The sequence below is a fragment of the Sporanaerobacter sp. genome (assembly GCF_047830725.1).
GTDB lineage: Bacteria > Bacillota > Clostridia > Tissierellales > Sporanaerobacteraceae > Sporanaerobacter.
Genome location: NZ_CP181252.1, coordinates 807,399 through 865,069, shown reverse-complemented (window position 1 = coordinate 865,069; position 57,671 = coordinate 807,399). Strand labels below are relative to the sequence as shown.

Genomic DNA, 57,671 nt, shown 5'->3' with positions numbered 1-57,671 from the left:
TTGGTACATATATAATGCCAAAACATATATATGAAGGTACTGATTGGCTTGAAAATCCAGCAAATCAAAATCCTATAGGTACTGGCCCTTTTAAATTTGTAGAACACAAAAAAGGTGAAAGTGTAACTATTGAAAGAAATGATGATTATTGGGGAGATAAGGCATATTTGGACAAGGTTATATTCTCAATAATTCCAGATGAAGATACTGCATTTCAAGCATTTTTAAATGGAGAAATTGATGAAACTGGAAGTATTCCAAATAGTGAAGCTGACAGATTTGATAATGATCCTGATTATGTTGTAAAAGAGAAAATTTGGCCTAATAAAGGATATCTACTTTTCAACTATAATAAAGGTAAATTTGCAGATAAAAAGGTAAGACAAGCAGTAGCTTATGGTATTGATAGAGATGAAATATTCACTAAAGCTTTAAAGGGTGTAGGACAGAAGGCAGAATATTTTATATCACCAGTTTATGATTGGGCATTGAATGAAAATGCTAAGCTTCCTGAGAGAGATATTGAAAAAGCTAAATCTTTATTAGAAGAAGCAGGATATAAAGCAGACGAAAATGGAATATACTTCTCTACAACAATAGATACTTTCCCTGGATTTGAAGATGTAGTAGAAGTAGTCCAAGCAAATTTTAAAGAATTTGGTATAGATTTAAAGGTTAATGCAATGGATGATGCAGCTTATGACGAAAAAGTTTGGTTTGGTCATGATTTTGAAATGACAATATTAGGTGGCTACCAAGGGCCTGATATATCAGCTATAGGAAGCCGTATTGGTACTGATGGTGGAATGAATTTAGGTGAATACAGTAATCCTAGAGTAGATGAACTTTTAGCAGAAGGTTTGGTATTGACAACAGAGGAAGAAAGAGCACCTAAATATAAGGAAATACAAGAAATACTTGCTGAAGATCTTCCAATGGTATTTTTTAATGAGAAAGGTGCAAAGATAATAGTTAAATCTTATGTAAAAGGTCATCCTGGAACAGAAGCATGTGAAAAAGCATCAGAATCAGAATTTACCTATGTTTGGTTAGATAAATAGATTTTAACATTACTTCCCTTAATGCTCACGTTTATATTTATAAATGTGAGCATTTTTATGTGAGATGGCAAGGGTGGCAAACAAAACGTCCCCTTGCCATGTTATTGTATCGTTCCCTAAATTTCTGCATAGTCAAAAATATTCCACGGATATTCATCATAAGGTAGAGAAATATATGTAGAATTTGTTTTTTTAGTAGGGTGGTCAAAGCTTATCTTATGAGACCATAGTGCAATTTGTGTCCAACCTCTTTTTTTCACAAAAGTTTTATTGTATTTGTTGTCGCCCCATATGGGAAATCCACTGTTTGAAAGTTGAACTCTTATTTGATGGTGTCGTCCTGTTTTTAAAACAATTTTAAGTAGACTTAAGGGACCATACTCTTCAGTATCTTTTGTTTCCAATACCATATATTGAAGTATGGCTTCCTTTGCTCCAATAGTATCCTTATCAACTACCTTGCTCATATTTATAGTTCGAAGTTTTTTTAAATAGTCCACTAATTCTCCTTCAGGGTTTTCAGGTTTACCACATACTATTGCAAGATATTCCTTTTCTAATTTTCTTTGAGAAACTTGTGTTGAAAGATTTGAATTGGCTTTTTTATTTTTTGCATATACCATGACTCCACCAACAGGTCTATCCAATCTATGCACAAGCCCAAGATAAGGTCTATTTAAAATAGTCATAAGGCTTTCATCCGAAGTTTTATCACTTTGGCAAGGAACTTTAGGTGGCTTTTCTACTACCAATATATCTTTGTCTTCAAAAATAAATTTTACTTCCATTTGGCACCTCCAAAAAATTATAGAACAATTATAATAGTATATCCAAAAAAAATCAAATTTTTGCGACAGCAGGGACGGTTCTCACTGTCGCAAAAATATTTTGTTGATGCTGTGGAGGAACATGAAAAAGAAGGTTTTACTAGAGAAGAAGCCATAGATATGGCAATTAAACAAATGGGTGATCCTCTTGAAGTAGGAAGGGAACTAAATAAGGTACATAAGTCAAAACCAGAGTGGAGTATATTGGCATTGAGGAGCTATTGCCATAGCCTTTTTATATTTCTATAATTACAGAAGACTTAAGTTACTTTCTAAATATATATACTTGGCAACAACAATTTTACTTTTGCTCGATATAATAATAATTAGGTCAGGTGCCGATATATCATATATAGCTCCGCAGGTATGTTTTCTGATGATGAATGGAAAAAAAGAAAAGGTATTGTAAATTTAGGAGTATTCGTATTACCTATGGCAGTCTTTCTTTTAAGAAGTTCTTGGTCATCCTTAGTTTCAGCAGTTATGTATTTTGTTGTGGCATTGGTTATAGCCACAATGTCAGGAATAAATATTAAGTATATTTTAGGAGTAGTTGTTTTAACAATATCAATTGGATTGTATAGCGTTTTTAGTGTAGATTATAGAACCTACAGAGTACTTGCCTTTTTAAATCCAGCAAAAGATGCTGGAGGTGCTGGATATATGAATATTCAATTAAGAAAACTTCTCGCATCTGCAGGGTTGTTTGGAAATGGATTTGATACCAATACGAATTTAATACTTACATTGCCAGAAATGCACACGAACCTGATATTTTCATATATTGTATACACATTAGGGTGGATGGTAGGAGCAATTCTAATATCACTAATAATAATATTTTTCATAAGATTGATAAAAACATTTAAGAGTATTAAAAACTCATATGGTAGATTGATTGTTGGAAGTTTCGCTTCTATATTTATAGTTAGTTTTCATACAATATACTTATGATTTTAGGCTTAGTACCCATTCATAAGCTATGGCACAACATTAAATATTGCTAATATGGCTATGATAGGTATCATATCAAGTATATATAGAAGAAAAGATGTATTAGAATAGCAGTAGACAATGCGGTATCGGGGATTTTGCGACAGCGAGAACCGTCCCCGCTGTCGCAAAATGTGGGGTGAGATATGTGGCAAGGCAAAAAGTGAAATTTCTTTTTACAATTATATTTATTGTTGTCATTGTTGTTATTTACAATTTTATATCTAGTCAAGCCACTGTATATGATACAAATTTTAAAAACTTAGAAATACATAAAAATAAAATAACTCTTTATGATGAAAGTGGAGAAAAAATTGATACATACACTCTAAAAGAAAGCATCAAAGCGTATTCTATAGGTGACATAGATGGAGATGATATAGAAGAGCTAGTACTGTTGATAGGTGGAAGATTTAGCAAATATGGCAAGGAGGTAGTTATCTTTTCATTGGAAGGGAAGATAGTTGAAATATACAGGGAAGATTTTTCAAAACTAAATCCGTGGAAAATTGCATTAGGAGATATAGATGGAGATGGGAGGTGTGAAATATCTGTAGGGGTATATAAAAAAACGCCCTTTCATCAGGTAATGGCTAAAAGACCATTTATATATTCTTATGAGGACAATGCACTCAGACCAAAATGGAGAGGTTCAAGATTGTCTAAACCTTTTACAGATTATGATTTTTGTGACATAGATGGAGACGGAATAGATGAAATTTTAGCTATTGAAGTACTTGAAAATAAAGAAAAAGTGGTAAATACTTATAAATGGGGAGGTTTTGGATTTCAAGGATTTTTCCAAAGTCACAGCTTTAGAGATATAAGACGATTAGAGGTTGTAGATGGTTTGGCTTATGTAGAAATCAAAGATAAGGAGGGGTGGTATCTAGGAAAGGTAAAAATAGAAGAAAATAATATAAAAGTGGAGAGGTGAATAAATTGAAAAAAACTTTATTTTTTGTTGTTTCTTTGATTTTGATATTAGCTATCATAATGACTGGATGTACAAATAAAAATGAGGGAATTGCAGACAAGGCCACTAGAAAAGATATTTCAGTTCCATATGAACCAATAAAATATGAGACAAAAGTAAAACCATATAAAGTAGATTCTCAATTGGCAAATGTCGAAAACGTAAATAAGTTTGGAGAATTTTCAAAAGAACAAATAAAGCTTTTGGAGAAGAACAATTTTGTAGTTAATCCTACCAAAGAAGAACAATTATTTTACATCTATGAAGACAATGAATATAAAGATATACCTTCATTTATTACTACAGATTCAGTATTGCAAGTTTATCACATATTTTATGACTATACTTTGAGAACTGTAGAAGATCAAAAGCTTATAGCATTACTTGAAGAGCTGACAGACAATATGCTTGAAGATTCAATTTCTATTTACAAGAGAATTAAAGATAAGGAAATGAAAGATGTACAATTGAAAAACATCGCATATTTTTCTATTGCAGAACTTTGCTTTGAGAAAGAAATACCAGATAAAGTACCTAAAGAAGCAAAGGATTTAGCAATGGCTGAATTTGAAAAAATAAAAGAACATGCAGGATATCAAAACTCTAGTTTATTCCCCTATGAACTAGACTATAGTCAATATGTACCGAGAGGGCATTATACTAGAAGTGAGGATTTTGAAAGATATTTCAAGGCTATGATGTGGTATGGTCAGGCCCCATTTCCTCTATATTCCAAGGGCAAAGAAAGAAATATTGATGGAACTCTTCAAGCTTTGCTGATGACATATAGTTTGTATTCAAATGAAGAGAGTTATAAAATGTGGGAGCAAATATATGAGCCAACAAATTTCTTTGTTGGAAGTTCAGATGATTTAGGTATCTATGAATACGGAGATTTGCTATTTAAGGTATATGGGGAAAATCCAAATTTAGATAAATTAAATGACAAGAAAAAATTAGATGAATTCTACAAGGGAGCAGACAAACTTCCAGAGCCAAAGATAAGCCCTAAATATACTTCTGTGACTACTCCAGCTGGGAAACAGTTTAGATTTATGGGGCAAAGATATGTTTTGGATGCTGAAATCCTTCAAGAACTAGTAGAGCCAATTGTACGACCTATACCATCTGGACTTGATGTGATGGGGGTACTAGGTTCTGACAGAGCAAAAGAAATTCAAATGCAAAAGGCAGAAAATCAAAGCTGGGATGAATATCCAAAGATGTTTGAAAAAATGAAAAATAAATTTGGAAAACTAGAAGAAAGTGAATGGAAATCTAATATGTATCAAGGATGGTTGTGGACTTTGAAAGGATTGCTTAAACCTTATGGAGAGGGGTATCCTTCTTTTATGACCAATGAAGCTTGGGTTGATAAAAACTTGAATACAGCCCTTGGAAGTTGGTCAGAACTTAAACATGATACAATATTGTATGGAAAGCAAAGTGCAGCAGAATGTGGTGATGGATATGGGGAATCTTTGGGATATGTAGAACCCAATATAGAGGTATATGAAAAACTATTGTGGCTTACTAAATATTCGAGGGAAAATTTGAAACAGAGAGATTTGCTGGTAGAAAATATAGATAATAAGATGGAAAATTTCGAAGAACTTCTCGAATTTTTGATTAGATGTTCTGTAAAAGAGCTCAAAAACGAAGAACTAACGGAAGAAGAATATTATGAGATAGTTGTATATGGAGGGACGTTAGAATATTTAACTAGCTCATTTGCTGGAGAAGGAATGCGTTGGTTTGAAATAACATCAGAGACAGATAAGAATATGGCAGTTATAGCGGATTTTCATACTGTTGCTCCAAACAAGTATAGTGGAGGTGGATACATGGAAGCAGGAGTTGGTCCTGCATATGAGATATATGTTGTAGTGCCAATAAAAGATAAACTATATTTGACAAGAGGAGCAGTATTTAGCTACCATGAGTTTATATCAAATGAGAGACTTACTGATGAAAAATGGCAAAAGCTAATAAAAGAGAACAACAAGCCAGATATGCCTGGATGGACAAATTCATTCATAAGGGCTGGCAAGGGAGAAATACCTTTTCCAAATGAATACTAATGTAAAATATAAATAGAGGGGCTAGCTACCTGCAACTGTATATACCTCTAATTTTTTGTCAAAGATATAGATAAATAAAAAATTGGGGGTATTGTAATGAATAAAATTGATTACAGAGAAAGGGCAAGGAAAATAATAGAGTTATCAGAAGCTTTTTCACAAAAGCTCATGGGCAAAGTAAAAGTTCAAAAAAGCTCTAATTTGAGTTGTGAAGAGGAGGAATTATTAGATAGTTTGAGAAATGCTTTCAATGAGTGGAAAAGTAAAGAAATATATTTTCAATTTGTGTCTGAACCAGATTTGGTGGATTTAGCTATATATGAAATAGAGGCTTCTAAGATAAAATATACTTATTTTTTGAAAAAAGCTAGAGAAAAAGGTCTATCATTAAAATGAATATTTACGGAACTAGTCCCTTATTATATAATAGATTAAATTTTAATAGGGGTGATAATATGAATTTTGAAGTAATACTTGCTTATGCCTTTGGACTATTGATTTTATATATAATTGGGATGCTTTTAGTTGTTCCATTAAAATGGATTGGAAAGCTCATCATAAATGGAATATTGGGCGGAGTTGCACTATTTTTAATAAATATTATAGGGAATTTTGTAGGTTTTTCTATAGCTATAAATCCTATAAATGCAATTATAACGGGGATATTGGGGCTGCCGGGGGTAGCATTGATCTTAATTTTACAGAAAATTTTGTGAAAGTATTCATTTCAAATTTGCAAATATTTTAGTTTTTTGGTATAACTATATTAATACAATGAAATTTATGAAAGGAGTAATGGGATATGGCAGATGCTAAATTAAAAGCAGAAATAAGACAGGAAATAGGTAAAAATCATGTAAAACATTTAAGAGATAACAATTTTATACCTGCAGTAATATATGGGAGAAGTGAAGAAACAAAGAATATCAAAGTTGATGAAAGAGATTTTCACAAGATGATTAAAGCTCATGGTTCATCAGCTTTAATAGATTTAGAGATTGAGGGAGAAAAAGTTCCAGCTATAATCAAGGAAATGCAAAATGACCCAGTGAAAGGAAATTTAATCCATATAGATTTTCAAAAACTTCGTATGGACGAGAAGGTAAAGATGACATTACCAATCACTATTGTAGGAAGGGAAAAGGTAGATACTCCATCAACTATATTGGTTCAACAGCTTGATGAAATTGAAATAGAATGTTTGCCAAAAGATATTCCTCAAGCAGTAGTAGCAGATGTTTCAAATATAGATTTAAATACACCATTCTTTGTTGAAGATTTAGAAATCTACAAGAACAAAGATATAACTATTTTCAGAGACCCAAAAGATGCAATAGCAATACTTACTGAGCCAACAAGGCAACAAGAGAGTGAAGAAGACACAGAAGAAACCCCAGAAGTTGAAGTGATAGGAGAAAAAGAAGATACAGAAGAATAAATTGTATTTTTATGTGGAAATAAACATTAGCATTTGATATAATGTAGAAAAGTAGGAATAATTGTTGGTGGTGGGATAAAAATGAAATATGTTATTTCTGCATTTCTGCTAATGTGCTTTATTACTTTTGTATTTTATGCTCTTGGTGATGTGATGGATGATTGTAAATATTCAAAGGAAAAGAAAAAGAGTAGAGGTTCCACAGGAATACGAGCAAACAATATGTATTATAAAGTTAAATGATGACTAAAAATACCCTTGAATTTTCAAGGGTATTTTTATGACCAAGATTTTTAATGTTTCTGTTGGAAGCTTTTTTTATTTCGAAATAGTTTGATATTTTTATATATTTTGCTTAAAATAGAGTTAAAGGGGGCAAGAAAAATGAATGAAATTGTTGAAAGAAAAGAAAAATCTTTTTTTAAAATTTTTTTATCTATTATAGCAATTGCAATTCTTATAGATTTTGTAATATTTTTGGCGAATAAATACACAGCTAAATATCCTTATGTAACAAATATAATTGTAATATTTATGGTAACGCTTGCATGCAGCGGAATTCTTATAAAATATTTTTCAAAATATAGCTACACGTTGGAAGATGATGAATTGATATTTCATAGGCTTATTGGGAAAAGAAATTTTAAAATGCTCAGTATAAAATTAGATGAACTTTCCTCTATAAAGCCTTATAGTGGGAATGAAAAATATAATTTCAATTATAAATTTGTATTTGACAAATCTTTTGAAAATTGTCATGTAGGAAGATATCATAGAAAAGGAAAGGAATATCTTTTCCTTTTTAGGCCTAGCCAAAGCTTTGTAAGTGAAGTAAATAGAAAAATAAGTACAAATTAGCTTTCCATTGACAGGCACTATTTTCATAAATATGAATAATATATATTATAGTGGCAATAATTATGGGAAATAGGATTAAGGGGATGGTTTTTTGTACTGTACGGTTTGTAGGGAAAACAAAAAAGAGGGGATTAAGTTTTTAAATGCACATATTTGCAAAGATTGTTTAAACTCTATTACAAAAACGAGAGTAGAAGATAAGGAATATGAATACTATATGCATACTATTAGAAATATACTTAAAGAGTGCCAGATAGACTACTGACACTTTTTAATTTTTTGGTATAATAATCATATCTAGTTATTTGAAAGGAGTAGAAAATGGATACACCTATATTTGATGGACTAAAGAAGTATGTAGAAGAAAACAATATATCTTTTCATACTCCAGGTCACAAAGGGAGAAATACCCTCATAAATTGGAGTCAATATATTCCTTGGATAGATTTGACGGAAGTAGAAGGTCTTGACAATTTGCAAGATCCTAATGGAATTATTTTAGAGAGTCAAAAATTAGCCTCTAATACTTTTAAATCAAAACAAACATTCTACTCCGTAAATGGGACTACTGGAAGTATATACATAGCTCTTGGGGCTATAACTAGTCCAGGAGATAAAGTTCTCATTCAAAGAAATTCTCATAAAGCTATTTACAATGGTATCATTTTAAATAGACTTGTACCTAGATATATTTATCCTAATTATAATAAAAAAAATAAAATTGTTACAGGAATAAATCCTCATGATGTAGAAACTATATTGAAGAGAGATAAGGATATAAAGGCAGTGGTCATTACTTATCCATCCTACTATGGAGTATGTAGTCCGATAGAGAGCATAGCTGAAATAGTGCATAAATACAATAGGATATTGTTGGTAGATGAAGCTCATGGTAGTCATTTGATGTTTTCAGAAAAGCTTCCAAAGTCCTCTATAGAAGCAGGAGCTGATATTGTAGTTCAAAGTACTCACAAGACTTTGCCTAGTTTCACTCAAACTTCTATGATTCATGTGGTTTCTGATAGAGTGGATATAGAAAAGCTTAAAGATATGTTAAATCTATATCAAACAACCAGCCCTTCCTATATGTTTATGGCTTCATTAGATATAGCTAGAGCCTATATGGAAGGGGAAGGGACTTCTAAACTAAGGAAGCATATAGAAAGTTTAGAAAAAGTTATTATGGATTTAAAAGGAATAGACAGGGTATCTATATTTACAGGAGATAAAGAAGATTTTACTATAGAAGATTTTGACATGACTAAAGTACTTGTAAATATAAAGGGGATGAGAGGAACTACATTAGAAAAGATATTGAGGAATAAATATCATATACAGCTTGAAATGTCTGATTACTACTATGGATTGCTTTTGACTACACTTATGAATACTAAGAAAGATTTGGATTTATTCAAAGAGGCCATAGAGGATATGATTAAATCAGAACCATATGAGGATATACGACAAATTGATTTTGGCATGATTGAGCCAACTATTGAAATTCCCATAGGAGAAGCTTTTTATAGAGAAAAGGAAGTTTCCGAATTTAAAGAGGCCATAGGAAAAATTTCAGCTGATTATATCATACCTTATCCTCCAGGGATTCCTATAGTGGTTCCAGGAGAAGTCATAACCTATGAAATATATCAAGAGATACTTAATTTAAGCGAAAATGGTGTGGAAATAATTGGGCCACTAGATTATAATAGAGGAAAGATTAAGCTTGTTAAATGAGAAGGGATTGAACGATAATGAGTGGAATATTTATAACATTGGAAGGGCCAGATGGTTCAGGGAAAAGTACTATAACAGAGTTTATTGTGGAATATCTTAAAGATTTAAACATAGATTTTATTGTGACAAGAGAACCAGGAGGAACAAGTATAGGAGAAGATATTAGAAATATAATATTAGATAAAAAAAATATAAATATGTCTCCACGAACAGAAGCACTTTTATATGCAGCCTCCAGAAGTCAACATGTATATGAAAAAATAAGGCCTGCACTGGAAGAGGGAAAAGTAGTTCTTTCTGAGAGATTTGTACTTTCAAGTTTGGTATATCAAGGGATAGGTAGAGGACTTGGAGTTCTTGATGTGAAAGCTATAAATGACTTTGCTATAGAAGGAGTAAATCCAGATTTAACATTGTTTTTCGATATAGATCCAGTTAAGGCTTTGAGTAGGAAAACAGGAGAAAATAGTGGGGATAGATTGGAAATGGAAGGAGTAAATTTTCACAGGGAAGTATATAATGGATATCTCAAACTTATTTCTATGTATCCAGAAAATATAAAAGTAATAGATGCTTCTAAATCTATAGAGGAGACTTTTGAGGAAGTAAAGAATGAATTAGATAAAATACTTAAAAAAGGAGGCCTAGTAAAATGAAACTTATAATTGCTATTGTTCAAGATCAAGATGCTCCAAGTCTTGTAGAGGAGTTGACAGAAAATGAATTTAGAGTGACAAAATTAGCTAGTACAGGAGGATTTTTAAAATCAGGCAATACAACTCTTTTGATGGGGGTTGAAAATGAAAGTGTGGAGAAAGTATTGGATATTATAGAACATACTTGCAAGACCAGAGAAATAACTACATCTCTTTTGTCTGTAACTATGCCAGGAGATACCTATATTCCATATCCACTGGATGTAAAAGTTGGTGGAGCTACAATATTCATTTTGGATGTAGAAAAATATATAAGATTATAGTGAGGGGGTTGGAAAATGAAGTTACTTATAGCTATTGTTCAGGATGCAGATACACCAAAGCTAGTAAAATCTCTTATGAGCAATAAATTTAGAGTGACAAAACTTGCTAGTACAGGGGGATTTTTAAAATCAGGCAATACAACGCTCTTGATAGGGGTTGAAGAAAATCAAATAGATGATGTCTTAAGTGTCATAGAAGAAATATGTAGCTCAAGAGCTATAAAAAAAGGAAATGAAGAAATAAATATTGGTGGAGCAACGATATTTGTTATGGATATAGATGATTTTAAGAGGATTTAAATATGGATATAGTAGGGCATGAGAAAATAATACAAAATTTAAAAAGAGCTATAGAAAATGACAAGATAAGTCATAGCTATTTATTTCAAGGGCCTGAAGCTATAGGCAAAAAGAAAGTAGCTTATGAATTTGCTAAAACTCTTTTATGTAAAAGAGGAGGATTAGAGCCCTGCAATGAATGTAGTTCTTGTATTAAATTTGATTCTTCCAATCATCCCGATTTTTATCTCATTGAAGCTGAAAAAAATACTATAAAAAAGAGTCAGATAGAAGAAGCCATAAAGTCCATGATGTTGAAGCCACTAGAGGGCAATAGAAAAATTTATATTATAGACGATAGTTTCAAATTGAGGAAAGAAGCACAAAATGCTTTTTTGAAGACGCTGGAAGAACCACCCTCTTATGTAAATATAATTCTCATAAGTACTAGTAGTGAAAATATTTTACCTACTATTCTTTCTAGATGTGAAGTAATAAATTTTATTCCAGTTGAAAAGGAAAAAATAGTAAAAGTATTGATTGAGAAATATGGAAAGGAAGTAGAAGAAGCGGAATTTATTTCTTCTTTTTCCAGAGGAAGCATAGGAAGGGCTATAGAGCTTTGTAGGAATGAAGAATTTTTTAATTTAAGAGAGAAGACTATAGAAATTGTAGATGAAATAGTGAAGGGCGATGGGCTCAAGGTTTTTAGTAATATAAGTTTTTTCGAGGAAAATAAAGATTCGATTGATGAGATACTAGATATAATTCTCTATTGGTTCAGAGATTTATTTATATATAAAGAGACAAACAGCACTGATTTAATTATAAATAGAGATAAAATGGAAATTTTATCGGACCAAAAATTTTTATCAAAAGATAAAATAAATGATATAATGGAATATATTATAGTGACCAAAAGAAATATAGATTTAAAATTAAATTATCAACTCTCAATAGAGACAATGCTTTTGAAAATGCAGGAGGTTTAAAGATGATAAAAGTAGTAGGAGTTAGATTTAAAAAAGCAGGCAAGATATATTATTTTGATCCAGATGAACTAGAAATAAATAAAGGCGATTGCGTCATAGTAGAAACGGCTAGAGGGATAGAATTTGGTCACGTAGTAGTGGGTCCAAAGGAAGTTACTGAAGAGGAAATAGTGTCTCCATTAAAAAAGGTTTTAAGAATAGCAACGCAAGAAGATTGTCAAATACATGAAGAAAATAAAGAAAAAGCTAAAGAAGCTTTCATCATATGTTTAGAAAAGATAGAAGAACATGGTCTTCAGATGAAATTAGTGGATGTAGAATATACTTTTGACAACAATAAAGTTATATTCTATTTTACAGCAGATGGCAGAGTGGATTTTCGGGAACTTGTAAAAGATTTAGCTGCTATATTTAGGACTAGAATAGAGTTAAGACAAATAGGAGTTAGAGATGAGGCAAAGATGATAGGAGGATTAGGTCCTTGTGGTAAACCAGTATGTTGTACTGCTTTTTTAGGAGAATTTGAGCCTGTTTCAATAAAGATGGCTAAAGAACAAGATTTATCATTAAATCCTACAAAGATATCAGGTCTTTGCGGAAGACTTATGTGTTGCTTAAAGTATGAACATCATGTATATGAGGAGATACTTGAAAAAATGCCAAATATAGGAACTATAGTTATTACTCCTCTTGGGAAAGGTACAGTAATAGAAACCTATACTATTATAGAAAGTGTCAAAGTAAAGGTTACTTTGAGTGATGATACAGAGGATTTAGTTGTATTCAATATAAATGATATAGAGATAACTAAAGAAATAGATCCAGAATATGAAGTTCTTGAAGAAGATTGTTCTTGTGAAATTGAAGAAGAAATTCAAGAATGTTGTAATAAACATAGGGATTTACAGGGAAAATAAAGGAAGTTAATTAAAACAACAATTAAATATATTTAATACACTTTTATTATTAGTAAAATAATGATAAAATATTAGCAGTTATAAGACAAGTTGACTAAGGGGGTGAACTAGATGGCTTATAAAATTACAGATGCTTGTATTAGTTGTGGTGCTTGTGCAGCTGAATGTCCAGTAGAAGCTATTAGCGCAGGAGATGATAGATACGTTATAGATCCAGAAAAATGCATTGAATGTGGTGCATGTGCCAATGTATGCCCAGTAGATGCTCCAAAGCAAGATTAATTTGTCCATAGAAAAAGACCCTTAAGGGTCTTTTTTGATATCATTAAAATACTAAAGGAGTATATTATGGAAACAATATTGAGAGATGGAGAAAAAATAGATATTATTCCAGGGAGTAATTACAAAATTATTCAAAATAGAGGGAAATTTTCTTATGGAACAGATGCTATACTTCTTTCCAATTTTTCAAAAATTAAAATAGATTCTATGGGTTTAGATTTGGGAACGGGAACAGGTATAATTCCGCTATTTTTATGTTCCAGATATAGTCCTAGAAAAGTTTATGGCGTTGAGATACAAGAAGAAGTGGCAGATATGGCTAGAAGAAGTGTGAAGATGAACAATTTAGAAGAAAAAATAGAAATATTAAATATGGATTTAAAAAACCTAACCCAAATATTTAAAAGTGGTGAATTTCAATTTGTCACATCTAATCCACCTTATATGAAGGTGGGAGGGGGTATTGTAAATGAGGAGGACAACTTTGCTATATCAAGACATGAAATAGCTTGCAATCTTGAAGATATAATAAGTATTGCAAGTTATCTATTGTGTCAAGGGGGAAAGTTTTTTATGGTTCATAGACCCCATAGACTTGTAGATATAATATGGTTTTTGAGAAAATACAATTTAGAACCTAAGTCTATTCAATTTGTTCACCCTAAATATGATGAAAAGCCTAATATTTTACTTATTATGAGCATGAAGGGTGGAAAATCAGAGTTAAAATTTGAAAAACCCTTGTATGTGTACAATGATGATGGTACTTATACAGATGAAATATATAAAATTTATGGAATGGATGTGGAAAATAGAAATGACTAGTGGAAATCTTTACATTTGCCCTACTCCCATAGGAAATTTAGAAGATATAACTATTAGAACTTTAAATGTATTAAATGAAGTAGATTTAATAGCTGCAGAAGATACAAGGCATACTATAAAACTGTTAAATCATTATGAGATAAAAAAACCACTCACAAGCTATCACGAACACAACAAATGGGAAAAGGGAAAATTCTTGTTAGAAAAACTTGAAGCTGGAGAAAATATTGCGCTGGTATCAGATGCTGGAATGCCTGGCATATCAGATCCTGGGGAAGAGTTGATAAGAGAAGCTATTTCAAAAAAAATAAAAGTAGTAGTTCTTCCGGGACCTACAGCATCTATTACAGCACTTGTATCCTCGGGACTTCCTACAAGTAAATTTGTTTTTGAAGGATTTTTGCCTTCCAACAAAAAAGATAGAAAAAAAGAGTTAGAAAGATTAAAAAATGAAGAAAGAACTATTATACTTTACGAAGCTCCTCATAGGCTTATGGATCTTCTAAAAGATATGTATGAAGTACTGGGGAATAGACGTATTTCTATTTCAAGAGAATTGACTAAAATTCATGAAGAAATTTTTAGAGGTACTGTAGAAGAAGGAATAGAAAAATACAGAGAAAATAGAAAAGGAGAATTTGTCATTGTAGTAGAAGGTGGAAAAGTAGAAAAGGAAACTCCACTATTAGATATTCCTATAAAAGAACACATAAAATTGTATATGGAAAATGGATTTTCCAAAAAAGAAGCAATAAAAAAAGTATCCAAAGATAGAGATATACCTAAAAATCAAGTATATAAAGAGAGTATAGATTTATGAAGACAAATCCCATCCAATATGGATGGGAGAAAATCTTATTTTTTAAGTTCTTCAAGACAAGCAGGACAAATGTTTTTGCCTTTGAATACTTGAACGTCTTTAGCTTGTCCACAGAAAATACAAGCAGGAGCATACTTTTTAAGTATGATTTGTTCTCCGTCAACGTAAATTTCCAAAGCATCTTTTTCAGCAATTTCCAAAGTTCTTCTAAGCTCTATAGGTATAACTACTCTACCTAGCTCGTCTACTTTTCTTACAATACCAGTTGATTTCATTTAAGAATACCTCCTATTATTTAGTATGTATCGACTTTTTTCTACAATTTAAATTGTACCATATATACCATTTTAAGTCAACCTGTTTTTTTAAAATATTTCACAAAAAAACAATATAAATTTTCAAACAAGTTTTCCTCAAACAAATATTGTATTATACTTATATATAGAAGTATGAAGGGGTGATATTTTGTACGGATTGAGTGAGGAATTGAAAGAAAAAGTTATACGCTTAAATTCTAATTTGTGTAATAAATACAATGAACTTCTTAAAATGGATATTGGAGAAATAAAAGATTATATCGATGAAAATATAGGAGAAATAGTTGAAATAGAAAAGATGAATAGTGCAGAAATAGAAAAATATTTAAAAAATGGTGGGATAATTGGAGTTGATGGTTCTAAAAATAGAATTGGTGGAGCCTATCCTCATTATTTAGAAATCTATCAGGGTTTAGCTAAAAGTTCTATATATGACAATTCTCCAATTTACAAGGCAGATTTTTACACTCCATTATATACAGAAGAGGAAAGTGAACTTATTGAAAGGCTTAATGGAAATGAAGAGGCAATTAAAAACTATAAATTAGCTGGTATAGAAGTAGATGTAGCTTTGGAAGGGGTCAAAAAGTACAATCCCTATGCTATCATGATGGATGGTTCTCTTATACGATATGATATAGAGTGTTTTGAAAAGTGGATAGAACTTCGCAGAGAATGTGAAAACAGGGGAGTTGTACTTATAGGCGTGATAAAAGATATAAAAACTTCCATTATTGGAGAAAATTTAGCTAAAGATAAAATCTTGCATACGGCAGAAAATTTATATGATAGAGAACTACTATATGGACTTCTCAAGTATGGAGAGATGATTAAAATAAAAGATGCAGTGGCAAAGAAACCTAAAGAAGGATTTACTTCTATATTTATGAGAAGTTCCAATGCCCCTAGTGTGATTGGAATGGATATACTAGATACTCAAAGAGAGCATATAGAAGAAATGGCAAGGCTTGTATTTACTCTTACACCGGAAAATAGTAGGGGTGTGCCACTATGGCTTGATATAGTAGATAGTGAAGTGAAAATATCGGATAAGATGATGCGTAGTATTTTGCAAACTTATTTAGACAGAGAAATACTTGAAAAACTTTTTATATCTGAAAGAGACAAAAGAACACTTTAGGGGGGATTTTTGATGAAGGTTGTAGGAATTACCACTCAACAAGAGGTATATGTAGGTTCTAAAGATAGAAACTTTAGAATAAATGAGTTTTTAATCATAATGGATGAAGTTCAAGGCGATTTAATGGGAGAGGTTGTAGAGGCCAATACTTACAATAGATACATACCGCTAAATATAAATGGAGATTTGGTAGACTCCAGCGTATTGGAATCCTTAAGAGCCATAGGATACAATATAGATGAAGATACTATATATATTGCCAAGGTAAGACTTATAAATGAAGCTCAGTATCCAGTAGAAACTGGCTCTGATGTAAGAGTACCTAAATTTCATGAAGTAAAGGATTTTATGGTCAAGGCGAATAAAGAAGAAGGATTGGTTTTGGGTCTCATAAGAAATACAGATCAAATGGTAGACGATATGGATGAGGAACTTAAAAATATACTCTATACCTTTGAAGATGATAAGCTTGAACCTCAAAGGGGTATACCCTATATACTTGATTTAAAGTCTATGCATCAATATCCTCATATAGGAGTGTTTGGTGGTTCTGGATCTGGAAAATCCTTTGGACTTAGAGTAGTTTTAGAGGAACTTATGAAGTTAAATATACCTACAATAGTTCTAGATCCTCATTTTGAAATGGATTTTTCTGAAATGCAGGAATATCTTCCTGATGATGAAAAAGAAGATTTCATTGGAAAATTTAAATGCCTTCAAGTTGGCTATGATGTGGGAGTTAAATTTGAGGATTTGAGTCCTCAAGATTTAAAAAATCTATTAGATGCTTCTAGTACACTTACTGATGCTATGAACAATGTAGTAGATATATTGTACAAGCGAAAAGATTCCTATCAAAGCTTTCATGATAGACTCAAGATGCTTTCTGAAGCTCAAGAAGAGGGTTCCCAAGAAAAAATAAAAAAAAGAATAGAAGAGGCTACAACCACTTCAGAAACAGAAGCTTGGAAAAAGAGAAAGGAATTGTATGATTCTTATGACAAAACCTGTCCTTATAGTTCTGTAAAGGGAATATTTTGGAGACTTAAAAAATTGTACAATGAAGGAATATTTTCAAATGATATTCACGAGATAGAAGAAGGATTAAAACTTGGGAAACTCATAGTTGTTCAAGGAAGCACTAGAATGCTACAGGTATTTAGCACTTATTTATTAAATAATCTCTATCACAAGAGAAGAGATTTTAAAGATGCATTATATAAACACACAACTAGCGAATATTTTCCACCATTTTTTATAGTCACAGATGAAGCTCACAATTTTGCTCCAAAGGGATATGAATGTCCTTCAAAAGCTGTATTAAAGGAAATATCCCAAGAAGGAAGAAAATATGGAGTGTTTTTGATATTGGCAACCCAAAGGCCTACTCTTTTGGAAGAAACTATTACAGCTCAGCTAAATACAAAGTTCATCTTTAGGACTGTCAGATCATCAGATATACAGACCATAAGAGAAGAAACAGATATAAAAGAAGAAGAGGCAAGGAGACTTCCCTATCTAAAATCTGGAGATGTATTTATATCTTCTGCTACTATGGGACGTACTATATATGTGAGAATACGAGCTTCAAAGACCAGAAGTCCTCATACATTAAATCCTTTTGATGAGCTTAAAAAATATAGCAAGGAAGAAGAAGAGAAGTTTTATAGAATCATAAAAGATAAACTTCCTATAAATGAATGTCAATTTTTATCTATATTGGGGGAAGTTGAAAAAGAGTATGGGGAAACTATTACTATGGATCAATTAAAAGAAAAAATGGAAAAACTAGTAGTGAGTGAAAAAATCGAAAAAGTAGCTACTCCTTTTGGAGATATGTATAAATAAAAGTTCTTATAGTTCTCCTCTTTTCATATATTCTAAATGGAAGGGGAGATTTTTTATGATGAGCACCATTTGGTTTTTGCTCATAACTATAGGAATAGTATATTCTATATTTTCTGGGACAATTGGAGATATAAACAATATCATCATAAAAGAAGCAGGAGAGGCAGTGACTTTTGCCATAAGTCTTATGGGAATAATGTCTTTTTGGCTTGGGATCATGAATATAGCAAAAGAATCTGGATTTCTAGAAAGGTTGTCAAAGTTTTTTAGCCCTGTAATGAGGTTTTTGTTTCCAGATATCCCCAAAAATCATCCTGCTGAAGGATTTATTCTCATGAATATCATAGCTAATATGTTTGGAGTAGGCAATGGAGCTACAGCTTTTGGATTAAAAGCTATGGAAGAGATGAATAAATTAAACAAGAATAAAAAAAAGGCTACCAATGCCATGTGTATGTTTCTCGTCATAAATATGTCCTCTGTTCAACTGATCCCACTGACTGTACTTAAAATTAGATATGATACTCATTCAGCTGATCCAACGGGGATAGTGGGACCTGGTATTATAGCTACTTCTGTTTCTACTATTGTGGGAATAGTGGCTGTAAAACTTTTTGAAAAGAGTGATTGTTCATGAAGGTTATATCCATAGTTCTTGTCCCTTTTATGACATTGACTATAATTATTTATGGATATTTAAAAAGAATAGATATATATTCTGCTTTTGTTGAGGGAGCAAAAGAAGGACTAAAGACTTCGATAAAGATAATGCCATATCTTATAGCTATTTTTGTTTCTATAGGAATATTTAGGGGTTCCCATGCTCTTTATATGCTCATGGATATATTAAGCCCTATCATGGAATTTGTAGGGATTCCTGTAGAGGTACTTCCATTGCTCATTATGAGGCCTATTTCAGGTAGTGGAGCATTGGGTGTAGTAAAAGACATCATAGAAAACTATGGCCCAGATTCATTTCCAGGGCAAGTAGCTTCAATCATGATGGGTTCTTCTGAAACTATATTTTATACTATGGCTGTATATTTTGGCTCTATTGGCATAAAAGATCATAGGTATACACTGAAAGCAGCCATGATATCTTATATTGCTTCTATATTTGCTTCAGTTTTTGTATGCAATATATTTTTTTGAAAGTAGGAAGACTAGGAATATTCCTAGTCTTCTAATATATAAACTTTTACTTTTCTTCTACCAAAAATTTTGGCCTCTTTTCCACTTGTAAAGAATAAATCAATTCTGTTACCTTTTATAGCGCTACCTGTATCCTCTGCTACCGCAAAACCATAATCACTCCTACCATCAAGAGATTCAACATAAAGTTTAGTTCCTAGTGGAATAACTCTAGGGTCTACTGATACAACTCCAGGTCTTGCTTTTGTACCTGATGCTGTAATTCCATATCCTCTGTCACCAGGCCTTTTTCCACAACTTGCATAGGATAAATCATAAGCAGTTGCTACTACCGTGAGAACTTTTTTATATCTTACATTTCCTCTTGAAGAAACATAAATTTCTTTTTCCTTAGTACCTTTCTCAATTACTTTTGGTATGGGATTAGAAACAAGTTTTTCAGATATAAGTTTTTCAGAAACCAACTGGCCATTTTTAAATACTTTTTTTACTTGAATTTCTTTAAGCCCTGTTTTGCCTTCTTGTACAACTTTTGAAGTGCCTTTTTCTAATTTGTTGGTTTTCCTTACAACTTCTTCAAAAGGGATATCTTTTTTGACTGTTTCAACAATTTCATCTACATTGACTACTTCAATTTCATCCATAGGATTTACTTTTGCACTTAGTGCTGGATAAGTATAGTCATTTTCATCTAAATCTATATTTACATCTTTCAATATATTTTCTACAGTGTCTTCTGTGGACTTTACTTCCAATGTCTTTTCGCCAAACTTTATTTTATAAATTTTAGGTGTTTTTATTGTTATAGTAGTATCTTTCTTTAGCTTGTCAGTAGCCTTGTGGCTAATATATCCTCCTTCCTCTAATTTAATTCCTTCGCTTTGGAGAACATCACCTACAGTAGGTTTTAATGTTCTTATTGTTTTTTTGCTATCATCTATGCAAATAGTAACTGTTTTAGTCTTTTCCTCATAAATGCCTAAACAAATTATAGCTGCTATAGCGAGGATAGTTGTAATTTTCAGATAGCGCTTAGGTTTTACTGAAAATTCATCCATGTTTTTCCCTCCTCAAGTTTGACTTATTGTATTCTATTTAAAAAGAAATTGTTTGTCAAATTTTTTGGTAAAAAGTTAGAAAATTAGATAAATTCAGAAAAACACTTGATAAATAGCTATTATATCCAATTGTAAAAATAATTATTCTTCATTTTTAGAAAAATATCAGATTTTGTCGAAAAAAAATTTAGTGCCTCCAAGCCGCATAAATACTGGCAAAGCTCAGAAGCACTAGTCACAAAATTTCAGGAAAATTTAAGGATATTTTTGGTAAAAACCTACTATTCCTCTATTTCTTCAGTACTTGTAGGTAAAAAATTTTCTGTTTCTTCAGGTAAAAAATTTTTTGTATCTTCTGTTTCTATAGGATTTTTATACATTCCACATTGGTTCATGCAGAATTCCATGCATTGCCTAAAATTTGGATCCATCATTGGACACATGATGGTTACGTTATTTGCTGGATAAATAGGCATTTCATTTACATATGGATCATATATAGGCATATAGTTTTCATACATAAAAGTATCCATAGGATATAGTGGTGGAACTGCAGGCATATAAGGGTCGAACATATAAGGGTCTTGGTTCATAGGTAAATACATAAAAAAATCAACTCCTTTTAAAATTTTAGCTAATATTATTATATGTACTTAATAAATACTGGCTACTATCTTTTTATCCTTGACATTTTATCATTAATCTTGTATATTATTTAAATAAATAGAGTATTATAAAATAAAGGTAATGCAGGGAAGAGTAGGTCTGTATTTTGAACATTAGAGAGCTGGGAAAGGTGAAAGCCAGCGTTCAAAGCCTTACCGAATATGGCCCCTAAACTGTATAGCTGAAAAAAGTAGGCTATAACGGGTTTGCAACCGTTAAGATTGCAAGGTTATGATTGTAACCTATAGAGATTTAAACTGTGAAGTTTAAATGAATTGGAGTGGTACCGCGAAGAATACCTTCGTCTCTATTGTTTTAGAGATGGAGGTTTTTTGTTTAGAAAAAAATAAGGAGGAATTGAAATGAAGAATTATTATATTACTACACCTATATATTATCCAAGTGACAATCTTCATATAGGGCATACTTATACTACTGTAGCTGCCGATACTTTAAAGAGATATAAAAAGCTTATGGGATATGATGTAATGCTAGTTACTGGTTCTGATGAGCATGGGCAAAAAATACAAGAAAAGGCAAAAGAAAATGGAGTATCTCCAAAAGAATATGTAGATGGAATAGTGAAAGACATCAAAGAACTTTGGGCAATGTTAGACATATCTTATGATGCTTTTACAAGGACTACAGATATTGAACATGAAAAGGCAGTACAAAAAATATTTGAAAAGCTATACAATAAGGGGGACATTTACAAATCATATTATGAAGGATTGTATTGTACACCTTGTGAATCTTTCTGGACAGAAAGTCAACTTGTAGATGGAAAATGCCCTGACTGTGGAAGAGAAGTTCACAAGACCAAAGAAGAAGCTTATTTTTTCAAGCTTTCAAAATATAGAGATGATCTCATAAAATTGTTTGAAGAAAATCCAGAATTCTTGCAACCTGAATCTAGAAAAAATGAAATGCTTAACAACTTTTTAAATGCAGGATTGGAAGACCTTTGTGTATCTAGGACTACTTTTGATTGGGGAGTAAAAGTTCCTTTTGATGATAAACATGTTGTATATGTATGGTTAGATGCATTGCTTTGCTATTTAACTGCATTGGGATATGGCACAGAGAATGATGAAAAATTTAAAAAGTATTGGCCTTGTGATGTTCATTTAGTGGGAAAAGAAATAGTTAGATTCCATACTATTATTTGGCCAGCAGTACTCATGGCATTGGATATAGAATTGCCAAAGAAAGTGTTTGGTCATGGTTGGATATTGTTTGAAAATGACAAGATGTCAAAATCCAAAGGCAATGTCATATATCCAGAGCCAATCATTGAATTATATGGAATAGATTCTTTTAGGTATTTCTTGCTAAGAGAATTTTCCTTTGGTCAAGATGGTTCATTTTCAAGAGAAAAATTCTTGACTAGGCTCAATTCAGATTTGGCCAACGATTTAGGGAATTTAGTGAGTAGAACTGTGACTATGGTAGAAAAATACAACGATGGACTTATTCCAGAAGCTCTAAAGGCTGGTGAATTTGATGATGAACTTAAAGAATTGGCAATAGGTGTATCAGAAAAAGTTGAAGAGCATATGGATAAGTTGAATTTTAGTGGAGCATTAGAAGAAATTTGGAAACTTATCAGAAGGACAAATAAATATATAGATGAAACTACTCCTTGGGTTCTTGCAAAAGAAGGAGATAGTGAAAGATTAAATACGGTTCTTTACAATTTATGTGAAAGTTTAAGGATTGTATCTATACTCATAAGGCCTTTTATGGAAAGAACTTCAGATGAGGTAAGAAGACAATTGGGCTTTTCAGATAAAAATATTTCTTGGGATGATTCGAAAGTATGGGGACAAATACCAGTAGGACAAAAAGTCAATAGAGGAAATCCAATATTCCCAAGGCTAGATATAAAGAAAGAACTAGAAAGACTAGATGAAGCCAATTCAAAACTCATAGAAGAAAGAAATGCTAAAAAAGGTAAAGAAAAAAAGGAAGAGAACTATATAACTATTGACGATTTTGATAAAATAGAATTAAAAGTAGCAGAAGTTTTGAGTGCAGAAAAACATCCAAATGCAGATAAACTTTTGGTATTGCAATTAAAGGTAGGAGAAGAAAAAAGGCAAGTAGTATCAGGTATAAGAAAATACTATAGTCCTGAAGATTTAGTTGGCAAAAAGGTAGTACTTGTGTCAAACTTGAAACCTGTAAAATTAAGGGGAGTAGAGTCTCATGGAATGGTATTGGCAGCAGAAAAAGATGGAGTGCTTACATTGGTGAGTACCCTAGAAGATATACCATCTGGAGCTACAATAAGTTAATAGGAGTTGAAAAATATGCTTATAGATAGTCATGCTCATTTAGATGATGAAAGATTTGACAAGGATAGAGAAGAAGTTATAAAATCTTTAGAGAAAAATAATATATCTCTTGTAATAGACCCAGGTGCGGATCTTTCAAGTAGTATAAAAGCAGTGAAATTGGCAGAGAAATATGAAAATATATATGCTGCAGTGGGGGTTCATCCCCACTCAGCAGAAGAAATGGATGAAAGTACTATAGAAGCATTAAGGGCTCTGGGAAATAGAGAAAAGGTAGTGGCTATAGGTGAAATAGGCCTTGACTACTACTATGACAATTCTCCTAGAGAAATTCAGAAAAAATGGTTTAAAAGACAAATCCAATTGGCTAAGGAAATGGATTTGCCTATTATTGTTCATTCAAGAGATGCTATTAAAGATACTTATGACATAATAAAAGCTGAAGCTTGTGACAATTTAAGAGGAGTATTGCATTGCTATTCAGGAAGTTTAGAAATGGCTAAAGAGTATATAAAACTTGGGTTTTATATTTCTTTTGCAGGTCCGGTTACTTTTAAAAATTCAAAAGTTTCTAAAGAAGTGGCAAAAGATGTACCTTTAGATAGATTGCTTATAGAGACAGATTCTCCATATTTGACTCCAGAACCTCACAGAGGAAAGCGAAATGAGCCTTTGTATGTAAGGTATGTAGCGGGTATGATAGCAGAATTGAAAGGTGTGAGTTTTGAGCAAATAGCTAAAGCAAGTAGTGAAAATGCAAAAAAGATATTTAATATTAAATGAAATTGTGAGGGGAGATTGTTTTGATAAAGGAAGTCATCGTAGTGGAAGGAAAGGATGATATTCAAGCTGTAAAAGCTGCAGTAGATGCAGAAGTTATAGCGACGGGAGGATATGGTTTTAATGAGGAGTTTTTAAGAAATTTGAAAACCATAGCAGAAAAAAGAGGAGTTATAATACTTACTGATCCGGATTTTGCAGGAGATAAAATAAGACGAGAAATATCAAAAGAACTTAAAAATTGTAAACATGCATTTTTGCCAAAGGGAAAGGCTATGAAAAAAGGCGATATTGGAGTAGAAAATGCAAATAGTGAAGATATTCTTGAGGCCATTGAAAAGGCTAGACCTGTTATGGCGGAAAAAAGAGAGGAATTTTCTCAAGAAGATATGCTAATTTTTGGATTGGCAGGAGGAGAAGATTCGAGAAAGAAAAGAGAAGAATTGGGAAGGATACTTGGTATAGGATATGCAAATTCCAAGCAATTTCTAAATAGACTAAACAACTATGGGGTTTCAAGAGAAGAATTCATAGAAGCACTGGAGAGGATGGAAGTAGATAATGAACGATAAAAGATTATATTCTCCCAGCTATGTAAAAGAGATAATAAACAAATATGGTTTTAGTTTTTCTAAAAGTCTTGGGCAAAATTTTCTCATAGATGGAAATATAGTTAGAAAAATATGTGAAAAAGGGAATATAAATTCTACAGATAATGTATTGGAAATAGGTCCTGGAATAGGAACATTGACAGAAGAATTAGCTATTAGAGCAAAAAAAGTAGTAGCAGTAGAATTGGATAAAAATCTTTTGCCTATACTTGATGAAACCTTGGGGAAATATGAAAATGTAGAAATAATTCATGGAGATATACTTAAAATAGATTTGCCTAAATTGTTTGAGGAAAAGTTTGATGGTGGAAGTATAAAAATTGTAGCCAATCTTCCCTATTATATTACCACTCCAATTATTACGAAACTTTTAGAAGAAGAGATGGACATTGATAGCATATTGGTCATGGTCCAAAAGGAAGTAGCAGAAAGAATGAGTGCAAGTCCAGGGAGCAAAGATTATGGCTCATTGTCTGTATTTGTAAATTATTATACAGAAGCGGAAATAGTATTAAATGTTCCCAAAACAGTTTTTATGCCTAAGCCAAATGTAGATTCTGCAATTATATTTCTTAAAATGAGAGATGAAAAAATTCAATTAAAAGATAAAGAAATTTTCTTTAAAACTGTAAAGGCTTCGTTTTCACAGAGAAGAAAGACCATATTAAATTCGCTTTCGGCTGGTCTTGGGATGGAAAAAGAAGAACTAAAGGCTATACTACTTAAATGCAATATAGATCCTAGAGAAAGAGCAGAAAATTTAAATATTGAAGATTTTGCAAAGATTAGTTCACTAATCCCCCCTTCATTCATATATTAATAATAAGATTTAAAAGGGGGGATTTTTTTTGGAATTCATATATACTAGAAAATTTGTCATTCTAAGAGATGATTTAAATAGTATACTTGCTATAAAACCTAAAGGTCATGTATTGCTCGAAATTAGAGAGAACAAGGGAAAGATGTCCATAAACATAGACAGATGCGAAAAAGAAAGTTTTTATAAAGTTTATTTGGTAGGAGCAAATGGTCAAGATTTTATAGAAAAAGAAATGGGGAGGATTTTCACAGACGAAAGGGGCAAAGGAAACTTAGAAGTATTTTTTAACCCTAAAAATGTAGGCGATAGTGAATATTCCATTGACAAATATAGTGCTATAGTTCTTAGAAAAGGGAAAAATGTGTTACTTACTGGATACATTGATGAAAAGAATAAATTTTTATCAAAATACATTTCCAAAATAGATAAGAATTCGTATGGCGAAGAAGTTTCTCAGAAAGAAAAAGTAGAAACAGAAGAAGAATTCTTGGAGCCACAGATATTGGAAAAAGCAGAAGAAGCAATACAAGAATTACCTAAAAATGAAGAAGTAGAAAAAGTAGAAAAAGTAGAAGAAGATGTAGAAACAGAATTTGAATATGGAGAAGATTTAAATATTGAATATATAAAACAATTGAGTTATAAAAATCAGATGTCAAACTATATTTTGAATATATTGAGGTTTTTTCCCTATGTAAAGCCTTTCAATGCCAATTTAGAAGGATATGATTGGTGGAGAATAGAATATGATGGAGCAAATATACATAGGGGATTTTTGCCATACTACTATTATCTTTCAAATATGTCCAATGTCTATCCTTTCATGCCCAATGCGACTACTTGTCAAGAACTCATAGCAAAATACAATCATTATTTATTTGGATTATATACAGAAAACAATGATATAAAGTATTATATGTATGGAATACCTGGGACATTTACTTCTTCAGAACATCCTTATAGAGGAGTTACGGGATTTAATACCTGGTTTGAATCTGAAGATGGCATAGGCTACTGGATATTGTATATAAATTCTATGACAGGCAAAGTCATTTTTCCAATAAACCCTATGACTCCATATTATTGAAAAAGTATGATATAATCATATAAAGTGTTTTGAAGGGAGGCCAGTTGCATATATTGCAACGACAAAATTGAAAAAAACCAATGAAGAAAAAGAAATATGTGATGTTAGCGCTATAGATATGGATAGTTTCAATGAAATCAAATCAAGTATGCTAGAAGAAGAAAAAATAACTAGGCTTTCAGAAACGTTTAAGGCTTTGTCTGATCCTACAAGGCTCAATATAATATATGTCCTTTCTAAAACTCCATTGTGTGTATGTGATATAGCTCAACTTTTGGACATGACTCAATCAGCTATATCTCATCATTTGAGAATACTTAGAAATCTAAAATTGGTGAAATTTAGAAAAGAAGGGAAAATGGTTATTTATTCCCTTGATGATGATCATGTATTGGAATTGTTCAATCAAGGATTAGATCATGTCAAACATCAATAAAAATGAGGTAAAAATTAGCCCTCATTTTTATTTTTGTTATGTTCATTATTCATGACTATTTCTACTGCTTCTGCCACTTTGGCCAAAACTGATATTCTCCTTTGCCTATCTAATAAAAAAGCTTTTTTTTCACCTTCAGCCTCAGAAGAGAGAAAATATACTGGTGGTAAATTGTTTAGTGCAATAGATTTTATATCATCTATACAATTTTCACATTTGCAAATATCATAATTTTTAAGTACTTCATCTAATACTTCAGAAACTACTATTTCCATATAGTTTTTTATCATTTGAATCAACCCTTTTTATATATTTGACTTTATTATTATATCACAATAATACCCTTTTATCATATAATATAATACTTTAGTCCTATTAATTATTTGATTTTGATTAAAAAATATAATTGCAGGGTATTATAGAAATAACTAGTAGTACTGAAAGGGGTCTTTTTTATGAGTGATGTAACAATATATACTACAGATACTTGTCCTTATTGCATAAAGGCTAAAAAATACCTTTCAGAAAAGGGCATAAAATACAATGAAAAAAATGTTCACAAAGATTTTCAGGCAAAACAAGAGCTGCTAGCTATGGGATACCGTACTGTTCCTGTAATAATAATAAATAAGCGGGAGATAGTTGGATTTGACAAACAAAAAATAGATAGCGTTCTTGGATAATTTTACTTGATGAATATACCTATATGGGGTATATTATATATATAGAAAAATTTAAGGAGGAATTTAAAATGGCAGATGTTGTTATATATTCAACAAACACATGCCCACATTGCGTAGCGGCAAAGGAATATTTTGCTCAAAAAGGAATAAGCTATACTGAAAAAAATGTTCAAACCGACATGCAGGCGAGAAAAGAACTAATGAATATGGGCCATATGGGAGTGCCAGTAATATTCGTAGATGGCGAAGAGGTAGTTGGTTTTGATAGAGATAGATTAGAACAATTACTTAACAAATAAAATTGAAAAAGACACAAAAAGAGGGAGTGATTTTACTCCCTCTTTTTTGTATCTTTATTGATTTAAAGCTCTTAGAAGTTCTTCAAGATTTATACCATGAACCATAGCTGCTTCTTCTAGTGATTCCATTTGGCTTGATGGGCAACCGATGCAACCCATACCAAATCGCAAAAGAGTTTCAATAGCTTCTGGTTTATTGCGAACTATTTCGCCTATCAACATATCTTTTGTTATTTCCATTCTTTGGCCTCCTTTAAAATCTTATAAAACTTATATTTATATTAACATATTTCATATACTCTTTATACCCCCAAATTTATAATTCCATATATTTTTAAAAATATTTAATTTTTTGCATAAAAAAATTTAATGTGGAGATTATTTATAACAGGAGGTGTTTATATGGATAATAATGACAACAACAATAGAACCAGAGACACTAAAAACACTAGTATAGGAGAAATATTTTTAAGAATTATTATCACTGCTATAATAGTAGGAGTAGCAGCACTACTTACTCCAGGATTCACAATAAATGGAATGTGGAGTCTTATTATAGCATCTATTGTGATTGCTCTTCTTGATTACTTTATACAAAAGATTGCAGGAGTAGATGCCTCGCCTTTTGGGAGAGGAATTACAGGTTTTATCATTTCAGCAATCATATTATATGCTACAAAATTTATAGTTCCCGGATTTAATATATCCATATGGGGAGCCATAATAGGAGCCTTAGTTATAGGTATTTTAGATGCTATCATTCCTGGAAGAGCGATGTAGTGAAAACCCTCCAGCTAAATCTTTAGCTGGAGGGTATATTTTGTTTGACATATAAAAAAATATAATATATAATATGATTTAAGATACCCATGGGGGGTATATATAGCGTAGAAAATCAAAAGGAGGAAAACAAATTATGAATATAGAATTGACTCAAGTAGCAAGAGAAGAATTGAGAAAATATTTAGAATCCAAAAATAAACAAGACAGTGCTTTAAGAATTTATGTGGCAGGTCTTGGCTGAAGTGGACCAAGCTTTGGACTAGCTCTGGATGAGCAAAAAGATGATGATAGTATAGTTAAAGTAGATGATTTCACATTTGTGTTAGATCAAGACATAGTCAACAATTTTGATGAATTCAATATTGATTATTCAAACAATTGGTTGAGAAGAGGCTTCCAAGTCACAGCAGACCGTGGAGGCTCACATTGTTAAAAAGATAGGTATTTACCTATCTTTTTTCTATTATATTGGATATAATAGAGTTAAACGGCAATAAGAATTTTGCGACAGGGAGAACCGTCCCTGCTGTCGCAGATGAGGAGGTTAGAAAATGGACAAGAATGAAATATATGCTGCACTTGAGAATGTATATGATCCTGAACTTAATAGAAATTTAGTGGAATTAAATATGATTAAGGATGTTTCGATAGATAATGGGAATATTAAGATTGTAGTTGCATTGACTACTATGGGATGTCCACTAAAAAACAAGATGAGGGAAGATATATTAAGTGAAGTGGGTAAAATAGAAGGAGTAAAAAATGTAAATGTCCAATTTGGCGAGATGTCAGATAGGGAAAAAGAAGCACTATTTGGCAAAGAAAAAAATTCTTTAAATTCTTTTGAAAACACTACTATATTAGCTATTGGAAGTGGAAAAGGTGGAGTAGGTAAGTCTACTGTTACAGCAAATTTAGCTGTGACATTGGCAAATATGGGATATAAAGTAGGACTTATAGATGCAGATATATTAGGCTATAGTATACCTCAGATAATGGGTATAAAAGGTGTAAGGCCAATGGCTATTGGAGATCAAGCTATTATTCCTGTAGAAGCTAATGGAGTAAAAATCATGTCTATGGGTAATCTAGTAGAAGAAGATGAAGCACTTATTTGGAGAGGGCCTGTTCTTTCAGGGGTACTTGAACAATTTATGAATGAAGTATATTGGGGTGAGTTAGATTTCTTGCTCTTAGATTTGCCTCCAGGAACTGGTGATATACCTCTTAGTATCATGCAAGAAGTAAAAGATGCTAATTTCTTAATAGTGACAACTCCGCAGATTACAGCCAAGGGCGTGGCAAAAAGATTAGGTATTATGGCTCAAAAGACTAATACTGATATAATTGGAGTTATAGAAAACATGTCTTACTTTGAATGTGACAAATGTGGTGAAAAACATTATATATTTGGCTCTGGAGAGGGAGAAAAATTAAGCCAAGAATTAGGTGTGAACTTCTTAGGTGAAATTCCGCTACTTAAAGAAATTAGAGAGGGAAGTGACAAAGGCATTTCACCAGTAGTAGATTTAAATTCTCCAATTGGTAAAATATACAAGACCATTGGGGAAAAAATAATTGCAGAGATTTAAAAAAAATGTTGAAAAATTTACTATAATAGAATAGTCTATAAATATAGTATAATATATTCACGCCTATGGAAGAATTAAATTGGAGGTGATGATAATGGATTCTGGGCCCTTATCTGGTAGTCCGAGTAGAAAATTTAATATTAGAAGGGAAGAACCATATTCATCACTTTTACTTATGGTTCTTCCAAGGGGGGAATTTTAATGGATGAAAGAAAAATTAAAATGCTGTTAGAACAGAAGAAGTATCGTGAATTGAGAGAAGAACTTATCAAGATGAATCCAATAGACATAGAAGAAATATTGGAAGAAGTGGATATAACTGTAGCACTTATGTTGTTTAGGATGCTGCCTAAGGATATAGCGGTAGATGTATTTTCATATTTCCCAGTAGATAAACAAAAGGAAATAGTAAGTTGTATTACAGACAAGGAATTGAAGTATATTATAGACGAGTTGTACTTTGATGATATGATTGACTTGCTTGAGGAAATGCCAGCAAATGTTGTAAAAAAGATATTGCTAAATTCAAATCAAGAAGAGCGAAAACGTATAAATCAATTTTTAAACTATCCACAGGACTCAGCTGGAAGTCTAATGACTATTGAGTATGTGGATTTAAAGAAAGAGATGACTGTTGGAGAGGCATTAGCTCACATAAAAGAAACAGGCCTTTCTAAAGAAACAGTTTATACATGTTATGTAACAGATTCCAATAGAAAATTAGAAGGAATAGTTTCTCTAAGAAAGCTTGTAGTTAGTGAAGAAAATGAGATTATAAAAAATATAATGAACAGAGATGTCATATATGTAAATACCCATGATGATCAAGAAACTGTAGCTGCACTTTTTAGAAAATATGGTTTTTTGGCTCTTCCAGTAGTAGATAAGGAAAATAGACTTACTGGTATCATAACTGTTGATGACATAATGGATGTTATAGACAAGGAAAATACAGAAGACTTTCAAAAGATGGCTGCTATGTCTCCATCAGAAGATGAATATTTAGATACTGGTGTTTTTAATTTGGCTAAACATAGGATATTGTGGTTGTTGTTTTTAATGATATCAGCTACTTTTACTCAAAGAATTATAACAAAATTCGAAGATGTTCTTCAGTCCACAGTACTCTTGGCTTCTTTCATACCTATGCTTATGGATACTGGCGGAAATGCAGGAAGCCAATCTTCTACATTGGTGATTAGAGGTATAGCTTTAGGTGAAGTACATCCTAAAGATATAGGTAAAGTTATATGGAAAGAATTCAGGATAAGTATTATAGTAGGAGTAACGCTAGCTTTGGTGAATTTTTTGAGGATATATTATATAGAAAAAGTTGGATTTAATATTGCTATTACAGTTTCTATAACTTTATTTTTCACTGTCGTAGCCTCAAAAGTAATAGGTGGAATACTTCCTATTGCAGCTAAAAAGTTGAAAATAGACCCAGCTATAATGGCAAGTCCACTTATTACAACTATAGTGGATGCATTGAGTTTAACAGTTTATTTTACTGTAGCTTCATTGATTTTGCATATTTAAATTTATTTCACACTGGAGGAGTGCTAATGGTATCTAATCAAAATAAAACTCCATTGTTTGATGCACTAAAAGCATATCAAGAGAGAAATGTCATACCTTTTGATGTTCCTGGACATAAACATGGAGTAGGGCTGAAAGAATTTGGGGAGTTTGTGGGAAACAAGGTATTGCAAATAGATGTAAATTCTATGAAACCTTTGGACAATTTAAGTAATCCCATAGGAGTCATAAAAGAGGCAGAGGATTTAGCAGCTGAAGCCTATTGGGCAGACCATTCGTTTTTTTTAGTCAACGGGACTACATCAGGAGTTCAAGCTATGATCATGAGTGTTTGCGAACCTGGAGATAAAATAATAATGCCTAGAAATGCTCACAAGTCTGCTATAAATGGGCTTATATTAAGTGGTGCTATTCCAGTATATATTCAGCCGGAAATAAATGAAAGGCTTGGCATAGCCATGGGAGTTTCTATTGAAGACGTAGAAAAGGCAATAGCCAGAAATTTTGATGCAAAAGCCATATTTTTGATAAATCCTACTTATTATGGAGCTGTTTCTGATATAAAGAGCATAGTTAAAATTGCTCATAAATATGGTATGGCAGTTCTTGTAGATGAGGCTCATGGAGCTCATTTTAGATTTCATGATGAGCTTCCCTATGATGCTATTGAATTGGGTGCAGATATGTGTGCTGTAAGTATGCACAAGACTGGTGGTTCTCTTACTCAAAGTTCCTTACTCCTCATAAAGGAAGGATTAGTAGATGAAAAAACCGTAAGAACTGTACTCAGTTTAACTCAAACTACTAGTGCCTCATATCTTCTCATGTCAAGTCTTGATATAGCAAGAAAAACTTTAGCAATTCATGGTCAGGAACTTCTTTCTGAGACTTTGCGACTTGCAAGAAAGGCAAGAGAAGAGATAAATAAAATAGATGGATTATATGCTTTTGGGAAAGAACTTGTAGGAACTCCTGGAACATTTGATTTTGACGAAACCAAATTGGGTATAAATGTATCCGACTTAGGTCTTACAGGATTTGAAGTGTACAATATATTGAGAGATGAATACAATATTCAGGTTGAAATGGGAGATGTATTCAATATATTGGCTCTCATAAGCTTTGGAGATAATGACGAATCTGTTGATGCTTTGATAAAGGCCTTAAAGGATATTGCTAAAAAATATAGAAAAGATAATTTTAAAATACGTTTTGATAAAGTTTCAGTATTGGAAAATCCAGAACTTATCGTATCTCCAAGGGAAGCCTTTTATAGCAGGAAAAAGATAGTTAAATTGGAAGAGGCAGAAGGTCAAATAAGTGGAGAATCTATAATGGTTTATCCACCAGGAATACCAATTGTCATACCTGGAGAACGTATTTCAAAAGATATGATAGATTATATAGTCATGCTTAAAAGACAAAATAGCTCACTTCAAGGAACAGAAGATCCAGAAGTGGACTATATAAAAGTGCTAGGTTCTTATTGACCTAGCACTTTTTAAATTTATGAGTTTATACAATGTATCTTTCTAAATCTTCTCCAAATTGTTCGGAAACTTTCTTGAATTCTTTTATGTTTTCAATCATTTTATTTAACTCTTCTGTATAAGCGACTACATTTGCACTTACTTCTTCAGAAGAAGCAGAGTTTTCCTCTGCAATAGCAGCAAGGGTCTCGATATTTGCAGATATAGTATTTAAAGATTTTGTTTCATTGTTTAAATTCTCAATTAAATCAATTATTAAATTAGATACATTTTGTATAGACATTACAGTAGTATAATTTTCGTTGGCAATATTTGAAAGACTATTGTTTTCTTTTTCAAGAGTAATATATTGTTTTTCTATTTGTTCTACAAAGCCGTCAATTTCATTTATAAAGGTAACTAGATTGTCATTGATGTTTTTTACAGCTTCTTTAGAGCCTTCAGCAAGTTTTCTTATTTCCATAGCAACTACAGTGAAACCTTGTCCATATTCTCCAGCCCTAGAAGCTTCAATACTGGCATTTAAGGCAAGTAAATTGGTCTTGTCAGAAATGCTTTCAACAGTTTCTACTATTTTAGTTACATCCTTTGCCCTATTTTGAAGCTTGATACCATTTTCCTTTACTTGTAAAAATTCACCTAGAATATTGTTAAGACTTTTAGAAGTATTTTTCAAATTTTCGTAGCCTTTATTTAATTTCAAAACTGCTGTTTCCAAATCTTCTTTTCCCATATTTTCTTTTTCTGTTATATCGTTTAATGAATTCATGCTATCATTTAAAAGTCCTGCGGTCATTTCAGTTTCTTCTGCTTGACTTACAGCACCTTCTGCTACTTGTTCTACAACATTGGATATTTCTTTGGAAGTATAGCCCATATTTGTAGATATATCATTGAATTTATCTGCAAATACATTTAATTCATCAGTAGTTCCCTTATATCCAACAAAATCTGATTTTATATTTGCTTTTATACTATTGAGTTTTGAATTTATATTTTCAAAGAAATCTTTTGTAGAAATGGTATTTTCAATTGAAATATTTCTATTTTCCATTTCATCAAGGTTTCTATAAATAGTTTTTATTGGTGCGAATAGTCCTTTACTTATTAAAAAAGGAACTAGAAAAGATAAACCCAAAAATGTTGGCAATAGAATATTTTCATTTGCAAATTTTGATAGTATCACATAAGGTATTCCTATAAACAATAGTGAGGCTACTCCAATTTTTGTCTCCAAGTTTTTGATAAACCCAAAGGATAAAGCTTTGTTAAACTTATAATCTTTGTGCTCATAAATTTCTTCAGGGAAAGTTATGTGTATTTTCATAAAATCTTTAGTTTTTTCTATGGTTTCTATATCTATTTTTTCATTGTAGAATTGACTAGCACCTATGAGCATTCCCTCAAAATATCCAAACATTCCTCTAGGTGAAGAATATGTCATCGAAGCTTTTTTGCTTCCTATTGGTTCAACATGTAGTATAGGAGGCTTTGCTCCTGGTATTCTCTTTGTGACTACTACATGGATATCGTACATAGCTCTTAAAAATGAATACAAATTTTTGTATCTGAAAAAAGCAGGATAGTCCAAGGAAAAAGTCAAAACATTGTTTTTGCCCATTTCTTTCCAGGCCTCAAAAGATGTTTTATTGGTCTTTTCGGCTATGTAGTCTACAATACCTATGGCAGCTTTATCATCAATATCTTCCATAGGAGTAAATATCTTGTCTGGACTCATACCATATTTTTTCATGGCTTCATTTGTAATCTCATCTCCATAGATATTCCTACAAGTTTTTATCCAAGCAGATACTATTGTACCTTTCATGTAAAATACCCCCTTTTTGTGACAATATAATTATACCACAATATTCACTCAAACAATCTAAATTTCATAAGATATATTAATACCTATTAAAAAAAGGGGGTATTTTATGTTTTGCCTAGAAAAAAAAGAAATATTTCAAAAACCCCTTGAAGAGATAATTGAGAAATTGCTTCCCTCACAGATTGATATAGATTTTCATATAGAGTGTCTAAAGGCACAAGCTGTTATTGCAAGGACCAATATGATTAGAGAATATTTGAAAATAGATAAATCCAATTCACTACATTGTTCTTATAGATTTTATTCTCAGCGGGAACTTGAGGAAATGTGGAGTGAAAAATATGTTGAAAATATTGGGAAAATAAAAAAAGCTGTTGAGGAAACAAAAGGCCTTGTCATAACTATGAAAGGCAAGCCTATAATGGCTAGATTCCATGATACTTGTGGAGGAAGCACAGAAAACTCAGAGAATGTAATAAAAAATGAAGTCAATTATCTAAGAAAGGTGCTTTGTCTTTACTGCCAAAATTCCCCCAATTTAATTGAAGAAAAAGATTTTTCCATTGAAGATATTGAAAAAGCACTAAAAGTCAAATTCCATTTAGACAATCCTTATTCTAAAGGAGAAATAAAGGGGTTTTTTGAGGATATAGAAAGAGATGAAGAAAATAGAGTATTGAGCATAAATGTAGGAGGAAAAGTTTTTAGTGGAAAGGAAATAATGGAAGGGCTTCATTTGAATTCGACTAGATTTTATATGACTCCACTATATATAAGATTTACTTCCAAGGGAAAAGGTGATGGACTTGGATTTTGTCAATATGGAGGAAATGAGCTTGCCAATAGGGGATATTCTTTTTTAGAGATACTTAAGTATTATTATACTGGAGTAGATGTGGAAAAATATTCTCTTCCAGGCATAGGAAATCCTCTTTATGGCAAAACTATAATGATAGATCCAGGTCACGGTGGAAAAGACTCTGGTTATATAGGAGAATTGGGTTTAAAAGAAAAAGATATTGTTCTTGAAGTAGCAAAAATGTTGAGAGAAGAAATAGAAATATTGGGAGGAGAAGTTTATCTCACTAGGGAAGTAGATGAAGAACGGTTTTTGAGTAAAAGATCAGAAATGGCTAATAGAATTCGACCAGATTTTTTTATTTCACTTCATATGAATTATTTTCCTAATTCCAATATGAAAGGTTGTGAAATATACTGTTTTAGAGGAGATACAGAAAGCAGAGAAATGGGAAATATTTTACTTAAAAATTTAGAAGAAGTTGGTCTAGTGAATAGAGGAGTGAAAGAGGGAAACTTTTATCTTTTAAAGAGCATAGGTGTAAATACTATATTGGTAGAACTTGGGTTTTTGTCTAATTTAGAAGAAGAAAAATGTTTTTCAGAAAAAAATTTCATAAAAGATTTGTCTCGTGCCATAACATTGGGTATTTTAGAATATTTTGAATATTAATTTTTGCTCTTTTACAATTGACAAGTAGATGCATTAGTAGTATAATAATCTATTTGACAAAAAGGACAACTCGTGATATAATATCAAGTATGAGTGTCCCTTGCACTCCTTCTAACCCCTGCTAAAGGGGAAAATTTTAGGGAAGGTGATAGCTTTGTTAGAAAAGAATTCTTTGACTAAGATTAAAAAAGATGTAGAAGATTCAGTGGGAAAGAAGGTCATATTGAAGGCTAACAAAGGTAGGAAAAAAACTACTGTACGGGAGGGAATATTAGAAAGCGCATATCCAAGTATATTTGTCGTAAAGATTTCAAATCAATATGACAGTGTTAGGAGAGTATCTTATACCTATTCAGATATATTGACAGAAACTGTTGAAGTAACTATATGTGATGGAGAAGAAAGAAAAATAAGTATTTGTTAGAATAAAAAGCAGCTTTGCTGCTTTTTTTCATTTTATTTTTATGATATAATTAGTAAAAACTACGTAAGACAAGGTGATGATGTTTTGAAAAATAAAATAAATATATTTTTATTTGCTATAATCATGACAATCTCTAGTGTTTTTTTAATAGAATATAATTTGGGGGAAAAGGAACAAGCTACAGCTGTATATGATATAAAAAAAGAAGAAGGTACTATTGTTACGACCAATAGATCCTTAGAAAAAGAGGAGAGAATGACAAGAAAATTGAAAGTAGAGTATGAAGGGGAAGCACTAAATACTTTAGAAAAAGATGGGAAGATAAAAATCTATAGTGAAAAGGATGAAGAAAGTGAAATAATTGCTATACTAGATAATTATGAAAAAGTAGAATTACTTGAAACACTACCATTTGGCTGGTTTAAAGTCAAAACTAAAGATGGACAAATAGGATATGCTGATGCCAGATACATAAGAACTAGAGCTATACCCCCACATAAATACGATGAGAATTCTTCGGCTTGGTTCATAAAATTTGATGAATCAAATCAAACTATTTATATATACAATGAAGGGGAACTTGTACTAGAAAGTCTAGGTTCCAGTGGGGTGTGGGATTCATTTACCCCAAAAGGAATTTTTGAAATTGAAAAGGATAGAAGAGGCGAATGGGCATATATACCTAGATTTGAGCAGGGAATGAAATATTGGGTAGGTTTTAAAGGTTCTTATCTTTTCCATTCAGTTCCATTCACAGAAGATGGAATGGTTATAGTAGAGGAAGCAAAAAAACTAGGCGAACCTTCTAGTCATGGCTGTATAAGACTTCCTGTTGCTGTGGCAAAATATATTTATGACAATGTTCCTGATGGTTCGATAGTTGTTATAGAATGAAAAAATACCGACCTTAATAGTCGGTATTTTAAAATAGGGAAATGAGCTTGCTAAAAGCACGCTCTTTACGGGGAAGAAAGACCACTTGGAAGTCTTTCACAATGGATATTATATATGAATATAGGAAAAGATGTAAATAGGTCTTTGGTATGGTTTTATGGGCCTATGAATTTAAAGTAAAATATATTGGGGAGATGATTTATTGTGAATAAAGCTAAAAATGTTCACACTTTTTTGGGATTTGACAGTGATTATGAAGAGGCGAAAATTGTAGTTTTTGGAGCACCTTTTGATGGTACCACTTCTTTTAGACCTGGCACTCGTTTTGCACCTTCAGTTATGAGAAATGAATCCTATGGTCTTGAAATGTACAGCCCTTATTTAGACAAAGATTTAAAGGACACTAAAATTTGTGATGTAGGAGATTTGGTTTTGCCTATAGGAAATACAGAAAAAAGTATGAAAGTCATAAAAGAATTTGCCAAAGAAATAGTGGAAGATGGAAAGATTCCTATGATGATAGGGGGAGACCATCTGGTTTCATATCCAGCTATTGAAGCAGTATACGAAAAACATAAGGATATATATGTACTTCATTTTGATGCTCATACTGATCTTAGAGATACTTTCTTTGGAGAAAAGCTTTCTCATGCAAATGTATTGAGAAGGGCTTGGGACTTTTTAGGAGACGGAAGAATATATCAATTTGGCATTCGTTCAGGAGATAGAGAAGAATTTCTTTGGGCAGAAGAGCACACTCATTTGACAAAGTTCAACTATGATGGATTGGATGAAGTTGTGGAGAGACTTAAAGATAAGGCAGTATATGTGACTATAGATATTGATATTTTAGATCCATCAGTAGTTCCGGGAACTGGAACACCAGAGCCAGGTGGAATAAGCTTCAAAGAAATCCTTGATATACTTTCTAAAATAAATAAATTAGACAATATTGTTGGAGCAGATTTGGTTGAATTGGCACCACATTATGACCCAACAGGAGTAAGTAGTGCAGTGGCTTGTAAAATATTTAGGGAATTGGCTTTGGTAGTTCACAAATAAACTTTTAAATATCCTCCTATTTAGTAATATTCTCAAAGCTTTAGACATATATTTCTTCATAGAATATATATTGGATAAATAGGAGGGATGAGAGTGGCAATAGAATTAGTTAAAGATATATTGAAAGTAGAAGAGATAAAAGGTAAAAACGAAGTTCAAGTATTAGTTGAAACAGAAATATATCTAAATCAAACTAAGGCTAGTTTAGAAAAGATATTGTGGACTGATGGAAAAGTAGAAATCATGAATACCAAGATAGTTAAAGATAAAATGTAGTGAGCGGTATTGTGAATTTCAATATTGTCTTACAGAACAAAAGAAGAAAATATACCAATAGAGACAGTGGAGACAACCAGTGATTTCAGAGAAGAGATAGAAATGTATGACATAGATGAAGAAATGATGGGAAAAGTTAGTGCTCGTATAGAACATATAGAATATGACGAAGTAGACGAAAGAAAAATAGTATTAGAAGCCTTGATAAATATCGAAGCAAGAGTGGAAAATACCAAGACCATAGAAATTGTCAAAGATATAAAAGGTGGAGAGGGTCTTGAAGTTTTAAAAGAAAAGATAAGATACAATTGTCTTTTAGGCTCTAGTGATTCCTATGCAGTAGTAAGAGATGCTTTTGAACTAAGAGGTACCTTGCCAGATATTGAGGAAGTATTAAAACTTGATTTAACTTCTTATGAAGTAGAATCTAAAGTAGTTGAAGACAGAATTATAGTTTCAGGAATAGTAGAAGCTTCTTTTGTATACTATGGGGGAGGAAAATTAAATTCTTTAAAAAGAGAAGTAGCTTTTAACCATTTTGTAGATATAGAAGGAGCCAAAAAAGATTCGAATTGTCAGCTAAAATTAGAAGTAGTTAATGGAGAATATGAAATAAAAGAAGATTTAGAAGGAAAACTTAGAGTATTGGATTTAGAAGCAAAAGTTAAAGTTGCTGGAAAAGTATATGAGCAAAAACAAAAAGAAATTGTATTAGATGCTTATTCTACAAAAAAGAAGATAAATATTCAAAATGAAGAAATAGAAGTAATTGAAAATGTAAAAGATATCCATCAAAAAGAAACTATAAAGGGAAAATTAAAGGGAATGGGTTTCGGAGAAATTTATCATATAGAGGGAAATCCAATATTGATAGATAGCAAGATTATAGAAGATAAAATAATACTTGAAGGCCTCATTTCATTAAAGCTTCTCTACCTTGAAACTGGCGTCAAGGAAATAAAAACTATAAAAGAAGAAATTCCATTTAAGACTTATATAGAATCAGAAGGTATAGATGAGACTATGAGTCCATTGGTAGAACTAATTTTAGAAGATATAAATTATAAAATAATTGATGAACAAAGTATAGAAGTAGAAGCAAACATTGACAATTTCATCTTTTTAAATAGGCAGAGAAAAGTAAATATAGTCCTTGATTTAGAGGAAACAGATGAGCTTGTAGACAAAAGCAAAAGACCGAGTATCACTGTATATATAGTGCAAAAAGGTGATTCTCTTTGGGATATAGCTAGAAGATACAATACTACAGTTGAAGAAATAGTACTTTCAAACAATATAGTATCACCTGATCATTTGATGCCTGGTGAAAAAATCATCATAGAAAAAATAGTTGACAATAGTTTTTAGCCTTTAGATATTCTAAAGGCTTTTTTTTGTTTCTCATTAATCGTCTCTATGATATAATACTATATTGTGAAAACCTAAAACAAAAGGAGAAAAGGAATGAATGAAATTCAAATAGAAGCCTATGGAAAAGTAAATATTTCTCTAGATGTAATAGGAAAGAGAAAAGATAATTATCATGAAATAGAGACAATTATGCAGCAGATAGATTTAAAAGATGTCTTAATCATAAGAGACAGAGAAAATGGAGTAAAAATAGAATGCAACAATCCTTTGGTTCCTTTAGATTCATCAAATCTAGTACATAAGGCCTTTAAGGTTTTAAGTGAAAAATGTCACATAAAAAGAGGAGCCCATATAATCATAGAAAAAAATATTCCTGTTGCAGCAGGGTTGGCAGGAGGAAGTACAAATGCGGCTGCAACTCTTAAAGGGTTAAATAAGCTTTGGAATTTAAATTTAACAGAAGCTGAACTCATGGATATAGGAGTTCATATAGGAGCTGATGTCCCATTTTGTATCATGGGAGGAACTGCACTGGCAAAGGGAATTGGAGAAAAACTTGAAAAATTGGATAGTTTCAAAGATCATATGCTATTACTTGCCAATCCAGGTATAGAAGTTACATCTAGCCATGTCTACAGCGTATTTGATGTAGAAAATATAAAAAATAGGCCTCAAACAGATACACTTCTCAAAGCTATACAAAAAAATGACATATATACTGTTTCAAAAAATATGGTCAATGTATTAGAACAAGTAACTTGTAGTGAGTATAAAGAAATCGAAAAAATTAAAGAAGATATGTTAAGCTGTGGAGCCCTGGGTAGTTTGATGAGTGGTAGTGGCCCTACTGTATTTGGCTTCTTTGACGATGAAGATAAATTATACAATTGCAAAAAAATATTGGAAAAAAGAATAGAAAAAGTTTTCATTGCTAGAACTATTTGAATAAAATTCCCACTTCTTGTAGAACATATAATTATGGATCTACTGAAAGGAGTGGGAATTTTGTTTTTTGGAATTAGAGAAATGTTAAAACATATATTTGGTATTTATTTTCTATTAGCTATAGTATTTATATGTTTATGCATATTTCTAGTAGATATACCCAGACTTAAGAAAAGACAAATTCAAAAAGAAGCCAATATGGCAAAGTGCATAGGAATTTTCTATATTGTTGTAAGTCCCATACTATATATTTTATTTAGACAATGAGGAGGCTTAAAATGGACTTAAATGTAGAAAAGGTAAAAGAAATACTTAAAGATTGTGACGATGTAGTATACAGGGATTTTAAGGTGGGAGCAAAACAAAATTTCTCTTTATGTATAGTTTATGTAGATGGACTCATAAACAAAGAAAGCGTAAGCGATTTTGTATTGGAATCTCTCATGGAAGGAGCAAGGGGTCTAGAGCCTACTCCAAAGGGAATAAAGGACAATCTCATTGAACTGATAACCAAGGGAAATATCTCAATAACTGAAATAGAAGAAGTATCAACTATAGAAGAAACTATAGATGCGATTCTTTCAGGTGAAACAGCTCTTTTTATAGATAAATACGACAAGGCAATTATACTATCTTCAAGAGGATGGCCTACAAGAAGTATCAATGAATCTCAAGTGGAAACTGTAGTGAGAGGACCAAGAGATGCCTTTACTGAAACTTTAAAAGTTAATACCACCCTTATAAGGAGACGAATCAAAGACCCAAAGCTTAAGGTCAAAATGGTTCAAATAGGGAGAAGATCAAAGACTGATGTAGCTGTTATGTACATAGAAGATATTGCAAATGACGACATTTTGGCAGAAGTTTTTACTAGGCTTGAAAAGGTAGATGTAGATGCCATTGTAGAAAGTGCTATATTGGAAGAGCATATACAAGATGATTATTATTCGCCTTTTCCTCAAATAGAAAATACAGAACGTCCAGATTCTGTAGCAGCTTCACTATACGAAGGTAGAATAGCTTTAGTTGTAGACAATACACCATCAGTGTTGGTAGTTCCTGCAACTATAGGAACAATCATGCAATCCAGTGAAGATTATTATACAAGATGGGTCGTAGCAGGTATAACTAGGATTATTAGATATATTGCGGCAGCTGTAGCTGTATTGGCCCCAGGACTTTACATAGCAATCACATCTTTTCATCCAGGATTATTACCTACAAGACTTGCTTTTTATGTAGCAGGAACTAGAGTCAATGTACCTTTTCCAGCGGTAATAGAAGCTTTTTTGATGGAAATAACTATAGAATTTTTAAGAGAAGCAGGTACTAGAATATCAGGACCCATTGGAACTACAATTGGAATTGTAGGAGGTCTTATCATAGGGCAGGCAGCAGTAGAAGCAGGAATAGTGAGTCCCCTCATGATCATCATAGTAGCTGTAACTACTGTAGCTTCCTTTACTATTCCCAGCTATGAATTTGCAGCAGCTCTTAGATTTTATAGATTTTTTGTCATGGTATTAGCTTCCATATTGGGCCTTTACGGAATAATGCTTGGAATCATACTTATGCTTACGCATTTAGCTGATTTAAACAGTTTTGGTATTCCATTTACTTCACCTTTTTCAGGATTAGGGCTTAATACTGGAGATTTGAAGGATGTATTGGCTAGGGTACCTATGAGTAGAATGAGGTATAGACCAACATTTACATATCCCAAAGATAAAAAAAGGATTAAATAGGTGATTATATGGAAAGGAAAAATAGAATATCTAATGGTCAATTGGAAGCACTTATTTTGACTATTGCCATAGGTGTAGGAGTACTATCTCTTCCAAATGTTTTAGCCAATATTCTAGGCAATGATGGATGGATCATAATAATCGTTGGAGGGCTTGTTACCTTACCTTTTTTATACATAATGTATAAATTAAACAAGATGTTTCCTGGAGAAGTCTATTTTGAATATGGGAAAAAAATAGTGGGTACTACTTTGTTTGATGTATTCAATATACTTTATATCATATTCTATATATTTATGCTGGCCTTTGAAGTCAGAGTTTTTGCTGAGGTCATCAAAGCTTTTTTACTTGACAGAACTCCAACAGAAGTCATCATAATCACAATGTTACTTGCTTCTTCATATATAGCAAGAAAGGATTTTGGAGCCCTAGGGAGAATGGCAATCATACTTGTAATTATAGTTGGAGTTATTATGCTCATATTTGGCATTTTAGCACTTCCAACTATGGATTACACAAATATACTTCCACTATTTAGGATAGGTTTTGGGGATATAAAAGATATACTTAGAGGTTTTGGTTACATTGCTTTTAGCTATTCTGGATTTGAAATAATACTCATAGCTATGGCTTATATAGAAAAGCCAGAAGAGTCATTAAAATATAGCATTAAGGGTGTTTTATATACGGCAGTTGTTTATTTGATTACATTTTTTATATCCCTTGCCCAGCTTGGGATTTATGATACTAAAAGACAGATTTGGCCAATGCTTTCCATAATGAGAGAAATAGAACTTCCTGGATTTTTTATAGAAAATTTGGATGCTCTTGTAATGTCGGCTTGGGTATTGGTCATATTTGGTACTATTGGCCCTGATATGTATATAAATGGGACTATATTAAAAAGTATATTTAATTCCAGAAGACATGATTTTCTCATACTACCTTTAATTCCTATAATATATATTGTCTCTCTTATTCCACAAAATTTAAGTCAAGTATATAGCCAAATAGATATTATATCTAAAACATTAGGAACTTTCACATCGTTTGTATGTCCAACAATGCTATATATAGTAGCTCGTTTGAGGAAGGGTGGTTAGATATGAAAAGGGCTTTAGTGATATTTTTAGCATTTACAATGATTTTTTTAAGTGGATGCTGGGATTCCACTGAAATAAATGAAAGAAATTTTGTCACTCTTATGGGAATAGATTTAAATAAAGACCCAAATATAGAAGGAAGGTATTTAATGACTTATGCATATCCCAATGTAGGAGCTATAGGGAAAAACCCATCACAAAAAGAAGTTAAAAATGTCAAATCTACAGTTGTTGAAACGGTTTTTGACGGAAGTAGACAACTTACAACTAGGATAAATAATCCTTTTTTTTTAAGACATTTGAAAGTAATAGTTATAGGAGAAGAATTGTTTAAAGAACCAGAAATGATAAAAGAATTTTTTGATGGAATAAATAGAGATCCTAGAATTAATACCAAAGTGATGATTTTAGTAGCTCAAGGTAGAGCAAATGATGTAGTAAATACTAAAGATGGAGGAGTTGGCAGTTATAGGAGGGTATTTATATAGTATGCTACAAAATGACAATATTGCAGCAAGATTTACACCTCAAACTTTTTCGGAGGTCATAAAAAATTTCGATTTTTGCAAGGCAACTATAGTTCCTCGAGCTGTGCCTAAGAAAAATGAATTCAAATTGTCTGGAGGAGCAGTTTTAAAAGACTATAAACTTATAGGCTGGATAGGGGAAAAAGAAAATAGAGCTATTGCAATGGTTAGAAATAAAGTCAAGTCTGAAATAATAGATATACCTTACAATGGCAAAGTTGTTTCTTATATAATAACGGATGCTAGTTGTAAAAAGCATGTGAGTGAAATGGGAGAAAAAATAAAAGTAGATTTGAATATTTTTGTTGAAGGATATATTCAACAATATCCAAATAACGATAAAGAAGATGTTTTCAATCCACAAATTATTGAGCAAGTACAAGAAAAGGTATCAGAAACCATAAAAAAGGAGATAGAAGATTCGGTTAATAAATTGCAAAAAAAATACAATGCAGATGCTATAGGAATGGCTGAATATATATATAAGTTCAAACCAGATTTGTGGGAAAAGGTGAATGAGGATTGGGACGAAGTGTTTCCTAATTTAGATATAAATGTAATTGTAGATACTAAAATAAGAAGGTCTGGACTTATAAGGTGAATATGAGAAAAATATGAATAAAAAAATGTTTTTGGTCAATACTTACTAATAAATAGAAATGAACAAAACGGACAAGACTCTGAGGAGGATGAAAATGAAAGAGAAAAAACTTATTCTCATATTGTCACTATTTATCATCACAATGGTATATATAGTCTATCCCTATGAAAACATACATACTTCAAATGAAATGGATATAAAAAAAGAAGTCATTAGATTTCATGTTATAGCCAATAGTGATTCTCCTGAAGATCAAGAACTGAAACTTAAAGTGAGAGATGAAATACTATCAGGAGTTGGAAAGAAATTTGATATTTCTTCAAGTGTAGAGGAGTCTAGAAGTATTATAGAAAAAAATGTGGATGAAATAAAACATATTGCAGAAGAAGAAATTAAGAGACAGGGAAAAGATTATGATGTAAGGGTGATTTTAGGTAAAGATACATTTCCTACAAAGAGCTATGGGGATTTAACACTTCCAGCAGGAGAATATGAAGCACTTAAAGTAATCATAGGAGAGGGAAAAGGGAAAAATTGGTGGTGTGTTATGTTTCCGCCCCTATGTTTTGTAGATATAAATCATGGGGTTTCTGCTACAAGTGAATTAAATATGGTAGAGAACAATCAAGAAATAAGGCCAAAATCAAAATTTGTGGAACTATTTCAGAAAACTAAAATACAAATAGGAAGGATGTTTAAATAAACATCCTTTTTTCTTGCATAAAAACTTTTATTTTACAAAAAATAAACTTACAAATAAAATGAAAGGAGGATTTACCACTTGAAAAAGAAAGTATTTATAGGGACTATAATTATACTACTTATTGTTTCAATATTTACCTTTTATGAACCTACAAAAAAACAATTAGAAACTTCAGCTAGCTATGATTATTATCAATCTTCTAGAGTATTGTATTGGGGAAGCAGGGGACAGGATGTAAAAAATGTTCAATGGAAACTCAGAAATTGGAAATATTATGATGGAAAAGTAGATGGAGTATATGGAGCTAGAACCTATAGGGCTGTCAGGAGATTTCAAAAGAAAAATGGCTTAAAAGTAGATGGAGTAGTAGGAGAAAGTACAGCTAGAGCTATGGGATTATCTCTAGGTACTACTTCAAGGGCTGCGGCTAGAAAGACATCTACTGCAGGGATTAATAGAAAAGATGATGTCTATCTACTTGCAAGGGCAATTCATGGAGAAGCAAGAGGAGAGCCTTATGTAGGGAAAGTAGCTGTAGGAGCAGTTATATTGAATAGGGTAAGACATCCTTCCTTTCCAAATACAATAGCAGGAGTCATATATCAACCCCTAGCTTTTACAGCTGTAGCTGATGGGCAAATAAATATGGCTCCTGGAAAGGATTCTATAAAAGCTGCTAAAGATGCAATAAATGGTTGGGATCCCACCTATGGCTGTACCTACTATTGGAACCCAGCTACAGCTACCAGTCGCTGGATATGGTCAAGAAAAGTCGTACTTAAAATAGGCAAGCACTGGTTTGGAAGATAGGAGGTGGAAAGATGAGAGATAAAAGATGGATACTTCCAACAATACTTAGCATTGCTCTTGTTTTATCTGTAGTTTGGGGGTACAATCAATTAACTGATAAAAAACAATTACAGACCAATTTAACCAATGATTATCAAAGACTTTTTTATGATGCCAAAAAACATGTGGAAAACGTACAGGTTTCCTTATCGAAAGCTTTGGTTTCAGAATCTAGAGAACAAAATGTGCTACTACTTTCTCAGATAATGAACGAAGCCTATTTTGCTCAAGATAAACTTTCTCAACTGCCGGTGACTCACGCAGATATTGCCAAAACAGAAAAGTTTTTGACTCAAGTGGCAGATTATAGTTTTTCGCTTATACAGTCTCATTTAAATGGAGAAGAGATAACGAGCAAACAAAGAGAGGCACTATTTAAACTACAAGAAGGTTCTGCGAATTTCAACAGTGAATTGTCAGCTCTCCATGACAAAGTATTAGAACAAAACTTTACTGTGAAAAATACTAAGGGAAAACAGAAAAAGAAATTGGAAGAAGCAAATAAAAAGATGTTTGCTACAAGTCTGGGAAGTATAGAAAAACAAATGGGAAAGGCACCAGAGCTCATATATGATGGACCTTTTTCAGATCAAGAAATAAATAAAAAACCATTGGGGCTTGGGAACAAAAAATTTACTCAAAGTCAAGCTGAAAAAGTAGCCAGAGATTTTTTGGGCAATAAAAAAATAGATAAAGTAACTTCCTTTGAAAAAGGCGAAGATATTTCTACAGCTAGAATTCCATCCTATACTTTTAGCATTTTGCCAAAAAATACTTCAAAAGAAATGGCTATATATATTGGAGTCAGTGAAGTAGGAGGAAAGGTTGTATGGATGGCCAATCCTAGAGGAGTTTCAAATATAAATATCTCACCTAAGCAAGCAGAAGAAAAAGCACTAAAATTTCTTAAGGAAAAAGGATATCAAGATATGGAACCAAATTATTCTTTAAAATATGATGGAACAATACTATTTAATTTTGCCTACAAGCAAGATGATGTCACTATATATCCCGATCTTGTAAAAGTTAAAGTTGCATTAGACAATGGAGAAATAGTAGGATTTGATTCTTCTACCTACTTGATGAATCACAAAGATAGAAATATTGAAAAGCCTTCTTTGACAAAAGAAGAGGCAAGAAAAAAAGTAAAAGTTGACTTTGATATAGATAGTATAAGGCTTGCTATGATTCCAAAAGGAAGCAAGGAGCTATTATGTTATGAATTTAAAGGAAAATATAAAGATTCTGATTTCATCATATATATAAATGCAATGAATGGAAAAGAAGAACAAATACTTCAAATAATTAAAGATGAAAATGGTACTCTCACCTTCTAAAAATAAGTTGTAAATTCCCCCTTTTATCTATACAATATAATAAAAGGGGGAATTTTTTATGGACAATAGACCAATTGGAGTATTTGATTCAGGTATAGGCGGTCTAACAGTTTTAAAAGAAATTGCAGAACAACTTCCAGGAGAAGATGTAATATATTTTGGAGATACAGCTAGAATTCCTTATGGAACTAGATCTAGAGAAACAGTCATAAAATATTCTTTTCAATGCATAAGATTCCTCTTAAGTAAAGACATAAAGGCTATAGTTATTGCTTGCAATACTGCTAGTGCCATGGCATTGGAAGAAGCTAAAAAAGTATTTGAAATACCAATATTGGGAGTTATAGAGCCTGGAGCCAATGCGGCTGTAGCAACTACAAAAAACAATAAAATTGGAGTCATAGGGACTGTAGGCACAATAAATAGTGAAGCGTATCAAAGAAAAATAAGAAGACTTCATCCTACATTGGAAGTTATAGGTATTTCTTGCCCGCTGTTTGTTCCAATAGTTGAAGAAGGATGGGAAGATTCAGATGTAGCGAATATGACAGCAGAGAAATATCTTCAAGAATTAAAAGAACACAATATAGATACTTTGGTACTTGGCTGTACCCATTATCCAGCTTTAAGATATACTATTGGAAAAGTCATGGGTGAAAGGGTTACATTGGTAAATCCAGCATACGAAACTGCTAAAGTTACCAAAATTCTTCTCAAAGAAAATGGACTGTTTTCCGAAAAAATTGATGGAGGAAAATATGAATTTTATGTAAGTGATGATCCGGAAAAATTCAGAAGGATTGGTGGAAATATATTGAAAAAGGAAATATCTACCATACAAAAAGTAAATATAGAATTATTATAGGCACTACTAAGTGCCTAATATTTGGCCATTGGTGCCAAAATTCAGGCAGAGAAAAGGAGGGAAAATATGAATGATGTTTTCATAAGAGAGAATATTTACGAAATACTTGATTATCTAGATGAAGGTATTCACATTATTGATAAAAATGGAAGAATAGTCTACTACAACAGATTTGCCCAGACAATTGATGATATAGATAGGGATAGGGCTAAAGGAAGGCATATTTTAGAGATATATCCATCTCTATCAGAAGAGACGAGTACACTTCTTACAGTAATGAAAACAGGAGAGCCTATATTAAATGTAGAGCAAACTTTCATAAATTATAAAGGCAAAAAGATAACAACTATAAATTCTTCTATTCCCATAAAATCTAAAGGCAAAGTAGTTGGAGCATTAGAAATCTCTCGTGATATAACTCAAGTCAAGAAAATGTCTGAAACCATAGTAGATCTCCAATCAAAACTCTACGAAAATAGCGAAAAAAAGAATAAAAATCAGAAAGAAAAAGGTAAATACAATTTCATAGACATAATAGGAGAAAATAAGAAGATGCTGGCCTTAAAATCATTGGCTCTAAAGGCATCAGATACGGATGCTCCAGTTCTTATATATGGAGAAACAGGTACTGGGAAGGAACTGTTTGTCCATTCTATTCACAATGCTAGTTCTAGAAAATATGGCCCTTTTATAGCTCAAAACTGTGCAGCACTTCCATCTAATTTATTGGAAGGAATACTATTTGGAACAGTAAAAGGAGGATTTACAGGAGCGGAAGATAGACAAGGACTCTTTGAACTAGCCAATGGAGGTACTTTGTTTCTTGATGAAATAAATTCTATGCCTTTAGAGCTTCAAGCAAAGCTTTTAAGAGTACTTCAAGATAGCTCTATAAGGCGAGTAGGAGGTACAAATACTATAGATATAGACACTAGAATTATTGCTGCAACTAATATTCCACCAGAAGAAGCTGTGAGGGAAAAAATTCTTAGAAAAGACTTATACTATAGATTAAATGTAGTGAATCTTGAAATACCTCCACTACGAGAGAGAAGAGACGATATCCCAGTTCTTACAAAATATTTTATTGAAAAATTAAATATAAAATTGAAAAAGTCTGTTAAAGAAGTATCAGATGAAGTAATGGAAATATTTCTTTCTTATGAATGGGAAGGAAATGTAAGAGAACTTGAAAATACCATAGAGGGTATCATGAGTTTATATGATGTAGAAACTATAGAAGTAGAACATTTGCCACAGAAATTTAAAAAACATAGAGATAAGCAGAAAAAAAGTGGAGATGTATCCCTTACAGAATTGCTTGAGGAAACAGAAAAGTGTATAATACTTGAAACCCTTGAAAAAACTCATTGGAATATAACTCGTTCTGCTGAAAAACTTAAACTTCCAAGGCAAACTCTTCAATACAAAATAAATAAATATAAACTCAGGTAGTGCCGAGAAACTGGCGTATGTGTTTATTTTTTGACAAAGTTTTTAGAGGCATTTTGCTGAAAGTCTTTAAAAATAGAGGTTCTATTTGATTTTGACAAGTTGGCATATAAATTGCATTAATATAAAATGATGATGAAAAGATAAAAATTTAGAGGAGGAATGCAAAATGAAAAAAGGATGTCCATATGGAACACATAGAGTTATAGAACCAAAGGGAGTTTTACCACAACCAGCATTAAAAATTGACAACAACATGGAGATTTATGACAACGAGATTTTAATTGATGTTCAAACTTTAAATGTTGATTCAGCAAGTTTTACACAAATAAGAGAACAAGCTAATGGAGATGTAGAAGAAATCAAGAAAATCATGAAGGGAATTGTAGCAGAAAGAGGTAAACACCAAAACCCAGTCACAGGTTCAGGTGGAATGCTTATAGGAACAGTTGAAAAAATTGGACCAGCTCTTGAAGGAAAAACTGATCTTAAAGTTGGAGATAAAATAGCTACATTGGTTTCACTATCATTGACACCACTTAGAATTGACGAAATACTTGAAGTTAGACCAGAAATAGATCAAGTAGATATAAAGGGAAAAGCTATACTATTTGAAAGTGGAATTTATGCAAAGATTCCTACAGATATGCCAGAAAACCTAGCACTGTCAGTATTAGACGTAGCAGGAGCACCAGCTCAAACTGCAAAATTAGTTAAACCTGGAGATACGGTTGTAGTTCTTGGAGGAACAGGGAAATCAGGAATGCTTTGTCTATATGAAGCAAAGAAAAGAGCAGGAGTTACAGGAAAGGTTATCTGCATAGGTTCTCGTGATAAGACTATAGAAAGAGTCAAAAATGCAAATTTGGCAGATGTATATATTAAAGCAAATGCAACAGATGCAGTTGAAATAATGAACAAAGTAGCTGAAGCTACAAATGGAGAAATGGCAGATATAGTTATAAACGTAGTTAATATTCCAAACACAGAAATGTCAAGTATTCTTGCAGCTAAAGACAATGGATTGGTTTATTTCTTTAGTATGGCTACAAGTTTCACAAAGGCAGCTTTAGGTGCAGAAGGAGTAGGAAAAGATGTAACTATGCTTATTGGAAATGGATATACTAAGGGACATGCTGAAATATCACTACAAATTATGAGAGAGTGCGAAGCTCTTAAAAAGATATTTGAAGAATTGTATGCATAGACAAAATTAAACCTATCAAAAAGGAGGATTTCTTAAATGAGATCATATAAAGACATTGAACTTTGGAAAAATGTCACAGAGGATGAGTGGAACGATTGGCAATGGCAAGTTAGAAATAGAATTACAGATGTAGAGACATTGGGAAAAGTAATTAATCTTACAGAAAAAGAAGCAGAAGAGATAAATGAAGTTTTGAAGAAGTTTAGAATGGGAATTACGCCATATTATGCTACTCTTATGGATCCAAATGATCCAAAAGATCCTGTTAGAATGCAAGCTGTTCCAACTATATATGAAACTCATAAAAGTGCAGCAGATATGGAAGATCCACTACATGAAGATACAGATTCACCGGTACCAGGTCTTACTCACAGATATCCAGATAGAGTACTTTTCTTGATTACAGATCAATGTTCTATGTATTGTAGACATTGTACAAGAAGAAGATTTGCAGGGCAAAATGATTCAGGAGTTCCAATGGATAGAATAGATAAATGTATAGAATACATTAGGAATACTCCTCAAGTTAGAGACGTATTGTTGTCAGGTGGAGATTGTCTATTGGTATCAGATGACAAACTTGAATATATAATCAAAAAATTGAGAGAAATACCTCATGTAGAAATCATAAGATTAGGTTCTCGTACACCAGTAGTTATGCCTCAAAGGATAACTGATGATTTAGTGAATATGCTTAAGAAATATCATCCAATATGGTTAAATACTCACTTCAATCATCCAAAAGAGTTCACTAAGGAATCAGCAGAAGCTTGTAGAAAGTTAGCAGATGCAGGTATACCATTGGGCAATCAATCAGTCCTTTTAAGAGGAATAAATGACAATCCAGATACTATGATGGATTTAGTTCATGGTCTTGTAAAGATGAGAGTTAGACCATATTATATATATCAATGTGATTTGTCCATGGGTATTGAACATTTTAGGACTAAAGTATCTAAAGGATTAGAAATAATGGAATCTTTAAGAGGTCATACTTCAGGATATTGTGTACCAACATATGTCATTGATGCTCCTGGAGGAGGCGGAAAGACTCCTGTTATGCCACAATATTTGATCAGTATGTCTCCTACAAAAGTAGTTTTAAGAAACTATGAAGGAGTCATCACAACTTATACTGAGCCTCAATATATTGAAGAACCAACAGATGAGAATAAATACAATTTACATGGAGTTGCAGGACTTCTAAAAGGCGGAGAAGTAAAAGCTCTTGAGCCTACTAAAATGGAAAGAAGAGATAGAGCAGCAAAGAGAAATCAAGACAAATAATTATAAAACTAAAGGGGTGTTCTAATTGTCACTACTAGAACTTGTAAAAGGCAAATATAAAACAATATCCATAGTAGGTATGGCGAAAAATACAGGAAAGACCGTCACTTTGAATTGTCTTATAGAAGAATCTATAGATGAAGGAGTGACTATTGGTATCACCTCTATTGGTCGAGATGGTGAAAGTTTGGATTTAGTCACCGAAACAGAAAAACCCAAAATATTTTTAGAGGAAGGCTCTCTTGTAGCTACTACAACAGATCTCCTTCCTCTAGGAGATGCAAAAATAGAGATTGTAAATGTCACAGATTACAGAACTCCCCTAGGTGCTATTGTGATTGGTCGGATAGTAGATAGCGGTTATGTACAAGTTGCAGGTCCACAGACAGTAAGTGAAGCTAAAAAAGTTTCTAATATGATGTTAAATCTTGGTGCGGAATTTGTCATAATAGATGGAGCCTTAGATAGAATGTCCTCAGCAGCCCCCTCTGTTTCAGAAGGTACTATATTGTCTACAGGTGCCACCTTGAGTAGAGATATGAACAAAGTCATAGAGGAAACATTACATGTAGTCAATCTATTTAAATTGGATGAAGTTGAAGATGAACGGGCCAGAGCTATTATAGAGGAAATAATGGAGTCGGGAAAAGTGTCTATAATAGATGAGGACTATAATGTAGAAGAGCTAAATATAAAAACAGCCCTTAATTGTGGAAATATCATAGGAGACCATATAAGGGAGGATTCTAAATATGTAGTCCTTCCTGGTTCTCTTGTGAAAAATACAGTTAAAGATTTTTATCAAACTACAAAGAAGTACAAAGATGTGACTTTGGTAGTGAAAGATGGAACTAAGATATTTATAGAACCAAAAGATTGGATGAGATTTATGAAATATGGAATAAAAGTAAAAGTTTTGAATAGAATAAATCTCATTGCTATTACAACAAACCCTTATGCTCCACAAGGATATTATTTTGATTCTAGAGAATTTTTGAATAAAATGAAAAACTATATCACTGATGTACCTGTGTTGGATGTAGTTCTTGGTGGTGAATAATATGGATTTTCTAGATGAACTAACAAGAAAAAGTATAGATTTTGATTATGTGCTGTCAAAGTTAAAAACTCGTACCCCTTATGGCAAAGTTTACAAAGAAGAAATGAGACCGTTTTTGCCTGGAGAAGAATTAGAATTAGAAGAGGAATTAAAAAAAACAGAGTGTATCATTAAATATGTTGAAGATGATCATTTCAAAAGAGAGATAGAAGATATATTTGCCCATGTAAAAGATTTACGAACTTCTGTCAAGCGGACAATGGAAGGCTGCGTTTTGACAGAAGTAGAATTGTTTGAGATAAAATCCTTTCTTTTTCTCATAAGAGAATTGGAAGCTCTTCTCAATAAATATGAGATGGATACATGGAAAGATATTGATATAAAAAGCATTCCAAAGCTTGAAAAATTGCTGGATCCAGAAGATACAGGAATTGCAACTTTTTATATATATGATTCTTATTCAGAAAACTTAAAAAGCATAAGAGAAAAAAAGAAAGAGATAGAAAAAAAGATAAAAAGTACAAAGAAGGAATTAAAGGAAAAAGTAAAAAAAGAGCTCAAATTGGATATTAGACCAGATGGAACTTTGGTTGTATCTAAAGATGATATTGAAAATATAAAAGCTATAGAAAATTGTTCACATCTTATTTATGTTTCAGAAAGTTATATGAATATAAAATTTGCCTTAAAACCCACAGAAGAAATAAATGAGTTAGAACGAAAAGTTTCCATTTTAAAAGAGAGAGAAGAAAAAGAAGAATATATTGTTAGAGAAAAAATCAGTGAAGAAATAGCAAGCAATAGAAAAAAACTGTTTAGGAATATGGCAAGTATAGGAAAGCTAGATCTCATTTTGGGAAAAGCACAATTTGCTATTGAAATTCATGGAACTAAACCTAAAATATCTAAAGAGCACTATTTGTATATAGAAGAAGGAAGACATCCCAAAGTAGAAGAGTTTTTGTTAAAGAAAAACTTGAAATTTACTCCTATATCAATAAAATTAAGAGAGGGAGTTACTTGCATTACAGGAGCTAATATGGGAGGAAAGACAGTTAGCTTGAAATTATCTGGACTATTGTGTGCTATGGCTCAATATGGACTTTTTGTTCCAGCTAAAAAGATGGAATTGGGGTTAAATTTTTTCATTCGTGCATCTATAGGAGATATGCAATCAACAGATAGCGGATTAAGTACCTTTGGAGGAGAAATAAAACTTGTACAAGATGCAGTAGAAAAATCTCATAAAAGAGGACTTATACTCATAGATGAACTTGCTCGTGGAACTAATCCTGAAGAAGGATATGCTATTTCTAAAGCTGTGGTCAAATTTTTAAAAGACAAAGCTTCAATCACTCTTATCACTACTCATTATGACAATATTGCAGATATGGATGGGGTAGAACATCTTCAGGTAGTAGGACTTTCTAAAATTGATTTTGACAAATTAAATAGTGAATTAATAGATAAGAATGAGGACAAAATGGATATAATCAATAAATATATGGACTACAGATTGAAAAAAGTAAAGCACAAAAATGAAGTGCCAAGAGATGCATTGAATATTGCTAGACTCATGGGGTTAGATGAGTGTATCATAAAAGATGCGGAAAAGATATTAGAAGAAAAATAAAGGAGGCTGAGGCGATTGGAAAGCAAATTAAATCTTGATCAAAAAATCGTAGATAGTGCTAGAAATGCGGCTAAAAATATTGCAGACGATGTCCAAAAGTTTATCGACCTTCATACTACTACATCTACAGAAAGAACAGTTGCAAGACTACTAGGAATAGATGGAGTAGATGAAATAGATAGACCTCTTCCAAATGTAATAGTAGACAATATTAAAGAAGGTGGCGGATTAGAACGAGGGGCAGCTTTCTGGATTGGAAATGCTATGATTCAAACTGGAGATGATCCTCAAGCTATAGCAGAAAAAATTTCTCGTGGAGAATTGGATATAACTAGACTTCCAGTTGCAAGTGAAGAAAAAATAAGAGATACTATATATCCAATAGCAGAAAAAACTGTACTTAAGATAAAAGCAAATAGAGAAAAAAGAGATGAATATATAAGAACTCTTGGAGAAGGCAAACAACCTTATATCTATGTAATAGTTGCTACAGGAAATATATATGAAGACATCATTCAAGCTCAAGCTGCTGCAAAACAAGGTGCAGATATCATAGCAGTTATAAGAACTACAGGACAAAGCTTACTTGACTATGTTCCATATGGAGCTACAACAGAAGGTTTTGGTGGAACATATGCAACTCAAGAAAACTTTAGACTTATGAGAAAAGCATTAGATGAAGTAGGAGAAGAAGTAGGCAGATATATAAGACTTTGCAACTACTGTTCAGGACTTTGTATGCCAGAAATTGCAGCTATGGGAGCATATGAAAGATTAGATGTCATGCTAAATGACGCTCTATATGGAATATTATTTAGAGATATAAATATGCAGAGGACATTAGTAGATCAGTATTTCTCGAGAGTAATAAATGGCTATGCTGGAATCATCATAAATACTGGTGAAGACAACTATCTTACAACAGATGATGCAGTAGAAGCAGCTCATACGGTACTTGCATCTCAATTTATAAATGAACAGTTTGCATTAAAAGCAGGTCTTCCAGAAGAGCAAATGGGACTTGGCCATGCTTTTGAAATGGATCCAAATCTTGAAAATGGATTTTTATATGAATTAGCTCAAGCCCAAATGGCAAGAGAAATATTTCCAAATGCACCACTTAAATATATGCCTCCAACCAAATATATGACTGGGAATATATTCAAAGGTCATGTTCAAGATGCCATGTTTAATATGGTATCCATCATGACTCATCAAGGGATTCAACTTCTTGGAATGCTTACAGAAGCTATTCATACTCCACATATCCATGATAGATTTTTGGCTATAGAAAATGCAGAATATATATTTAACAATGCTAGGAACTTAGGAGATGAAATCATATTTAAAGAAGATGGAATCATTCAAAA

Annotated in this window: 66 protein-coding genes and 1 other annotated feature (2 of these 67 cut by a window edge); of the genes, 59 read left to right on the top strand and 7 right to left on the bottom strand. The window is 32.1% G+C overall.

Annotated elements, in window-relative coordinates; all coding sequences use genetic code 11:
- A protein-coding gene (locus ACFWUA_RS04180; protein ID WP_416198907.1) for an ABC transporter substrate-binding protein crosses the window boundary here: on the top strand, window positions 1-1,061 show its 3' portion. The gene continues 523 nt to the left of window position 1, outside the view; 1,061 of the gene's 1,584 nt are visible here — the last part of the coding sequence; its start codon lies beyond the left edge, outside the window; it ends in the stop codon at window positions 1,059-1,061.
- Between the two features lie 116 nt (window positions 1,062-1,177).
- On the opposite strand, the gene ACFWUA_RS04175 is transcribed toward ACFWUA_RS04180, so the two are convergent.
- Window positions 1,178-1,849, bottom strand: coding sequence for an RluA family pseudouridine synthase (locus ACFWUA_RS04175; RefSeq protein WP_416198906.1), 672 nt, complete (start codon window positions 1,847-1,849; stop codon window positions 1,178-1,180).
- Between the two features lie 111 nt (window positions 1,850-1,960).
- On the opposite strand from ACFWUA_RS04175, the gene ACFWUA_RS04170 reads away from it, so the two are divergent.
- The 19 genes from ACFWUA_RS04170 to rsmI all read left to right on the top strand — a co-directional run bounded on the left by ACFWUA_RS04170 (window position 1,961) and on the right by rsmI (window position 15,062).
- Window positions 1,961-2,137: a permease prefix domain 1-containing protein gene (locus ACFWUA_RS04170; RefSeq protein WP_416198905.1), complete on the top strand. Its 177-nt coding sequence runs from the start codon at window positions 1,961-1,963 to the stop codon at window positions 2,135-2,137.
- 117 nt (window positions 2,138-2,254) lie between these two features.
- Complete coding sequence (locus tag ACFWUA_RS04165) at window positions 2,255-2,842, top strand: FtsW/RodA/SpoVE family cell cycle protein (protein WP_416198904.1); 588 nt, start codon at window positions 2,255-2,257, stop codon at window positions 2,840-2,842.
- Between the two features lie 187 nt (window positions 2,843-3,029).
- On the top strand, window positions 3,030-3,818 hold the full coding sequence (locus ACFWUA_RS04160; RefSeq protein ID WP_416198903.1) for a hypothetical protein: 789 nt from the start codon (window positions 3,030-3,032) through the stop codon (window positions 3,816-3,818).
- 5 nt (window positions 3,819-3,823) lie between these two features.
- Window positions 3,824-5,938 (top strand): DUF3160 domain-containing protein, encoded by a 2,115-nt coding sequence (locus tag ACFWUA_RS04155; RefSeq protein WP_416198902.1) that lies wholly within the window; start codon window positions 3,824-3,826, stop codon window positions 5,936-5,938.
- Between the two features lie 96 nt (window positions 5,939-6,034).
- Window positions 6,035-6,334, top strand: coding sequence for a DUF2508 family protein (locus ACFWUA_RS04150; RefSeq protein WP_416198901.1), 300 nt, complete (start codon window positions 6,035-6,037; stop codon window positions 6,332-6,334).
- A 59-nt stretch (window positions 6,335-6,393) separates the two neighbouring features.
- Window positions 6,394-6,654, top strand: a complete 261-nt coding sequence (locus ACFWUA_RS04145; RefSeq protein WP_416198900.1) for a pro-sigmaK processing inhibitor BofA family protein — start codon at window positions 6,394-6,396, stop codon at window positions 6,652-6,654.
- Between the two features lie 86 nt (window positions 6,655-6,740).
- Window positions 6,741-7,376 (top strand): 50S ribosomal protein L25, encoded by a 636-nt coding sequence (locus ACFWUA_RS04140; protein ID WP_416198899.1) that lies wholly within the window; start codon window positions 6,741-6,743, stop codon window positions 7,374-7,376.
- 81 nt (window positions 7,377-7,457) lie between these two features.
- On the top strand, window positions 7,458-7,619 hold the full coding sequence (locus tag ACFWUA_RS04135) for a hypothetical protein (RefSeq protein WP_158281596.1): 162 nt from the start codon (window positions 7,458-7,460) through the stop codon (window positions 7,617-7,619).
- Between the two features lie 141 nt (window positions 7,620-7,760).
- Window positions 7,761-8,234 (top strand): hypothetical protein, encoded by a 474-nt coding sequence (locus ACFWUA_RS04130; protein ID WP_416198898.1) that lies wholly within the window; start codon window positions 7,761-7,763, stop codon window positions 8,232-8,234.
- A gap of 91 nt (window positions 8,235-8,325) precedes the next feature.
- Complete coding sequence (locus tag ACFWUA_RS04125; RefSeq protein ID WP_416198897.1) at window positions 8,326-8,499, top strand: sigma factor G inhibitor Gin; 174 nt, start codon at window positions 8,326-8,328, stop codon at window positions 8,497-8,499.
- A 56-nt stretch (window positions 8,500-8,555) separates the two neighbouring features.
- Complete coding sequence (locus tag ACFWUA_RS04120; protein WP_416198896.1) at window positions 8,556-9,968, top strand: aminotransferase class I/II-fold pyridoxal phosphate-dependent enzyme; 1,413 nt, start codon at window positions 8,556-8,558, stop codon at window positions 9,966-9,968.
- A 17-nt stretch (window positions 9,969-9,985) separates the two neighbouring features.
- On the top strand, window positions 9,986-10,624 hold the full coding sequence (gene tmk, locus ACFWUA_RS04115) for a dTMP kinase (protein ID WP_416198895.1): 639 nt from the start codon (window positions 9,986-9,988) through the stop codon (window positions 10,622-10,624).
- The gene (locus ACFWUA_RS04110) at window positions 10,621-10,947 is read left to right on the top strand and encodes a cyclic-di-AMP receptor (protein WP_416198894.1); all 327 of its coding nucleotides are present in this window, start codon (window positions 10,621-10,623) and stop codon (window positions 10,945-10,947) included. Before tmk ends, ACFWUA_RS04110 begins: the two co-directional genes overlap by 4 nt.
- 15 nt (window positions 10,948-10,962) lie before the next feature.
- The gene (locus ACFWUA_RS04105) at window positions 10,963-11,247 is read left to right on the top strand and encodes a cyclic-di-AMP receptor (RefSeq protein WP_416198893.1); all 285 of its coding nucleotides are present in this window, start codon (window positions 10,963-10,965) and stop codon (window positions 11,245-11,247) included.
- A gap of 2 nt (window positions 11,248-11,249) precedes the next feature.
- Window positions 11,250-12,218 carry a DNA polymerase III subunit delta' gene (gene holB / locus ACFWUA_RS04100; RefSeq protein ID WP_416198892.1) on the top strand — a complete coding sequence of 323 codons (969 nt, stop codon included), beginning with the start codon at window positions 11,250-11,252 and terminating at the stop codon, window positions 12,216-12,218.
- 2 nt (window positions 12,219-12,220) lie between these two features.
- Complete coding sequence (locus tag ACFWUA_RS04095) at window positions 12,221-13,135, top strand: PSP1 domain-containing protein (RefSeq protein WP_416198891.1); 915 nt, start codon at window positions 12,221-12,223, stop codon at window positions 13,133-13,135.
- 111 nt (window positions 13,136-13,246) lie between these two features.
- Complete coding sequence (locus tag ACFWUA_RS04090) at window positions 13,247-13,417, top strand: 4Fe-4S binding protein (RefSeq protein WP_072743614.1); 171 nt, start codon at window positions 13,247-13,249, stop codon at window positions 13,415-13,417.
- 66 nt (window positions 13,418-13,483) lie between these two features.
- Window positions 13,484-14,242, top strand: a complete 759-nt coding sequence (locus ACFWUA_RS04085; RefSeq protein ID WP_416198890.1) for a tRNA1(Val) (adenine(37)-N6)-methyltransferase — start codon at window positions 13,484-13,486, stop codon at window positions 14,240-14,242.
- Window positions 14,235-15,062, top strand: a complete 828-nt coding sequence (gene rsmI, locus ACFWUA_RS04080; RefSeq protein ID WP_416199170.1) for a 16S rRNA (cytidine(1402)-2'-O)-methyltransferase — start codon at window positions 14,235-14,237, stop codon at window positions 15,060-15,062. The genes ACFWUA_RS04085 and rsmI overlap by 8 nt, the downstream gene beginning before the upstream one ends.
- A gap of 35 nt (window positions 15,063-15,097) precedes the next feature.
- Here rsmI and ACFWUA_RS04075 read toward each other — a convergent pair whose 3' ends face one another.
- Window positions 15,098-15,337, bottom strand: coding sequence for an AbrB/MazE/SpoVT family DNA-binding domain-containing protein (locus ACFWUA_RS04075; protein WP_072743610.1), 240 nt, complete (start codon window positions 15,335-15,337; stop codon window positions 15,098-15,100).
- A 190-nt stretch (window positions 15,338-15,527) separates the two neighbouring features.
- Here ACFWUA_RS04075 and ACFWUA_RS04070 point away from each other — a divergent pair, with 190 nt between their 5' ends.
- Genes ACFWUA_RS04070 through ACFWUA_RS04055 form a run of 4 tightly spaced genes read left to right on the top strand, consistent with a single transcriptional unit; the run spans window position 15,528 to window position 19,520 of the window.
- Window positions 15,528-16,520 carry a DNA double-strand break repair nuclease NurA gene (locus tag ACFWUA_RS04070; protein ID WP_416198889.1) on the top strand — a complete coding sequence of 331 codons (993 nt, stop codon included), beginning with the start codon at window positions 15,528-15,530 and terminating at the stop codon, window positions 16,518-16,520.
- 12 nt (window positions 16,521-16,532) lie between these two features.
- Entirely contained in the window at window positions 16,533-18,368 is a 1,836-nt protein-coding gene (locus tag ACFWUA_RS04065; RefSeq protein WP_416198888.1) for an ATP-binding protein, read from the top strand.
- A gap of 55 nt (window positions 18,369-18,423) precedes the next feature.
- Entirely contained in the window at window positions 18,424-19,005 is a 582-nt protein-coding gene (locus tag ACFWUA_RS04060; RefSeq protein ID WP_416198887.1) for a nucleoside recognition domain-containing protein, read from the top strand.
- A complete protein-coding gene (locus ACFWUA_RS04055) occupies window positions 19,002-19,520 on the top strand; it encodes a spore maturation protein (RefSeq protein ID WP_416198886.1) in 519 nt (172 codons plus the stop codon). Before ACFWUA_RS04060 ends, ACFWUA_RS04055 begins: the two co-directional genes overlap by 4 nt.
- A 23-nt stretch (window positions 19,521-19,543) precedes the next feature.
- Here the strand turns inward: ACFWUA_RS04055 and ACFWUA_RS04050 are convergent, their stop codons facing one another.
- Both ACFWUA_RS04050 and ACFWUA_RS04045 read right to left on the bottom strand, forming a co-directional pair.
- Window positions 19,544-20,578: a 3D domain-containing protein gene (locus ACFWUA_RS04050; protein ID WP_416198885.1), complete on the bottom strand. Its 1,035-nt coding sequence runs from the start codon at window positions 20,576-20,578 to the stop codon at window positions 19,544-19,546.
- A gap of 281 nt (window positions 20,579-20,859) precedes the next feature.
- Complete coding sequence (locus ACFWUA_RS04045; RefSeq protein ID WP_416198884.1) at window positions 20,860-21,183, bottom strand: hypothetical protein; 324 nt, start codon at window positions 21,181-21,183, stop codon at window positions 20,860-20,862.
- Window positions 21,184-21,316: 133 nt separating this feature from the next.
- Window positions 21,317-21,556: a binding site (T-box leader), on the top strand.
- 50 nt (window positions 21,557-21,606) lie between these two features.
- Between ACFWUA_RS04045 and metG the strand changes: the two genes are divergently transcribed.
- The 6 genes from metG (at window position 21,607) to ACFWUA_RS04015 (ending at window position 27,275) form a co-directional block, all read left to right on the top strand.
- Window positions 21,607-23,541, top strand: a complete 1,935-nt coding sequence (metG, locus tag ACFWUA_RS04040; protein ID WP_416198883.1) for a methionine--tRNA ligase — start codon at window positions 21,607-21,609, stop codon at window positions 23,539-23,541.
- 15 nt (window positions 23,542-23,556) lie between these two features.
- On the top strand, window positions 23,557-24,324 hold the full coding sequence (locus ACFWUA_RS04035; protein ID WP_416198882.1) for a TatD family hydrolase: 768 nt from the start codon (window positions 23,557-23,559) through the stop codon (window positions 24,322-24,324).
- Window positions 24,325-24,344: 20 nt separating this feature from the next.
- Window positions 24,345-24,893: a ribonuclease M5 gene (rnmV, locus tag ACFWUA_RS04030; protein ID WP_416198881.1), complete on the top strand. Its 549-nt coding sequence runs from the start codon at window positions 24,345-24,347 to the stop codon at window positions 24,891-24,893.
- The gene (rsmA, locus tag ACFWUA_RS04025; protein ID WP_416198880.1) at window positions 24,883-25,752 is read left to right on the top strand and encodes a 16S rRNA (adenine(1518)-N(6)/adenine(1519)-N(6))-dimethyltransferase RsmA; all 870 of its coding nucleotides are present in this window, start codon (window positions 24,883-24,885) and stop codon (window positions 25,750-25,752) included. The genes rnmV and rsmA overlap by 11 nt, the downstream gene beginning before the upstream one ends.
- Window positions 25,753-25,780: 28 nt before the next feature.
- Window positions 25,781-26,839, top strand: a complete 1,059-nt coding sequence (locus ACFWUA_RS04020; protein WP_416198879.1) for a hypothetical protein — start codon at window positions 25,781-25,783, stop codon at window positions 26,837-26,839.
- A gap of 67 nt (window positions 26,840-26,906) precedes the next feature.
- The gene (locus tag ACFWUA_RS04015; protein WP_416198878.1) at window positions 26,907-27,275 is read left to right on the top strand and encodes an ArsR/SmtB family transcription factor; all 369 of its coding nucleotides are present in this window, start codon (window positions 26,907-26,909) and stop codon (window positions 27,273-27,275) included.
- Between the two features lie 14 nt (window positions 27,276-27,289).
- Here ACFWUA_RS04015 and ACFWUA_RS04010 read toward each other — a convergent pair whose 3' ends face one another.
- Complete coding sequence (locus ACFWUA_RS04010) at window positions 27,290-27,565, bottom strand: late competence development ComFB family protein (RefSeq protein WP_416198877.1); 276 nt, start codon at window positions 27,563-27,565, stop codon at window positions 27,290-27,292.
- Between the two features lie 165 nt (window positions 27,566-27,730).
- Between ACFWUA_RS04010 and ACFWUA_RS04005 the strand changes: the two genes are divergently transcribed.
- Together ACFWUA_RS04005 and ACFWUA_RS04000 are read left to right on the top strand one after the other, a co-directional pair.
- Window positions 27,731-27,958, top strand: a complete 228-nt coding sequence (locus ACFWUA_RS04005) for a glutaredoxin family protein (protein WP_416198876.1) — start codon at window positions 27,731-27,733, stop codon at window positions 27,956-27,958.
- Window positions 27,959-28,026: 68 nt separating this feature from the next.
- Window positions 28,027-28,257, top strand: coding sequence for a glutaredoxin family protein (locus ACFWUA_RS04000; protein WP_416198875.1), 231 nt, complete (start codon window positions 28,027-28,029; stop codon window positions 28,255-28,257).
- Between the two features lie 54 nt (window positions 28,258-28,311).
- Here the strand turns inward: ACFWUA_RS04000 and ACFWUA_RS03995 are convergent, their stop codons facing one another.
- Window positions 28,312-28,497, bottom strand: a complete 186-nt coding sequence (locus ACFWUA_RS03995) for a DUF1858 domain-containing protein (RefSeq protein WP_352405095.1) — start codon at window positions 28,495-28,497, stop codon at window positions 28,312-28,314.
- A gap of 162 nt (window positions 28,498-28,659) precedes the next feature.
- Here ACFWUA_RS03995 and ACFWUA_RS03990 point away from each other — a divergent pair, with 162 nt between their 5' ends.
- From ACFWUA_RS03990 to ACFWUA_RS03970, 5 genes are all read left to right on the top strand, one after another.
- Window positions 28,660-29,037 carry a phage holin family protein gene (locus tag ACFWUA_RS03990; protein WP_416198874.1) on the top strand — a complete coding sequence of 126 codons (378 nt, stop codon included), beginning with the start codon at window positions 28,660-28,662 and terminating at the stop codon, window positions 29,035-29,037.
- Window positions 29,038-29,173: 136 nt separating this feature from the next.
- On the top strand, window positions 29,174-29,473 hold the full coding sequence (locus tag ACFWUA_RS03985; protein WP_416198873.1) for a HesB-like protein: 300 nt from the start codon (window positions 29,174-29,176) through the stop codon (window positions 29,471-29,473).
- A gap of 118 nt (window positions 29,474-29,591) precedes the next feature.
- The gene (locus ACFWUA_RS03980) at window positions 29,592-30,632 is read left to right on the top strand and encodes an Mrp/NBP35 family ATP-binding protein (protein ID WP_416198872.1); all 1,041 of its coding nucleotides are present in this window, start codon (window positions 29,592-29,594) and stop codon (window positions 30,630-30,632) included.
- Window positions 30,633-30,833: 201 nt separating this feature from the next.
- Complete coding sequence (mgtE, locus tag ACFWUA_RS03975) at window positions 30,834-32,171, top strand: magnesium transporter (RefSeq protein WP_416198871.1); 1,338 nt, start codon at window positions 30,834-30,836, stop codon at window positions 32,169-32,171.
- 26 nt (window positions 32,172-32,197) lie between these two features.
- Window positions 32,198-33,661: an aminotransferase class I/II-fold pyridoxal phosphate-dependent enzyme gene (locus ACFWUA_RS03970; RefSeq protein ID WP_416198870.1), complete on the top strand. Its 1,464-nt coding sequence runs from the start codon at window positions 32,198-32,200 to the stop codon at window positions 33,659-33,661.
- A 25-nt stretch (window positions 33,662-33,686) separates the two neighbouring features.
- Here the strand turns inward: ACFWUA_RS03970 and ACFWUA_RS03965 are convergent, their stop codons facing one another.
- Window positions 33,687-35,489, bottom strand: coding sequence for a heme NO-binding domain-containing protein (locus tag ACFWUA_RS03965; protein WP_416198869.1), 1,803 nt, complete (start codon window positions 35,487-35,489; stop codon window positions 33,687-33,689).
- 106 nt (window positions 35,490-35,595) lie between these two features.
- Between ACFWUA_RS03965 and ACFWUA_RS03960 the strand changes: the two genes are divergently transcribed.
- The 22 genes from ACFWUA_RS03960 to ACFWUA_RS03855 all read left to right on the top strand — a co-directional run.
- Complete coding sequence (locus ACFWUA_RS03960; protein WP_416198868.1) at window positions 35,596-36,960, top strand: N-acetylmuramoyl-L-alanine amidase; 1,365 nt, start codon at window positions 35,596-35,598, stop codon at window positions 36,958-36,960.
- A gap of 154 nt (window positions 36,961-37,114) precedes the next feature.
- The gene (locus tag ACFWUA_RS03955; protein ID WP_072743573.1) at window positions 37,115-37,384 is read left to right on the top strand and encodes a Veg family protein; all 270 of its coding nucleotides are present in this window, start codon (window positions 37,115-37,117) and stop codon (window positions 37,382-37,384) included.
- Between the two features lie 84 nt (window positions 37,385-37,468).
- Window positions 37,469-38,278, top strand: coding sequence for a L,D-transpeptidase family protein (locus ACFWUA_RS03950; protein ID WP_416198867.1), 810 nt, complete (start codon window positions 37,469-37,471; stop codon window positions 38,276-38,278).
- Window positions 38,279-38,482: 204 nt separating this feature from the next.
- The gene (gene speB, locus ACFWUA_RS03945; protein WP_416198866.1) at window positions 38,483-39,340 is read left to right on the top strand and encodes an agmatinase; all 858 of its coding nucleotides are present in this window, start codon (window positions 38,483-38,485) and stop codon (window positions 39,338-39,340) included.
- Between the two features lie 93 nt (window positions 39,341-39,433).
- Window positions 39,434-39,616: a hypothetical protein gene (locus ACFWUA_RS03940; RefSeq protein ID WP_416198865.1), complete on the top strand. Its 183-nt coding sequence runs from the start codon at window positions 39,434-39,436 to the stop codon at window positions 39,614-39,616.
- A gap of 24 nt (window positions 39,617-39,640) precedes the next feature.
- Window positions 39,641-40,984 (top strand): DUF3794 and LysM peptidoglycan-binding domain-containing protein, encoded by a 1,344-nt coding sequence (locus ACFWUA_RS03935; protein WP_416198864.1) that lies wholly within the window; start codon window positions 39,641-39,643, stop codon window positions 40,982-40,984.
- Window positions 40,985-41,080: 96 nt separating this feature from the next.
- On the top strand, window positions 41,081-41,932 hold the full coding sequence (ispE, locus tag ACFWUA_RS03930) for a 4-(cytidine 5'-diphospho)-2-C-methyl-D-erythritol kinase (RefSeq protein ID WP_416198863.1): 852 nt from the start codon (window positions 41,081-41,083) through the stop codon (window positions 41,930-41,932).
- A gap of 60 nt (window positions 41,933-41,992) precedes the next feature.
- Window positions 41,993-42,199 carry a CLC_0170 family protein gene (locus tag ACFWUA_RS03925; RefSeq protein WP_416198862.1) on the top strand — a complete coding sequence of 69 codons (207 nt, stop codon included), beginning with the start codon at window positions 41,993-41,995 and terminating at the stop codon, window positions 42,197-42,199.
- Window positions 42,200-42,210: 11 nt separating this feature from the next.
- Complete coding sequence (locus tag ACFWUA_RS03920) at window positions 42,211-43,677, top strand: spore germination protein (RefSeq protein ID WP_416198861.1); 1,467 nt, start codon at window positions 42,211-42,213, stop codon at window positions 43,675-43,677.
- An 8-nt stretch (window positions 43,678-43,685) separates the two neighbouring features.
- Window positions 43,686-44,780 carry a GerAB/ArcD/ProY family transporter gene (locus ACFWUA_RS03915; protein ID WP_416198860.1) on the top strand — a complete coding sequence of 365 codons (1,095 nt, stop codon included), beginning with the start codon at window positions 43,686-43,688 and terminating at the stop codon, window positions 44,778-44,780.
- Window positions 44,781-44,782: 2 nt separating this feature from the next.
- Window positions 44,783-45,268 (top strand): hypothetical protein, encoded by a 486-nt coding sequence (locus ACFWUA_RS03910; protein WP_416198859.1) that lies wholly within the window; start codon window positions 44,783-44,785, stop codon window positions 45,266-45,268.
- 1 nt (window position 45,269) lies between these two features.
- Window positions 45,270-45,908, top strand: a complete 639-nt coding sequence (locus ACFWUA_RS03905; protein ID WP_416198858.1) for a Ger(x)C family spore germination protein — start codon at window positions 45,270-45,272, stop codon at window positions 45,906-45,908.
- A gap of 94 nt (window positions 45,909-46,002) precedes the next feature.
- Entirely contained in the window at window positions 46,003-46,611 is a 609-nt protein-coding gene (spoIIR, locus tag ACFWUA_RS03900) for a stage II sporulation protein R (protein ID WP_416198857.1), read from the top strand.
- Window positions 46,612-46,689: 78 nt separating this feature from the next.
- Complete coding sequence (gene sleB, locus ACFWUA_RS03895) at window positions 46,690-47,421, top strand: spore cortex-lytic enzyme (RefSeq protein WP_416198856.1); 732 nt, start codon at window positions 46,690-46,692, stop codon at window positions 47,419-47,421.
- Window positions 47,422-47,432: 11 nt separating this feature from the next.
- Complete coding sequence (gene ypeB / locus ACFWUA_RS03890) at window positions 47,433-48,797, top strand: germination protein YpeB (RefSeq protein ID WP_416198855.1); 1,365 nt, start codon at window positions 47,433-47,435, stop codon at window positions 48,795-48,797.
- Window positions 48,798-48,855: 58 nt separating this feature from the next.
- A complete protein-coding gene (murI, locus tag ACFWUA_RS03885) occupies window positions 48,856-49,662 on the top strand; it encodes a glutamate racemase (protein WP_416198854.1) in 807 nt (268 codons plus the stop codon).
- A 66-nt stretch (window positions 49,663-49,728) separates the two neighbouring features.
- Complete coding sequence (locus ACFWUA_RS03880) at window positions 49,729-51,117, top strand: sigma-54 interaction domain-containing protein (protein ID WP_416198853.1); 1,389 nt, start codon at window positions 49,729-49,731, stop codon at window positions 51,115-51,117.
- A 166-nt stretch (window positions 51,118-51,283) separates the two neighbouring features.
- On the top strand, window positions 51,284-52,321 hold the full coding sequence (locus tag ACFWUA_RS03875) for an L-erythro-3,5-diaminohexanoate dehydrogenase (protein ID WP_416198852.1): 1,038 nt from the start codon (window positions 51,284-51,286) through the stop codon (window positions 52,319-52,321).
- 36 nt (window positions 52,322-52,357) lie between these two features.
- A complete protein-coding gene (ablA, locus tag ACFWUA_RS03870) occupies window positions 52,358-53,608 on the top strand; it encodes a lysine 2,3-aminomutase (protein ID WP_416198851.1) in 1,251 nt (416 codons plus the stop codon).
- Between the two features lie 25 nt (window positions 53,609-53,633).
- The gene (locus ACFWUA_RS03865) at window positions 53,634-54,668 is read left to right on the top strand and encodes a hypothetical protein (RefSeq protein WP_416198850.1); all 1,035 of its coding nucleotides are present in this window, start codon (window positions 53,634-53,636) and stop codon (window positions 54,666-54,668) included.
- 1 nt (window position 54,669) lies between these two features.
- The gene (locus ACFWUA_RS03860) at window positions 54,670-56,301 is read left to right on the top strand and encodes a MutS-related protein (RefSeq protein WP_416198849.1); all 1,632 of its coding nucleotides are present in this window, start codon (window positions 54,670-54,672) and stop codon (window positions 56,299-56,301) included.
- Between the two features lie 15 nt (window positions 56,302-56,316).
- A protein-coding gene (locus tag ACFWUA_RS03855; RefSeq protein WP_416198848.1) for a lysine 5,6-aminomutase subunit alpha crosses the window boundary here: on the top strand, window positions 56,317-57,671 show its 5' portion. Its footprint extends 202 nt past the window's final position; 1,355 of the gene's 1,557 nt are visible here — the first part of the coding sequence; the start codon lies at window positions 56,317-56,319; its stop codon lies beyond the right edge, outside the window.

Bases quoted from the DNA above. Each gene is read 5' to 3' on its own strand.
- ACFWUA_RS04175 (WP_416198906.1), bottom strand. From the start codon at position 1,849: ATGGAAGTAAAATTTATTTTTGAAGACAAAGATATATTGGTAGTAGAA.
- ACFWUA_RS04165 (WP_416198904.1), top strand. From the start codon at position 2,255: ATGTTTTCTGATGATGAATGGAAAAAAAGAAAAGGTATTGTAAATTTA.
- ACFWUA_RS04150 (WP_416198901.1), top strand. From the start codon at position 6,035: ATGAATAAAATTGATTACAGAGAAAGGGCAAGGAAAATAATAGAGTTA.
- ACFWUA_RS04145 (WP_416198900.1), top strand. From the start codon at position 6,394: ATGAATTTTGAAGTAATACTTGCTTATGCCTTTGGACTATTGATTTTA.
- ACFWUA_RS04140 (WP_416198899.1), top strand. From the start codon at position 6,741: ATGGCAGATGCTAAATTAAAAGCAGAAATAAGACAGGAAATAGGTAAA.
- ACFWUA_RS04135 (WP_158281596.1), top strand. From the start codon at position 7,458: ATGAAATATGTTATTTCTGCATTTCTGCTAATGTGCTTTATTACTTTT.
- ACFWUA_RS04130 (WP_416198898.1), top strand. From the start codon at position 7,761: ATGAATGAAATTGTTGAAAGAAAAGAAAAATCTTTTTTTAAAATTTTT.
- ACFWUA_RS04120 (WP_416198896.1), top strand. From the start codon at position 8,556: ATGGATACACCTATATTTGATGGACTAAAGAAGTATGTAGAAGAAAAC.
- tmk (WP_416198895.1), top strand. From the start codon at position 9,986: ATGAGTGGAATATTTATAACATTGGAAGGGCCAGATGGTTCAGGGAAA.
- ACFWUA_RS04110 (WP_416198894.1), top strand. From the start codon at position 10,621: ATGAAACTTATAATTGCTATTGTTCAAGATCAAGATGCTCCAAGTCTT.
- ACFWUA_RS04105 (WP_416198893.1), top strand. From the start codon at position 10,963: ATGAAGTTACTTATAGCTATTGTTCAGGATGCAGATACACCAAAGCTA.
- holB (WP_416198892.1), top strand. From the start codon at position 11,250: ATGGATATAGTAGGGCATGAGAAAATAATACAAAATTTAAAAAGAGCT.
- ACFWUA_RS04095 (WP_416198891.1), top strand. From the start codon at position 12,221: ATGATAAAAGTAGTAGGAGTTAGATTTAAAAAAGCAGGCAAGATATAT.
- ACFWUA_RS04090 (WP_072743614.1), top strand. From the start codon at position 13,247: ATGGCTTATAAAATTACAGATGCTTGTATTAGTTGTGGTGCTTGTGCA.
- ACFWUA_RS04085 (WP_416198890.1), top strand. From the start codon at position 13,484: ATGGAAACAATATTGAGAGATGGAGAAAAAATAGATATTATTCCAGGG.
- rsmI (WP_416199170.1), top strand. From the start codon at position 14,235: ATGACTAGTGGAAATCTTTACATTTGCCCTACTCCCATAGGAAATTTA.
- ACFWUA_RS04075 (WP_072743610.1), bottom strand. From the start codon at position 15,337: ATGAAATCAACTGGTATTGTAAGAAAAGTAGACGAGCTAGGTAGAGTA.
- ACFWUA_RS04065 (WP_416198888.1), top strand. From the start codon at position 16,533: ATGAAGGTTGTAGGAATTACCACTCAACAAGAGGTATATGTAGGTTCT.
- ACFWUA_RS04060 (WP_416198887.1), top strand. From the start codon at position 18,424: ATGATGAGCACCATTTGGTTTTTGCTCATAACTATAGGAATAGTATAT.
- ACFWUA_RS04055 (WP_416198886.1), top strand. From the start codon at position 19,002: ATGAAGGTTATATCCATAGTTCTTGTCCCTTTTATGACATTGACTATA.
- ACFWUA_RS04050 (WP_416198885.1), bottom strand. From the start codon at position 20,578: ATGGATGAATTTTCAGTAAAACCTAAGCGCTATCTGAAAATTACAACT.
- ACFWUA_RS04045 (WP_416198884.1), bottom strand. From the start codon at position 21,183: ATGTATTTACCTATGAACCAAGACCCTTATATGTTCGACCCTTATATG.
- metG (WP_416198883.1), top strand. From the start codon at position 21,607: ATGAAGAATTATTATATTACTACACCTATATATTATCCAAGTGACAAT.
- ACFWUA_RS04035 (WP_416198882.1), top strand. From the start codon at position 23,557: ATGCTTATAGATAGTCATGCTCATTTAGATGATGAAAGATTTGACAAG.
- rsmA (WP_416198880.1), top strand. From the start codon at position 24,883: ATGAACGATAAAAGATTATATTCTCCCAGCTATGTAAAAGAGATAATA.
- ACFWUA_RS04010 (WP_416198877.1), bottom strand. From the start codon at position 27,565: ATGATAAAAAACTATATGGAAATAGTAGTTTCTGAAGTATTAGATGAA.
- ACFWUA_RS04005 (WP_416198876.1), top strand. From the start codon at position 27,731: ATGAGTGATGTAACAATATATACTACAGATACTTGTCCTTATTGCATA.
- ACFWUA_RS04000 (WP_416198875.1), top strand. From the start codon at position 28,027: ATGGCAGATGTTGTTATATATTCAACAAACACATGCCCACATTGCGTA.
- ACFWUA_RS03995 (WP_352405095.1), bottom strand. From the start codon at position 28,497: ATGGAAATAACAAAAGATATGTTGATAGGCGAAATAGTTCGCAATAAA.
- ACFWUA_RS03990 (WP_416198874.1), top strand. From the start codon at position 28,660: ATGGATAATAATGACAACAACAATAGAACCAGAGACACTAAAAACACT.
- ACFWUA_RS03980 (WP_416198872.1), top strand. From the start codon at position 29,592: ATGGACAAGAATGAAATATATGCTGCACTTGAGAATGTATATGATCCT.
- mgtE (WP_416198871.1), top strand. From the start codon at position 30,834: ATGGATGAAAGAAAAATTAAAATGCTGTTAGAACAGAAGAAGTATCGT.
- ACFWUA_RS03970 (WP_416198870.1), top strand. From the start codon at position 32,198: ATGGTATCTAATCAAAATAAAACTCCATTGTTTGATGCACTAAAAGCA.
- ACFWUA_RS03965 (WP_416198869.1), bottom strand. From the start codon at position 35,489: ATGAAAGGTACAATAGTATCTGCTTGGATAAAAACTTGTAGGAATATC.
- ACFWUA_RS03960 (WP_416198868.1), top strand. From the start codon at position 35,596: ATGTTTTGCCTAGAAAAAAAAGAAATATTTCAAAAACCCCTTGAAGAG.
- ispE (WP_416198863.1), top strand. From the start codon at position 41,081: ATGAATGAAATTCAAATAGAAGCCTATGGAAAAGTAAATATTTCTCTA.
- ACFWUA_RS03920 (WP_416198861.1), top strand. From the start codon at position 42,211: ATGGACTTAAATGTAGAAAAGGTAAAAGAAATACTTAAAGATTGTGAC.
- ACFWUA_RS03915 (WP_416198860.1), top strand. From the start codon at position 43,686: ATGGAAAGGAAAAATAGAATATCTAATGGTCAATTGGAAGCACTTATT.
- ACFWUA_RS03910 (WP_416198859.1), top strand. From the start codon at position 44,783: ATGAAAAGGGCTTTAGTGATATTTTTAGCATTTACAATGATTTTTTTA.
- ACFWUA_RS03905 (WP_416198858.1), top strand. From the start codon at position 45,270: ATGCTACAAAATGACAATATTGCAGCAAGATTTACACCTCAAACTTTT.
- spoIIR (WP_416198857.1), top strand. From the start codon at position 46,003: ATGAAAGAGAAAAAACTTATTCTCATATTGTCACTATTTATCATCACA.
- ypeB (WP_416198855.1), top strand. From the start codon at position 47,433: ATGAGAGATAAAAGATGGATACTTCCAACAATACTTAGCATTGCTCTT.
- murI (WP_416198854.1), top strand. From the start codon at position 48,856: ATGGACAATAGACCAATTGGAGTATTTGATTCAGGTATAGGCGGTCTA.
- ACFWUA_RS03880 (WP_416198853.1), top strand. From the start codon at position 49,729: ATGAATGATGTTTTCATAAGAGAGAATATTTACGAAATACTTGATTAT.
- ACFWUA_RS03875 (WP_416198852.1), top strand. From the start codon at position 51,284: ATGAAAAAAGGATGTCCATATGGAACACATAGAGTTATAGAACCAAAG.
- ablA (WP_416198851.1), top strand. From the start codon at position 52,358: ATGAGATCATATAAAGACATTGAACTTTGGAAAAATGTCACAGAGGAT.
- ACFWUA_RS03860 (WP_416198849.1), top strand. From the start codon at position 54,670: ATGGATTTTCTAGATGAACTAACAAGAAAAAGTATAGATTTTGATTAT.